General features: G+C 31.3%; 61 protein-coding genes and 1 other annotated feature (1 of these 62 running past the window's edge). Of the genes, 41 read left to right on the plus strand and 20 right to left on the minus strand.

All coding sequences use genetic code 11. The annotated features are described in order from the left end of the window. Positions 1-96: 96 nt before the first annotated feature. The 8 genes from KSU54_RS04365 to groL all read left to right on the plus strand — a co-directional run bounded on the left by KSU54_RS04365 (position 97) and on the right by groL (position 8326). Positions 97-744 carry a DUF4867 family protein gene (locus KSU54_RS04365; RefSeq protein ID WP_003536004.1) on the plus strand — a complete coding sequence of 216 codons (648 nt, stop codon included), beginning with the start codon at positions 97-99 and terminating at the stop codon, positions 742-744. Between the two features lie 179 nt (positions 745-923). Continuing rightward, entirely contained in the window at positions 924-2513 is a 1590-nt protein-coding gene (locus tag KSU54_RS04370) for an alpha-glucoside-specific PTS transporter subunit IIBC (RefSeq protein ID WP_003536005.1), read from the plus strand. Between the two features lie 16 nt (positions 2514-2529). Continuing rightward, positions 2530-3858 (plus strand): 6-phospho-alpha-glucosidase, encoded by a 1329-nt coding sequence (locus KSU54_RS04375; RefSeq protein WP_008791263.1) that lies wholly within the window; start codon positions 2530-2532, stop codon positions 3856-3858. A 15-nt stretch (positions 3859-3873) separates the two neighbouring features. Further along, on the plus strand, positions 3874-4365 hold the full coding sequence (locus KSU54_RS04380) for a hypothetical protein (protein ID WP_003536021.1): 492 nt from the start codon (positions 3874-3876) through the stop codon (positions 4363-4365). 12 nt (positions 4366-4377) lie between these two features. Continuing rightward, the gene (locus KSU54_RS04385; RefSeq protein ID WP_003536023.1) at positions 4378-4866 is read left to right on the plus strand and encodes a PTS sugar transporter subunit IIA; all 489 of its coding nucleotides are present in this window, start codon (positions 4378-4380) and stop codon (positions 4864-4866) included. Between the two features lie 112 nt (positions 4867-4978). Further along, the gene (locus tag KSU54_RS04390) at positions 4979-6313 is read left to right on the plus strand and encodes an MATE family efflux transporter (protein ID WP_003536025.1); all 1335 of its coding nucleotides are present in this window, start codon (positions 4979-4981) and stop codon (positions 6311-6313) included. 122 nt (positions 6314-6435) lie between these two features. Next, complete coding sequence (locus tag KSU54_RS04395) at positions 6436-6696, plus strand: GroES family chaperonin (protein WP_003536027.1); 261 nt, start codon at positions 6436-6438, stop codon at positions 6694-6696. Positions 6697-6709: 13 nt separating this feature from the next. Continuing rightward, positions 6710-8326, plus strand: a complete 1617-nt coding sequence (gene groL / locus KSU54_RS04400; RefSeq protein ID WP_003536029.1) for a chaperonin GroEL — start codon at positions 6710-6712, stop codon at positions 8324-8326. A 42-nt stretch (positions 8327-8368) separates the two neighbouring features. On the opposite strand, the gene KSU54_RS04405 is transcribed toward groL, so the two are convergent. From KSU54_RS04405 to KSU54_RS04415, 3 genes are all read right to left on the minus strand, one after another. After that, a complete protein-coding gene (locus KSU54_RS04405; RefSeq protein ID WP_040434192.1) occupies positions 8369-10273 on the minus strand; it encodes an NAD(+) synthase in 1905 nt (634 codons plus the stop codon). Between the two features lie 81 nt (positions 10274-10354). Next, complete coding sequence (locus KSU54_RS04410; RefSeq protein ID WP_154670626.1) at positions 10355-10510, minus strand: hypothetical protein; 156 nt, start codon at positions 10508-10510, stop codon at positions 10355-10357. A 41-nt stretch (positions 10511-10551) separates the two neighbouring features. Continuing rightward, positions 10552-11715 carry an MFS transporter gene (locus KSU54_RS04415; RefSeq protein WP_008791267.1) on the minus strand — a complete coding sequence of 388 codons (1164 nt, stop codon included), beginning with the start codon at positions 11713-11715 and terminating at the stop codon, positions 10552-10554. 198 nt (positions 11716-11913) lie between these two features. Between KSU54_RS04415 and KSU54_RS04420 the strand changes: the two genes are divergently transcribed. From KSU54_RS04420 to KSU54_RS04440, 5 genes are all read left to right on the plus strand, one after another. Then, complete coding sequence (locus KSU54_RS04420; RefSeq protein WP_117792096.1) at positions 11914-12672, plus strand: formate/nitrite transporter family protein; 759 nt, start codon at positions 11914-11916, stop codon at positions 12670-12672. 670 nt (positions 12673-13342) lie between these two features. Next, entirely contained in the window at positions 13343-13882 is a 540-nt protein-coding gene (locus KSU54_RS04425) for an ECF transporter S component (RefSeq protein WP_040434193.1), read from the plus strand. Positions 13883-13919: 37 nt separating this feature from the next. Further along, on the plus strand, positions 13920-14924 hold the full coding sequence (locus KSU54_RS04430; protein WP_226814563.1) for a hypothetical protein: 1005 nt from the start codon (positions 13920-13922) through the stop codon (positions 14922-14924). Between the two features lie 141 nt (positions 14925-15065). Further along, the gene (locus KSU54_RS04435; protein WP_008791271.1) at positions 15066-15812 is read left to right on the plus strand and encodes a metallophosphoesterase; all 747 of its coding nucleotides are present in this window, start codon (positions 15066-15068) and stop codon (positions 15810-15812) included. A gap of 56 nt (positions 15813-15868) precedes the next feature. Further along, positions 15869-16621, plus strand: coding sequence for a MurR/RpiR family transcriptional regulator (locus KSU54_RS04440; RefSeq protein WP_003536060.1), 753 nt, complete (start codon positions 15869-15871; stop codon positions 16619-16621). A gap of 137 nt (positions 16622-16758) precedes the next feature. Here the strand turns inward: KSU54_RS04440 and chbG are convergent, their stop codons facing one another. Continuing rightward, on the minus strand, positions 16759-17499 hold the full coding sequence (chbG, locus tag KSU54_RS04445) for a chitin disaccharide deacetylase (RefSeq protein ID WP_008791272.1): 741 nt from the start codon (positions 17497-17499) through the stop codon (positions 16759-16761). A 123-nt stretch (positions 17500-17622) separates the two neighbouring features. On the opposite strand from chbG, the gene aroE reads away from it, so the two are divergent. From aroE to KSU54_RS04465, 4 genes are read left to right on the plus strand one after another with little or no spacing between them, the layout of a single operon-like run. After that, on the plus strand, positions 17623-18492 hold the full coding sequence (gene aroE / locus KSU54_RS04450; RefSeq protein ID WP_003536062.1) for a shikimate dehydrogenase: 870 nt from the start codon (positions 17623-17625) through the stop codon (positions 18490-18492). After that, positions 18492-19079 (plus strand): RdgB/HAM1 family non-canonical purine NTP pyrophosphatase, encoded by a 588-nt coding sequence (gene rdgB / locus KSU54_RS04455; protein ID WP_003536063.1) that lies wholly within the window; start codon positions 18492-18494, stop codon positions 19077-19079. Before aroE ends, rdgB begins: the two co-directional genes overlap by 1 nt. Further along, positions 19080-19589 (plus strand): tRNA (cytidine(34)-2'-O)-methyltransferase, encoded by a 510-nt coding sequence (locus KSU54_RS04460; RefSeq protein ID WP_003536064.1) that lies wholly within the window; start codon positions 19080-19082, stop codon positions 19587-19589. After that, the gene (locus KSU54_RS04465; RefSeq protein WP_003536065.1) at positions 19579-20229 is read left to right on the plus strand and encodes a TIGR01906 family membrane protein; all 651 of its coding nucleotides are present in this window, start codon (positions 19579-19581) and stop codon (positions 20227-20229) included. Before KSU54_RS04460 ends, KSU54_RS04465 begins: the two co-directional genes overlap by 11 nt. Here the strand turns inward: KSU54_RS04465 and KSU54_RS04470 are convergent. The 5 genes from KSU54_RS04470 to KSU54_RS04490 all read right to left on the minus strand — a co-directional run bounded on the left by KSU54_RS04470 (position 20219) and on the right by KSU54_RS04490 (position 24228). After that, positions 20219-20923 carry a restriction endonuclease gene (locus KSU54_RS04470; protein ID WP_003536066.1) on the minus strand — a complete coding sequence of 235 codons (705 nt, stop codon included), beginning with the start codon at positions 20921-20923 and terminating at the stop codon, positions 20219-20221. The two genes, KSU54_RS04465 and KSU54_RS04470, sit on opposite strands and share 11 nt — an antisense overlap. Positions 20924-21219: 296 nt before the next feature. Continuing rightward, positions 21220-21804 carry a rubrerythrin gene (gene rbr, locus KSU54_RS04475; protein ID WP_003536067.1) on the minus strand — a complete coding sequence of 195 codons (585 nt, stop codon included), beginning with the start codon at positions 21802-21804 and terminating at the stop codon, positions 21220-21222. A gap of 24 nt (positions 21805-21828) precedes the next feature. Continuing rightward, positions 21829-22218 (minus strand): Fur family transcriptional regulator, encoded by a 390-nt coding sequence (locus tag KSU54_RS04480; protein WP_003536068.1) that lies wholly within the window; start codon positions 22216-22218, stop codon positions 21829-21831. Between the two features lie 117 nt (positions 22219-22335). Continuing rightward, on the minus strand, positions 22336-23193 hold the full coding sequence (locus tag KSU54_RS04485) for a Cof-type HAD-IIB family hydrolase (protein WP_008791275.1): 858 nt from the start codon (positions 23191-23193) through the stop codon (positions 22336-22338). 120 nt (positions 23194-23313) lie between these two features. Beyond that, a complete protein-coding gene (locus tag KSU54_RS04490; RefSeq protein WP_008791276.1) occupies positions 23314-24228 on the minus strand; it encodes a nucleoside recognition domain-containing protein in 915 nt (304 codons plus the stop codon). Positions 24229-24282: 54 nt separating this feature from the next. Here KSU54_RS04490 and hflX point away from each other — a divergent pair, with 54 nt between their 5' ends. From hflX to argF, 3 genes are read left to right on the plus strand one after another with little or no spacing between them, the layout of a single operon-like run. Continuing rightward, on the plus strand, positions 24283-25512 hold the full coding sequence (gene hflX / locus KSU54_RS04495; protein WP_117792100.1) for a GTPase HflX: 1230 nt from the start codon (positions 24283-24285) through the stop codon (positions 25510-25512). Positions 25513-25525: 13 nt separating this feature from the next. Continuing rightward, complete coding sequence (locus tag KSU54_RS04500) at positions 25526-25717, plus strand: hypothetical protein (protein WP_003536072.1); 192 nt, start codon at positions 25526-25528, stop codon at positions 25715-25717. 59 nt (positions 25718-25776) lie between these two features. Beyond that, a complete protein-coding gene (argF, locus tag KSU54_RS04505) occupies positions 25777-26763 on the plus strand; it encodes an ornithine carbamoyltransferase (protein ID WP_003536073.1) in 987 nt (328 codons plus the stop codon). A gap of 8 nt (positions 26764-26771) precedes the next feature. Here the strand turns inward: argF and KSU54_RS04510 are convergent, their stop codons facing one another. Continuing rightward, on the minus strand, positions 26772-27416 hold the full coding sequence (locus KSU54_RS04510; RefSeq protein WP_003536074.1) for a hypothetical protein: 645 nt from the start codon (positions 27414-27416) through the stop codon (positions 26772-26774). A 103-nt stretch (positions 27417-27519) separates the two neighbouring features. Between KSU54_RS04510 and KSU54_RS04515 the strand changes: the two genes are divergently transcribed. Together KSU54_RS04515 and KSU54_RS04520 are read left to right on the plus strand one after the other, a co-directional pair. Then, positions 27520-28302, plus strand: a complete 783-nt coding sequence (locus KSU54_RS04515; protein ID WP_003536075.1) for a metallophosphoesterase — start codon at positions 27520-27522, stop codon at positions 28300-28302. A gap of 3 nt (positions 28303-28305) precedes the next feature. Continuing rightward, positions 28306-29130 carry a MurR/RpiR family transcriptional regulator gene (locus tag KSU54_RS04520; protein WP_117561778.1) on the plus strand — a complete coding sequence of 275 codons (825 nt, stop codon included), beginning with the start codon at positions 28306-28308 and terminating at the stop codon, positions 29128-29130. A 24-nt stretch (positions 29131-29154) separates the two neighbouring features. Here KSU54_RS04520 and KSU54_RS04525 read toward each other — a convergent pair whose 3' ends face one another. Then, a complete protein-coding gene (locus KSU54_RS04525; protein WP_217746582.1) occupies positions 29155-29868 on the minus strand; it encodes a C39 family peptidase in 714 nt (237 codons plus the stop codon). Positions 29869-29994: 126 nt separating this feature from the next. Beyond that, positions 29995-30519: a VanZ family protein gene (locus KSU54_RS04530; protein ID WP_022007501.1), complete on the minus strand. Its 525-nt coding sequence runs from the start codon at positions 30517-30519 to the stop codon at positions 29995-29997. A gap of 230 nt (positions 30520-30749) precedes the next feature. Between KSU54_RS04530 and KSU54_RS04535 the strand changes: the two genes are divergently transcribed. Then, the gene (locus KSU54_RS04535) at positions 30750-31763 is read left to right on the plus strand and encodes a glycoside hydrolase family 25 protein (protein WP_003536079.1); all 1014 of its coding nucleotides are present in this window, start codon (positions 30750-30752) and stop codon (positions 31761-31763) included. 84 nt (positions 31764-31847) lie between these two features. Here KSU54_RS04535 and KSU54_RS04540 read toward each other — a convergent pair whose 3' ends face one another. After that, positions 31848-32933 carry a sensor histidine kinase gene (locus KSU54_RS04540; protein WP_008791282.1) on the minus strand — a complete coding sequence of 362 codons (1086 nt, stop codon included), beginning with the start codon at positions 32931-32933 and terminating at the stop codon, positions 31848-31850. Next, positions 32926-33618: a VanR-ABDEGLN family response regulator transcription factor gene (gene vanR / locus KSU54_RS04545; protein ID WP_003536081.1), complete on the minus strand. Its 693-nt coding sequence runs from the start codon at positions 33616-33618 to the stop codon at positions 32926-32928. Before vanR ends, KSU54_RS04540 begins: the two co-directional genes overlap by 8 nt. A gap of 235 nt (positions 33619-33853) precedes the next feature. On the opposite strand from vanR, the gene purM reads away from it, so the two are divergent. The 3 genes from purM to KSU54_RS04560 all read left to right on the plus strand — a co-directional run bounded on the left by purM (position 33854) and on the right by KSU54_RS04560 (position 35900). Continuing rightward, complete coding sequence (purM, locus tag KSU54_RS04550; protein WP_008791283.1) at positions 33854-35101, plus strand: phosphoribosylformylglycinamidine cyclo-ligase; 1248 nt, start codon at positions 33854-33856, stop codon at positions 35099-35101. Between the two features lie 92 nt (positions 35102-35193). Then, positions 35194-35331, plus strand: coding sequence for a MerR family DNA-binding transcriptional regulator (locus KSU54_RS04555; protein WP_003536083.1), 138 nt, complete (start codon positions 35194-35196; stop codon positions 35329-35331). Positions 35332-35504: 173 nt separating this feature from the next. Next, complete coding sequence (locus KSU54_RS04560; RefSeq protein WP_003536084.1) at positions 35505-35900, plus strand: hypothetical protein; 396 nt, start codon at positions 35505-35507, stop codon at positions 35898-35900. A gap of 84 nt (positions 35901-35984) precedes the next feature. On the opposite strand, the gene argH is transcribed toward KSU54_RS04560, so the two are convergent. Continuing rightward, on the minus strand, positions 35985-37364 hold the full coding sequence (argH, locus tag KSU54_RS04565) for an argininosuccinate lyase (RefSeq protein WP_003536085.1): 1380 nt from the start codon (positions 37362-37364) through the stop codon (positions 35985-35987). A 42-nt stretch (positions 37365-37406) separates the two neighbouring features. After that, positions 37407-38618: an argininosuccinate synthase gene (locus tag KSU54_RS04570; RefSeq protein ID WP_009299976.1), complete on the minus strand. Its 1212-nt coding sequence runs from the start codon at positions 38616-38618 to the stop codon at positions 37407-37409. Positions 38619-38777: 159 nt separating this feature from the next. Between KSU54_RS04570 and KSU54_RS04575 the strand changes: the two genes are divergently transcribed. The 6 genes from KSU54_RS04575 to argB all read left to right on the plus strand — a co-directional run bounded on the left by KSU54_RS04575 (position 38778) and on the right by argB (position 45957). After that, a complete protein-coding gene (locus KSU54_RS04575) occupies positions 38778-39914 on the plus strand; it encodes an AI-2E family transporter (protein ID WP_003536087.1) in 1137 nt (378 codons plus the stop codon). A 219-nt stretch (positions 39915-40133) separates the two neighbouring features. After that, on the plus strand, positions 40134-40847 hold the full coding sequence (locus KSU54_RS04580; RefSeq protein ID WP_003536088.1) for an ABC transporter ATP-binding protein: 714 nt from the start codon (positions 40134-40136) through the stop codon (positions 40845-40847). Next, the gene (locus tag KSU54_RS04585) at positions 40840-42450 is read left to right on the plus strand and encodes a hypothetical protein (protein ID WP_008791289.1); all 1611 of its coding nucleotides are present in this window, start codon (positions 40840-40842) and stop codon (positions 42448-42450) included. The genes KSU54_RS04580 and KSU54_RS04585 overlap by 8 nt, the downstream gene beginning before the upstream one ends. A gap of 84 nt (positions 42451-42534) precedes the next feature. Further along, positions 42535-42746, plus strand: a binding site (T-box leader). A gap of 45 nt (positions 42747-42791) precedes the next feature. After that, positions 42792-43829 (plus strand): N-acetyl-gamma-glutamyl-phosphate reductase, encoded by a 1038-nt coding sequence (gene argC, locus KSU54_RS04590; RefSeq protein ID WP_003536090.1) that lies wholly within the window; start codon positions 42792-42794, stop codon positions 43827-43829. Between the two features lie 13 nt (positions 43830-43842). Further along, the gene (gene argJ, locus KSU54_RS04595; protein ID WP_008791291.1) at positions 43843-45066 is read left to right on the plus strand and encodes a bifunctional ornithine acetyltransferase/N-acetylglutamate synthase; all 1224 of its coding nucleotides are present in this window, start codon (positions 43843-43845) and stop codon (positions 45064-45066) included. A gap of 27 nt (positions 45067-45093) precedes the next feature. Beyond that, a complete protein-coding gene (argB, locus tag KSU54_RS04600; protein ID WP_003536092.1) occupies positions 45094-45957 on the plus strand; it encodes an acetylglutamate kinase in 864 nt (287 codons plus the stop codon). A gap of 13 nt (positions 45958-45970) precedes the next feature. Here the strand turns inward: argB and KSU54_RS04605 are convergent, their stop codons facing one another. The 3 genes from KSU54_RS04605 to KSU54_RS04615 all read right to left on the minus strand — a co-directional run bounded on the left by KSU54_RS04605 (position 45971) and on the right by KSU54_RS04615 (position 49521). Beyond that, positions 45971-46789, minus strand: coding sequence for a metallophosphoesterase (locus tag KSU54_RS04605; RefSeq protein ID WP_003536093.1), 819 nt, complete (start codon positions 46787-46789; stop codon positions 45971-45973). Further along, positions 46786-48576 carry a ribonuclease J1 gene (rnjA, locus tag KSU54_RS04610; protein WP_117792102.1) on the minus strand — a complete coding sequence of 597 codons (1791 nt, stop codon included), beginning with the start codon at positions 48574-48576 and terminating at the stop codon, positions 46786-46788. The genes KSU54_RS04605 and rnjA overlap by 4 nt, the downstream gene beginning before the upstream one ends. Positions 48577-48654: 78 nt before the next feature. After that, complete coding sequence (locus tag KSU54_RS04615; protein WP_003536095.1) at positions 48655-49521, minus strand: DegV family protein; 867 nt, start codon at positions 49519-49521, stop codon at positions 48655-48657. A 183-nt stretch (positions 49522-49704) separates the two neighbouring features. On the opposite strand from KSU54_RS04615, the gene KSU54_RS04620 reads away from it, so the two are divergent. From KSU54_RS04620 to KSU54_RS04655, 8 genes are all read left to right on the plus strand, one after another. Continuing rightward, positions 49705-50070: a GntR family transcriptional regulator gene (locus KSU54_RS04620; protein WP_003536096.1), complete on the plus strand. Its 366-nt coding sequence runs from the start codon at positions 49705-49707 to the stop codon at positions 50068-50070. Beyond that, a complete protein-coding gene (locus KSU54_RS04625; RefSeq protein ID WP_003536097.1) occupies positions 50070-50972 on the plus strand; it encodes an ABC transporter ATP-binding protein in 903 nt (300 codons plus the stop codon). The genes KSU54_RS04620 and KSU54_RS04625 overlap by 1 nt, the downstream gene beginning before the upstream one ends. After that, a complete protein-coding gene (locus KSU54_RS04630) occupies positions 50947-52836 on the plus strand; it encodes an ABC transporter permease (protein ID WP_226814538.1) in 1890 nt (629 codons plus the stop codon). Before KSU54_RS04625 ends, KSU54_RS04630 begins: the two co-directional genes overlap by 26 nt. Positions 52837-52838: 2 nt before the next feature. After that, positions 52839-54395 carry a hypothetical protein gene (locus KSU54_RS04635; protein WP_003536099.1) on the plus strand — a complete coding sequence of 519 codons (1557 nt, stop codon included), beginning with the start codon at positions 52839-52841 and terminating at the stop codon, positions 54393-54395. A 46-nt stretch (positions 54396-54441) separates the two neighbouring features. Next, positions 54442-54747, plus strand: coding sequence for a thioredoxin (trxA, locus tag KSU54_RS04640; RefSeq protein WP_003536100.1), 306 nt, complete (start codon positions 54442-54444; stop codon positions 54745-54747). A 119-nt stretch (positions 54748-54866) separates the two neighbouring features. Then, positions 54867-55286, plus strand: coding sequence for an NUDIX hydrolase (locus tag KSU54_RS04645; RefSeq protein ID WP_003536101.1), 420 nt, complete (start codon positions 54867-54869; stop codon positions 55284-55286). Beyond that, positions 55287-55727, plus strand: a complete 441-nt coding sequence (locus KSU54_RS04650; RefSeq protein ID WP_003536102.1) for a DUF1307 domain-containing protein — start codon at positions 55287-55289, stop codon at positions 55725-55727. A gap of 39 nt (positions 55728-55766) precedes the next feature. Next, positions 55767-56378 carry a hypothetical protein gene (locus KSU54_RS04655; RefSeq protein WP_003536103.1) on the plus strand — a complete coding sequence of 204 codons (612 nt, stop codon included), beginning with the start codon at positions 55767-55769 and terminating at the stop codon, positions 56376-56378. A 41-nt stretch (positions 56379-56419) separates the two neighbouring features. Here KSU54_RS04655 and KSU54_RS04660 read toward each other — a convergent pair whose 3' ends face one another. Continuing rightward, positions 56420-56755 carry a hypothetical protein gene (locus tag KSU54_RS04660; RefSeq protein ID WP_003536104.1) on the minus strand — a complete coding sequence of 112 codons (336 nt, stop codon included), beginning with the start codon at positions 56753-56755 and terminating at the stop codon, positions 56420-56422. 114 nt (positions 56756-56869) lie between these two features. On the opposite strand from KSU54_RS04660, the gene KSU54_RS04665 reads away from it, so the two are divergent. Then, on the plus strand, positions 56870-57671 hold the 5' portion of the coding sequence (locus KSU54_RS04665) for an aminotransferase-like domain-containing protein (RefSeq protein ID WP_003536105.1). The gene runs 380 nt beyond the window's last position; the window shows 802 of its 1182 coding nt (coding positions 1-802); the start codon lies at positions 56870-56872; its stop codon lies off the right edge, out of view.

A 57671-nucleotide genomic window follows, 5' to 3' on the forward strand; every position in this document is an offset into this window, starting at 1 on the left:
TTGTTGATGCCTGGTTAACTGGTGAGTATGAAGGTGGGCGTCATCAAGTTAGAATTGATATGCTCAAAGATATTGAAGTGAGGCAATGTAAGTAAGATGTCATTAGAAATAATTCAAACTTTAAATCCTGAATATACAATCAAAAGTATTACTGACGAAGCTTTTAGAACTTATGGTAAGGTTATTGATAATAATATTGATGAAGCAATTGAATTTTGTATAGACTTTGTTCAGGCAGCTAAACAAGATAACTTTTATCTTCCTAGCGTTTTAGAAGTAGAACAATTGTCTTCGATTATTGAGCTGTCACATCGTGTTTATGGTTATTTAGAAATAATTGCAGGTATTGTCGCCGGTGATAATGTTGAATTAAGTGGAATTGAATATCATCAAGGAAGTGAAACAATTATTGCAGTCACTGATTATATTTTAGTAGTTGGGCATATATGGGATATGCAAGATGACACATATAATAGTTCTAAATGTGAACTTTTCTATGTTCCGAAAGGTACGATCGTTGAATGTTATAGTGCTACTTTACATTACACTCCTATAGCGGTTAGTAAAGAAGGCTTTATAACTATTTGTTTATTATTAAAAGGAACTGGCGATATTTTAGAAAAGCGTAAAAAGATTTTAAAGAAGAAAAATAAATGGTTTATTGCTCATCAGGATAACCTAGAAAAGATTGCCTCAGGGGATTATCCGGGTTTATTAGGCAGAAAAATCATAATTGATCATTAAGCAAGATTTTTATAATCTTGCTTCTTTTTTATTTGTGAAATTTCACGTTAAAATGTGATAATGGGCTATTATCTTAACATCGGTACAAACAGCCTTCAAAATATTGTAAGCGCTTTTAATTATTGTTAAGATAGGCATATAGGGACCTATACATTAGAAAAGTGAGGAGAGTTTAGAATATGATGCAAAAAATTCAAAGATTTGGTGGGGCGATGTTTACACCAGTCTTGTTATTTGCTTTTTCAGGAATTGTCATCGGTGTTTGTACAGTATTCCAAAGTGATGTCATCATGGGAAGTATTGCAGCATCGGACACTACTTGGTTTAAAGTATGGTATGTTGTAAAAGAAGCAGCATGGACAATCTTTAGACAAGTCAACTTATTATTTGTTATTTCGTTACCAATTGGTCTAGCTAAAAAACAAAATGCTAGAGCATGTATGGAATCATTTGTTTTATATTGTACCTTTAATTATGCATTAGCAGCACTATTAAGCAATTGGGGTTCATTTGTAGGAATTGATTACGCAATTGAAGCTGGTAGTGGTACAGGTCTTGCTAGTGTAGCAAGTATTAAAACGTTAGATACTGGAATGGTTGGTGCATTGATTGTTGCTGGTGTTGCAGTATGGTTGCATAACCGTTATTTCGATACAAAACTGCCTGAATGGTTAGGAGTATTTAGAGGTTCTTCGTTTGTGGCGATGATTGGTTTTCCTGTAATGATTGGATTAGCAGTTATTTTCTTCTTTATTTGGCCACAAGTTCAACATGGAATTGCTGGTGTTCAAACATTTATTATTAGCAGTGGCGCCTTAGGGGTATGGGTGTATACTTTCTTAGAAAGAATTCTGATTCCAACAGGATTACACCATTTTATTTATATGCCGTTTATGTATGATTCAGTTGCAATTGAAGGCGGAATCAAAACTGCTTGGGTAGCAGCAATGCCAGAAATCGCTAAATCAACAGCTTCATTAAGAACATTGTTCCCAGCTGGTGGTTATGCATTATATGGTTTCTCTAAAATGTTCGCTCCACTAGGTATTAGTGCGGCATTCTATGCAACAGCAAAAGAAAACAAGAAAAAAGAAGTATTAGGATTAATGATTCCGGTTACTTTAACAGCAATGTTTGCAGGGATTACAGAACCAATTGAATTTACATTCTTGTTTATTGCGCCGGTAATGTTTGCAGTGCATTCTGTTTTGGCAGCATCATTAGCAACAGCACAATATTTAATTGGAATTAGTGGTGACTTTGGAAGTGGAATTATTTCTAATGCGGCCTTGAACTGGATTCCACTTGGATCAGCACATTGGCAACAATATTTATTATCAGTTGTAATTGGTCTAGTTTTCTCAGGAATTTGGTTTATTGTATTTAAATTTATCATTGAAAAATTTGATTTTAAAACACCTGGTCGTGAAGACGATGATGAAGAAGTTAAGTTGGTTTCAAAAGCTGAATATAAAGCTTCTAAAGAGGATACAAGCAATGATCCAACTGGAAATATTGAAGTTAAAGGTGGCGATGCTGGTAAAGCAGCAGCTTTCTTAGCGGCATTAGGTGGTAAAGATAATATAGAATCAGTTACAAACTGTGCAACTCGCTTAAGAGTATCAGTTAAAGATGAAACATTAGTACAACCGGTTGGAGTCTTTAAAAAGGCTGGTGCTCATGGTTTAGTTGCTAAAGGTAAAGCGTTCCAGGTTATCGTTGGATTAACAGTACCTTATGTAAGAGAAGAATTTGAAAAGTTATTATAAAAAGGGGAGAAGAAGAATGAAAAAACAATCATCTATTTGTATTGCTGGCGGTGGAAGTACTTTCACCCCAGGAATTGTTCTAATGCTTATGGAAAATCAAGAACGTTTTCCAATTCGTCAAATTAAATTATATGATAATAATGCAGAGCGACAAAATAAATTAGCTGAAGCATTAGGAATTTTAATGAAAGAAAGATATCCAGAAGTTGCCTTTTCTTGGACAACTGATCCAGAAACGGCATTTACGGATATTGATTTTTGTATGGCACATATTCGTGTTGGTTTATACGCAATGCGTGAACTAGATGAAAAAATCCCATTAAAACATGGTGTTGTTGGTCAAGAAACATGTGGACCTGGTGGTTTAGCATATGGAATGCGTTCAATTGGTGGTGTTTTAGAAATTTTGGATTATATGGAAAAGTATTCTCCTAATGCCTGGATGTTGAATTATTCAAATCCAGCTGCTATCGTAGCTGAAGCAACTAGAAGATTACGACCAAATTCTAAAATTATTAATATTTGTGATATGCCAATTGGAATTGAAAGAAATTTTGCTACTATTTTAGGCTTAGAATCACGTAAAGATATGATTGTAAGATATTATGGTTTAAATCACTTTGGCTGGTGGACATCAATTACTGATAAAGAAGGTAATGATTTAATGCCAAAAATTAAAGAACATTGTCGTCAATTTGGTTATGCTGTTGATACTGAAGATTTTCAACATCGCGATCAATCTTGGATTGATACTTATACTAAAGTTAAAGATGTATATGCGGTTGATCCTGATACATTACCAAATACTTATTTAAAATATTATTTATATCCAGATTATGTAGTTGAACATTCAAATAAAGAATATACACGTGCTAATGAAGTTATGGATGGACGAGAAAAAAGAGTATTTGGGGCAGCTGCTGATATTGTAGCGAAACAAACTGCTAAAGATTGTGGATTTAGTACGGATACACATGCTGCTTATATCGTCGATTTAGCTTGTGCAATTGCTTTTAATACAAAAGAAAGAATGTTGTTGATTGTTCCTAACGATGGTGCAATAATTAACTTTGATCCAACAGCAATGGTTGAAATTCCATGTATCGTTGGTAATGAAGGTGCTGAACCATTAAAAATGGGAGAAATTCCACAATTCCAAAAAGGTTTGATGGAACAACAAGTATCAGTTGAAAAATTATGTGTTGAAGCTTGGATCGAAGGAAGTTATCAAAAAATGTGGCAAGCTTTAACATTATCAAAAACAGTACCAAGTGCTAAGGTAGCAAAAGAAATTTTAGATGATTTAATTGAAGCAAATAAAGGATATTGGCCAGAATTAAAATAATAGGAGGAAGTGAAAATGGTGTACGGAAAACTACAATCAATATTTAAATTTTTTAAAGGAATGAGTGCCTTGGATATTGTAAAATATCTATTTGTGGGTATTCCTATCTTGATTCTTGGATTCTTGTATTTATTTATGGCCCAAGGGGATATTGAAAAGATGTTTAATGAACCTTTGATTGTGGGACAATTATTACTCGTTCTAGCAATGCCATTTTGTTATCTTGCAATGCGCAATATCTGTCAAGATCTTAAAGATCGAAAAAAACGTGATGGATTATTAATTCCGTTATGGATCTTAATTGTCTATCAAGTTAGTTCATTTAATATGATTTGTAGTTTTCTCATCATTTATGGTACTTTCCAAGAGTATGGTAAAGGAATGTTTGCAATAAAAAAATTCACTATAAATAATAGTACTAAAGCGATGTTAGTGGGATTGATTCCGCTTGGTATGTTGTACGGATTAGTTTTATTTGTTAAAATTAGATTAGGAATACTATTCTAGGAGGAATCAGGAATGTTAAATTTGTTTAAGAAAAAAAGTAAATCAGTAGAAGTATTAGCACCACTAACCGGGACGACACTTTCAATTGAAGAAGTGCCAGATCCTGTCTTTTCAGAAAAAATGATGGGGGAAGGAATTGCCATCAAGCCTACTACAGATACAGTTGTAGCGCCGTTTAAGGGGACAGTTAAAATGTTAATGCCTAATTCTGGACATGCAGTTGGTCTGTTGAGTGAGGATGGTCTAGAAATATTGATCCATGTGGGGATGGATACAGTTTCGTTAGAAGGGGAAGGATTTGAAGTTTTAACAGAAGTTGAAGCTAAAGTAGAGTCGGGTGATCCATTAATAAAATTCGATGAAGCATTTTTGAAATCAAAAGAGATGGATACTCTTACAATGGTTGTTGTAACTAATCCTGGTGATTTTCAACCGGAGCAGTTCTTAACAAATAAAGAGGTTAAAGCGGCTAACGATCCGATCATGGTTTATAAAAAATAATAGAAAAGTATTATTGGTTAAAAACTGATCATCATTTGGTGATCAGTTTTTTAGTTAGCTATTTTAATCATTAGTGTACTGGAGTATACTGTAGATATTTGGAGGGAAAATAATGGAAGGGAAAAATGGTTTAATGACACATGGCAATATTGCAAAACAGCTGATCGTGTTTGCGATACCATTATTGGTTGGAAATTTATTTCAACAGCTGTATAATACAGTCGATAGTATCGTTGTAGGTAATTTTATTGGTGATCAAGCTTTAGCAGCAGTAAATTCCAGTGGACCAATTATTGATATGCTGGTTAGTTTTTTTATGGGGTTATCATTAGGTGCCGGTGTTTTAATTTCTAATTATTTTGGAGCTCAAGATTGTCAGGGAGTTAAAGAAGGTGTTCATACAGCAATGGCTTTAGCGCTTGTTTCAAGTCTTATCACAACAATAGTCGGAGTGATTTTCACCCCAATAATCTTAAAATGGGTAAGAGTTGATTCATCCGTAATTGGGCAGAGCATTATTTATTTACGGATTTATTTTTTAGGAGTAATTGGTTTAATTATTTATAACATGATTAGTGGAATCTTAAGAGCGGTTGGTGATTCTAAATATCCATTATATTTTTTAGTTGTTTCATCGATTGTAAATATTATTTTAGATTTGGTATTTGTTGTAATTTTTAAGATGGGAATTGCTGGGGTGGCGATTGCTACTACGATTGCTCAGATCACTAGCGCATTATTATCAATTTATATTTTAGTGAGATCTAAAGAAATGTATAAACTAGAATTGCAGCAGATTCATTTTTATCCCGATATTTTAAAAAAGACAGCTAAGATTGGAATGCCTAGTGCAATGCAAAATGCGGTAGTTTCTTTTTCAAATATTATTATGCAGTCAAATATTAATGTGTTTGGTGCTTATGCGATGGCTGGAACAGGTTCATATACTAAAATCGATGGATTTGCTATCTTACCGGTTTTAAGTTTTGCAATGGCATTAACAACTTTTGTTGGACAAAATAAGGGTGCACAAGAATATGAAAGAATAAAAAAAGGGGCACGTATTGGAACTTTGATCAGCTGTGGGATCATTTTGACACTGACAATCATTATTGTTTTTACAACCCCGTATTTATTAAGAATTTTTTCATCAAATTCCCAAGTAATTGAATATGGACGAACGATGATGTTATGTATTGCTCCAGGCTATTTATTTTTAACTCTATCCCAATGTATTTGTGGTGTTTTGCGGGGTGTTGGAAGAACCAATATTCCAATGTTTGTTCTAATTGGGTGCTGGTGTATTTTTAGAGTAATCTGGGTTACAGTAACAACTAACATTTTCCATAACATTGTTTTTGTAAATTTAGGCTGGCCAGTTTCTTGGATTTTTAGTTCGCTTGTATTAGGCATATATTATTATAAAGCTAACTGGTTATATGACTAGGTTCTTCTTTTTTGAAGAATCTTTTTTTGTAAAAAATTAGCACTTGTATTGACAAAGTGCTAGAAAAGGATATAATAATTTTAGCACTTAGGAATGGCTAGTGCTAAAAAGGAGTGATTAAAATGATTAAGCCATTACATGATAATGTTATTTTGAAAAAAGATGAAGTAGAAAATAAAACATCTAGCGGAATTATTTTAACAACCGAAACAAAAAAGATTCCCAGTGTAGCAACAGTTGTTGCTTTAGGTCCTGATTGTAAATCCGAAATTAAAGAAAATAGTAAAGTTGTTTACAAAGAATATTCAGGAACTAATATTAAAATTGACGAAGTAGATTATATTGTCATCGAAGAAAAAGATATTTTAGCTTATATTGCTTAGGAGGTAATTAGAAATGGCAAAAGAAGTTAGATTTTCAAGTGACGCCCGCAAGTCAATGTTAAAAGGAGTAAATACTCTTGCAGACGCTGTATGTATTACGTTAGGTCCTAAGGGGCGAAATGTTGTGTTAGAAAAAAGTTATGGTTCACCATTGATTACTAATGATGGTGTTAGTATTGCTAAAGAAATTGAATTAGAAGATAAATTTGAAAATATGGGAGCAAAATTAGTATATGAAGTAGCTAATAATACTAATGATGTTGCTGGTGATGGAACAACAACAGCAACTATTCTTGCTCGTAATATGATCAATAGCGGGATGAAAGCCGTTGATAAAGGATGTAATCCTGTTCTAATGCGTGAAGGTATTGAATATGCGAGCAAAGAGGTAGCAAAAACTATTTTGAAGAATTCACGTAAAGTTGAAACTAGTGGAGATGTTGCTAGTGTTGCAACGATTTCGGCTGGTAGTAAAGAAATTGGAGATTTAATTGCTGAAGCGATGGATAAGGTTGGTCGTGATGGGATTATTAATGTTGATGAAAGTAATGGATTTGATAATGAATTAGAAATCAGTGAAGGAATGCAGTATGATAAAGGATATGTTTCGCCATACATGGTTTCTGATCGTGAAAAAATGCAAGTCGAATTAGAAAATCCATATGTTTTAGTAACTAATCATAAAATTAATAATTTACAAGAAATTTTACCAGTACTTGAACAAGTTTTAAAGACAAACAAACCATTATTATTGATTGCTGAAGATTATGAAAATGAAGTAATTTCAACTTTAGTTTTAAATAAATTACGTGGTACTTTCAATGTTGTTGCAACTAAGGCTCCTGGTTTTGGTGATAATCAAAAAGAAATGCTGCAAGATATTGCTGCATTAACAGGTGCAAAACTTTATAATAAAGACTTAAATATGAAGTTGGAAGAACTTCAATTAGAAGAACTTGGTACTATTAAAAAAGTTATTGTGACTAAAGATAATACTACTATGATCAGTGGTAATGAAGAAAATCCTGAGTTAAAGGCACGAATTGAAGAAATAAAAACAAGAGTTGCTAGCAGTACTAGTGATTATGATAAAAAACAATTCCAAGAACGCCTTGGTAAGTTAACAAATGGGGTTGCAACAATTAAAGTTGGAGCGACTACTGAAAGTGAATTAAAAGAAAAGAAATTACGTATTGAAGATGCTTTAAATGCTACTAAAGCAGCAGTTGCAGAAGGTATTGTAATTGGTGGTGGAGCAGCATTAGTTGAAGCTTATAAAGAATTAAAACCAGTGCTTAAAAATGATAATGTTGATGTTCAAAAAGGTATTAATATCGTGATGGAAGCATTATTATCACCAATTTGTCAAATTGCTGAAAATGCTGGATATAACAGCGAAGATATTGTTGATATGCAAAAATCTGCAGCTAAAAATCAAGGATTTGATGCCAAAAATGGTGAATGGGTTGATATGTTTGATAAAGGAATTATTGATCCGACTAAAGTTACTCGTAGTGCATTATTAAATGCTGCAAGTATCTCAGCTTTATTTATTACAACTGAAGCTGGTGTTGCAGAAATTAAGTCTGAAACACCAGAGGCTCCAATGATGCCAAATCAAATGTATTAATAAAAAAGGTTTTGTATTGATTTTAAATACAAAACCTTTTTGTTATATTTTTTCGATTTCATCGATCCAGTTACTTACGTTTGCATCACTTGGCATTCGCCAGTCACCACGAGGAGAGAGAGAGACACTTCCAACTTTAGGACCATCTGGGATACAGCTACGTTTAAATTGTTGGCTAAAGAAACGCCAATAAAATTTAGTTAGCCATTTCTTAATAGTTTTTTTGTCGTATTTATCTTTAAAAGCTAGTTTAGTTTTACGATATAGTTTACGTGGTTCATCACCAAAACGGACCATATGATAAATAAAGAAATCATGCAGCTCATATGGACCTACGATATCTTCAGTTTTTTGAACGATCTGATCATTTTCTTGAGGTAATAACTCTGGTGAAACAGGTGTATCTAGTATATCTTTTAAGATTGTTTCTAATTTTTCTCCATGATACAAACTAGCTATGTAATCAACTAAATAACGAACTAAGGTTTTAGGAACAGAGACATTTACTGCATACATTGACATATGATCGCCATTGTATGTTGACCAGCCTAAAGCAACTTCTGATAAATCTCCAGTTCCAATCACAAGACCACCAACTTGATTAGCTTTATTCATGAGAATTTCTGTTCTTGTTCTTGCTTGAACATTTTCATAAGTAACATCATGAATATTTTCATCTTGTTCAATATCTCTAAATTGAATACGGACAGATTCTGTAATATCAACTTCAATACTTGTTACAGCTAATTCTTCCATTAATCCTAAGGCATTGTTTTTAGTCCTTGAAGTAGTTCCAAAACAAGGCATTGTAATTGCAATAATATCTTTTGTATCATAATTTAGCTTTTTGAAGGCCATCGTACATACTAATAAGGCTAAGGTAGAATCTAACCCCCCCGAAATACCAATAACGACTTTTTTGATTCCGGTGGCTTTTAAGCGTTGCATTAAACCTCTTGTTTGGATATCAAATACCTCTTTACAGCGTTTAGCCCGTAAGTCTCGATTACTAGGGACAAATGGGTGGGGATCATAATAATATGTGGTATTTAAATCGATATTTGTTGAATCAAAATAAATAGTTTCATAATTATGATATGATTTAAAAGTTGTCATTTTTCGACGTTCACTTGATAATTTCTTTAAATCGAGATCACCATAGATCAGTTCACTGTCAAAACCTCGGCTCTCTTTGATCATTGTTCCATTTTCACTAATAATGTGATGCCCACTAAAAACAACATCTGTGGTACTTTCGCCATTACCGGCATTACAATAAACATAGCCACAAACTAAACGAGCTGATTGAGAACTTACTAGTAAACGACGATAATCGCTTTTTGTTGTAATTTCATTGCTGGCAGAAGGATTTAAAATTAAATTAGCACCATTTAAAGCCAGTTTAGTACTTGGGGCATCTGGTAACCAAAGATCTTCACAAATTTCAACTCCAAATTTAAAATCTGAATTAGTTGTTGAAGCAAAAACATAGTGAGTTCCAAAAGGTATCTTTTGACCATTAAAGTTTGTCAGTGTATTTTCTTTTGGGGCTTGTTCAAAACGACGAGCTTCATAAAATTCCTGATAATTAGGAATATGTGTTTTAGGGACTAAGGCAAGCAGCGCCCCTTGATGAATTACTGCAGCTACATTATAAAGACTATTTAAATGTTGATAAGGTAAACCGACAATGGTGATTAAATCTTTATTATTTGTTGCAGTGATAATTGTTTGCAGTTGCTGTTTAGCCTCATTTAATAAGCGATCTTGATTGAAAAGATCTTCACAAGTATATCCGGTTAAACAAAGCTCGGGTAGAACTAAAACTCTAGCATCATTATGATAAGCTTCATTAATTAAGTTACAAATATTTTCACTATTATTTTTTACGTTAGCAATACTAGTTTCAAAAGAACCAGCAGCGACACGGATGTATCCATCTTTCATTATATCTCCTCCAATGACTATATTGTACACTGATAAATGTTTCTAAACAAGCTGAAAAAAGTAATCTAATTATTGACTAGATTACTTTTTTAAAACCATGACCTTTTCATTTTTTAAATCAAGTTCGTCGGTGAATTGGAAGCCGCGCATTTGATATAAAGAAGTGGCAGCTTCTAATTGTAAAACGATTTTGCGATTTTGTTCATCTACTTTTTTATGATTGTCAAAATTTTCCACCATATTTATAATATTAATAATTATTGCATTTCATGATTAGATTATTCAACTTTTTTAGTAAACTTGAATTTAAAACATAAGATCAAAGCAATTGTAATTGAAGAAGCAAAAATTAGATACATAATGGTATAGCCATTATTTCCTGGGAAAATATCTAAAACTCGACCTCCAATGATTTGAAAAATCAAAGCTGAAAAGCCTTTGGCTAACATCGATGAAATACCATAGGCACTATTGACATATTGTTCATCAACTAAATCTAATATAATTCTTACAGCAACAAGAATAAAAACAATTGTTGTTAGACCTTGAAAAAAGAAAACAGACATAATCAAATATGGTGCTGGACAAGTTGAATACCAGACAAAGCGAATGATAGATAAAACACAGGCAAATATCATTAAAGCTTTATATGAAATCTTTTTCATATAACGATCTGAAAATAAGACAGCAGGGATCTCTGATAAGGTACTAAATAACAGAGTCGTTCCTACAATCGTAGTAGTCCCTCCTAAACCTTTGATTACTAATGGGAGGTAAACCATTTGGGCAGAACTTGGGCCTTGAAAAAGAATATAGATTAACATAAAAATTTTAAAAGGTTTGTTGTGCCATAAATGTTTTAAAACTTCTTTAGTTGTTACTTTGGCTGCTTTACCAACGATAAGCGGTTTAGCATCGTGCATCATATAAAAAGAAAACAACATGAGCAATAGACCAGCTGCAAAAATATAGAAGTTTGCAGTTGGTGAAATATAGTCATAAACAATACCGCTTACCTGAGCAGCAATAGCATAAAGAATAGATCCCCAAACTCTGATTGCTCCAAATGGATATGGTGAGGCAGTAGCTAAACGATCTGTTAAGGCGGTAATTCCGTTTAAACAACCTTGAGTGAAGCCGTTCAATAAAAATAAAAAGATAAAAGACTTTGTTGAAGCAAATAGTAAACCAAAAATAATTGTTAATGCACCAGTTATAATTGCGACTAGTTTTGGACTTTTAAATTTATCAGCTAGAAAACCTGTAATTGGTTGAGTCGCCATTGCAAACAAAGCCGCAGCCGAAGTGATTAATGAAATTTCAGTAGCCGAGCAGTTTATTCCAGCAAGATAGACAGAAATGATACAAGAAAACATTGCCCATGAAAAATAGAACATCCCATTTCCTAAGGCGTAGTAGATATAACTTCCCTTTTTGAACATGTATGACCCTCCAAATATTTTTTGATGCTTCGATTTTATCACTGAAATTTTTTAAGTAAGCGCTTTTTCATTTTTTGGAAAAGAATATCTAGAATCCGGTATAAGAGCTATATTTTTTACAACATAGCACCAGACAAGTAATTTGTTGAACTTGGAAGAATAATGGTTTATAATGAAACAGGTTTGGAGGGTTTCAATATGAGTTTTGAAATGTTATCAGATTTAGGGATAAAAAAATATGAAATGTGTCGTGATGATATTGGGCGCTTCTTTGCTCGTTCAGTAGTTGCGGGATTATATTTAGGATTAGCGACGATCTTATCAACAACATTAGGAACATTGCTATTTAAAGATAATTTAATTGCTTCAAAAATTGCTGTAGCAGGTTCATTTGGAATCGGATTAGTAATTATTGTAATTTTAGGATCAGAGTTATTTACAGGAAATTGTTTTACAACAATGATTCCTGTTTATGGTAAGAAATTGAAGTTTCGTCAGATAATTCCCATGTGGATAGTTTGTTATTTTGGGAATTTTGTAGGAATTGCACTAGTTTGTTATTTATTTTTTATTAGTGGTAGTAATCATGAACTGCTTTCGGAATATGTTGTTAGTTGTGCAAATACAAAATTAAGTTTTGATATCATTGAATTATTAGTCAAAGCAGTTTTATGTAACTTTATCGTTTGTGTAGGTGCTTACGTAGGGATGAAGATGCAGGACGATACGGCCAAAACAATTATTATGATGATTGTGGTTATGGCATTTGTTTTACCTGGATTCGAACATAGTATTGCTAATATGGGTTCTTTCACTTTAACGATAGGGGTTTTAGGAAGTGGTGCTAACTTTGGTTTGATTGCTATACATATGATCGTAGTAACTTTTGGTAATATGATTGGTGGTGGAGTTTTGTTAGGATTACCACTATATCTAATGATTAAGCCAAATAAATAAAGATCTATGATAATGAATTTATGATTCATTATTAATAGATTTTTTTATTTGCATTTATTACGGTTTTAAATTTTTGTTCGGGAATAAATTATATCAATATCAAAAATACCTAATCAATCAGCTTTATTAATACTAAGAATAACATCATAATCATCTTTGTTGATAAAAGTACGATAACATAGAGGTGTTAATTGATTGGTAGAAATTGTATGTTTTGATGATTATTTTTAAGTATCAGTATAGTTAATTGCTCTTTTAAAATGTGCCTATAGAGATAAAACGCTCATCTTCTTCAATAATACTAGCTTGATATTGATAGGAAATTAATTATTTTGATGAAGCTAGTCCAATTAAAAGATTAAATTTTTGGTAACCTTTATTTTACCTGAATATAGGAAAATAGTTAATTTAAGATTATTTTGTGGTGCATACATACACAATTTCTACTGACAGTCATCAATAACTCTTTTATTTAAAAAAAATTATTGCCTAAGCGATTGAACTTGATTATTGATGTTGACAAAACTGTGGTTTATCGATAAAATTTTTATACATGATTAAAGCAAGAATAGACGTTGTCAAGAAGATAACATTATGCCATGAAGGTAGTAGACTGTTTTGAAAAACAGGTATTTTTATGGCTTTTTTCATGTTTTATAAGGAGGGAAAAATGAAAAATTTAAGTGTTAGAAATATCGTTTTAGCTGGTTTTTTCTTGGCAGTAGGAATTGTTTTACCGTTTTTTACGATGCAGATACCAAGTATCGGCAACATGTTGTTACCAATGCATATCCCAGTATTGATTTGTGGGTTTGTTTGCGGGTGGCCGTTAGGATTAATTGTTGGCTTTATCTTACCATTGCTTAGAAGTATGTTATTTACAATGCCGCCAATGTATCCAACTGCATTAGCTATGGCTTTTGAATTAGCTGCTTATGGAGCTTTAACAGGGTTATTTTATAATCGTTTAGCTAAAAAGCCGCTCAATACTTATATTGCTTTAGGAATAGCGATGATTGGTGGAAGAGTAATCTGGGGAATTATTAGTGCAATATTATATGGAATGGCAGGACAGCCATTTGAATTTGCAATCTTTATAGCTGGAGCTTTTACCAATGCAATTCCTGGAATCATATTACAGCTGATCGTGATTCCAATATTAATTATGGCATTAGAAAATGCGCATTTAATTAAATATAATAATGATTAGTGCACTCGTTAAAACTCAGCTAGAGAAATATCCCCAAATGAAGGCTCAGGATATTATTAAATTAATTTATCAAAATGAATTTGGTGGTGGACATATGATTGATGATCCTGAGACTAGTTTAAAGCGTTTAAAAGATGAGGCAAAGCAGTTAAAAAATAATAGTTTTATTGAAGAAGACATAGGGAATGATTTGGTTCGTGTTTACTTAGGAAATGCTGGTGAATTAGAACTGCTTACATTAAATCAATTATTTGTATATTCTGCTAAACTAATGAACGGGAGTATTATTTCCTTCATTAATAAGTTAGAGCAATTAAAGAGTGCTTGTCAAAGAGGGACAATTAGTTTTGATTATAGGCAAATTTGTTTAGAAATCGAAAATTACGAGAAACTTAATTATCCTCCTATTAGTCATTCATCAACATATCGGGAACTATATCAGCCACATTATCGAGTTATTAATAAACAGATTTATAGCTATTTTCCCGTAATTTTAAAAATTAATCAATTATTGCAAACAACCGATCGTTTAAATATTGCTATTGATGGAAAATGTGGTGCAGGGAAGTCGACCCTTGGTGAAATGATTAAGGCAATTTTTGAAACAAATCTTTTTAAAATGGATGATTTTTTCTTACAGCCTTTTCAACGAACTGCTGCTCGTTTAAATGAACCGGGTGGAAATATTGATTATGAACGTTTTAAAGAAACAGTAATTGTTCCTTTGCAACATCAGGAAAGCGTTAAATATCAGCGTTTTGATTGTTCAAAGATGGCTTTAGAAGCTCATGTAGAATTAATTCCATATTCTCGCTTTAATGTTATTGAGGGAACTTACAGTATGCATCCGTATTTTGGAATGTTTTATGATTTCACGATTGCTTTGAACGTATCTGATGATATTCAAGCTAAGCGTATTTTAATGCGTAATGGTGAGATGATGTATGAGAAATTTAAGAAAATCTGGATTCCTTTAGAGAATAAATATTTTGATCAGTATAATATTTTTAATGTTGCGGATTTGCAATATTATAGTAATTAAGCAGCAATTTTAAGGAAATAAATTGCTGTTTTTATTTTGTGAAAAAGCCTTATTAAATCAAAAAATTACTGATTACTTTTAGCATATCTGTTTAAAAAATGTTTGTTTAATGATAAACTTAAATAAGAAAGGGTGATAGTAATGCCTAAAAATATATATGTACTTTCTGACCTTCATGGCCACTACAATATTTTTATCAAAATGTTGGAAAAAATTAATTTTTCTGATGATGATGTTCTATATATTTTAGGGGATTGTTGTGATCGAGGTCCAGATAGCTTAAAAATTTATTTATATATTCAAAAATTTGATAACATTCATTTAATTAAGGGAAATCACGAGATTATGATGCGTGATGCTTTTAAAGTTGATGACCCTGCTTCATCACAAGGCCGGATGTGGGCTCAAAATGGTGGAAATAAAACATTTCACAGCTACCATGAATATTTACATAAAAAAGCATTTAATGACTGTGATTATAAAGTAATTAAAGCGGCGTTTTATAAGATGATGATTGATTACATTGACCGTTGTCCTTCATTTATTGAACTGAATTGTAATGGTCAAGATTATGTATTGATTCATGCAGGAATCAATCCTGAAAAGGGGTTATATGAACAAACTGAAGAAGAATGTGCATGGATGCGCGAGTATTTCTTTATGTCAAAAGGTTTGGATAATAAGATTATTATTTTTGGTCATACGCCAACTTGTTATATTCATCAGGCAAGTGGCTGTTTTGATGTTTGGTATGATCCGGTTTTTAAAGATAAGATCGGGATTGATGGCGGTTTAGGACCATTTGATAAAGGGCAGCTAAATTGTTTATGTTTAAATACTCAAGAAGTATTTGTAATTAAAAAAAGTGAATTGGCTATTCAGGAATAGAAAAAACTCTAATTTTAAAATTAATAAGAGTAGAATTAAATCAAGGGAGGTATTTTATGAATTTATTAATAAGTAGAATATTAACGTATTTAAATGGGACATTGCTTTATGATTCACATTATCGTTTTTGTAAATTCATTGTTTATCATTACTTAGAATTAGAGGATTTATCTTTCAATGAAGTTAGTGAAAAAAGTCAAATCAGTAAAGAGGATATTTTAAGGTTTTGTGCTTTGCTTGGTTTTGATGATTATGATACATTTAAAGCCGAACTGTTGAGATCACATATGATTCGTTTAGATCAGATTCGGGCTCGAATGCTTGGGGTTAATAGTGAGCAGCTGATTGATGAAATGGAAAAATCTTGTTCGAATGAAGTAATGAGTGAATATATCTCGACTATTTGTGAAGCTATCTTTAAAGCTAAGCGTGTTGTTTTAATAGGAGCTTTATATCCGATGTCTATTGCAGTAGAATTTCAAACTGACTTAGTTAGTTTTGGGAAACCAGTAATTCAGTATCATAATTTTGATAAAGATATCCAGCTTGATGAAAATGATGTTACTATTTTTGTGTCTGCAACAGGTAGGTCAATGAATTCATTTGTTGAAATAAAAAAAGAATTACGGGTTGATTTAACAACCTCTATTTTAATTACTCAAAATAAAACATATGCTTTAGATGAATATAAGATTTCTGATTATGTAATTCAAGTCCCGGGAAAATTTGATGGAATCAATTTTAATTATCAAATTATGACTATTTGTGATTTATTAAGAGTACATTATTATCAACAATACTATTTGTAAAATGAATAATAATTTATCTTTTTTTGTTAATTATTAAAAGAGGATTTCCAAAATGGAGATCCTTTTAATCTATATAAAAAATAAAAGACTGTTTTACAGCCTTTTATATAATAATTAATTTTTATTTTTAAATCCATTTATATCTTTTTTAAATCACTATAGTTAATTAATTGAATGTTATTATCCTTAATAAAGTTTTTCATTTCTTCACTACGTAATAATGCCAATTCTTTCATTCGTGGTAAGCAATAACTAGTCATATCGTATAAACGTTGATCAACATATGCAGGATGACACATATATTCTAAAGTTTCTTCATCAACTTTCATTGAATTAGACATAAAATCATAAGTGATCAAATCATCATACATTTGATCATTACAACGTACATATTCATAATTATCAATGATTTGGTCCCGTTGTCTGATCGGTAGATCATATTCTCTTGCTAATTTAATTACCACTTCTTGATGTTGCGGTAATAGATGAACATGGTGATGAGAGTCAATATGAGTTGGTTTTTTACCAGCTATTTCAATGAATTTCTCTATTTGAGCTTTCCACTCTGTGTATAATTCTTCAGGATCAGCATGGGGTTGATGATCTGGATAGTCTTTTGGACGAATAAAGTTACCATCTTTATCAGTATAACTTTTAGCACCATCTACTAATGGTCTCCCAACTGTTAAGACTAAGTGGATCCCAACACCTAAATCTGGATAATTTTTAGCTTGATCTAAAGCAAATTTAGCAAATGGCATATTCATCATACATGTAGTTGATGTAAGAATTCCATCAGCATGTGCCATTAAAATACCAATTGAATTTCCTTCGGTCATACCAAAATCGTCAGCATTAACAATTAATTTTTTTATCATTTCATAGTCCTCCGTATCTATATCTCCATTATAGGCTATTATAAAAATAATATATATTTTTTTCAAAAACTGCAAACTTTCTGTCATCCATGCTATAATACTTTTAAAAAATGGAGGGAGATCATGAAATCACAAATTAGTGCAACAACAAGTTTATATGCTTTTATCGCTAGTCCTGCACATCATTCTAAATCACCAGCGATGCATAATACAGCCTTTGAACAATTAGGCCTTGATAGTGTTTATTTAGCATTTGATATAAAGAGTGAGGAATTAAAAGATACGATTGCTGGGTTTAAGGCGATGAAAGTTAGAGGAGCTAATGTTTCAATGCCTCATAAACAAAATATTATTCCGTACCTTGATGAAATATCAACAGCTTCAAGATTATGTAATGCAGTGAACACAATTACTTTTAAAGATGGAAAATATTATGGTACGATTACCGATGGAATTGGCTTTACTAGAAGTCTTGAAGAGCAAGGATGGTTGATTAAAGACAAAAAGATAACTATGGTCGGAGCCGGCGGTGCGTCAACTGCAATTATGGTACAGCTTGCTTTAGATGGGGTAAAAGAAATAATCGTTTATAACCGAACTATGCGTACAGAGTTTCAGGAGATAATCAATAATACAATTATTGAAACAGGTTGTACGATTACCTTAAAATCTTTAAGTGATTTAGAAAGTTTGAAAAAAGATATGCACAGCAGTTATCTTTTTATCAATACTACTGGTGTCGGTATGGAACCGATGTTAGAACGATCAGTAGTACCAGATGCTTCTTATTTTAAACCAGATTTAAAAGTAGCTGATATTATTTATCAGCCTGCAGTTACAAAAATGCTGCGATTAGCAAAAGAAGCGGGTTGTGCAACGATGAATGGTGAATTGATGCTGCTTTATCAAGGAGTTGAATCATTTAAAATATGGACAGGTCAAGAAATGCCAATTAATGAAGTAAAAAAAGTACTAGGAATCGAGGTAAAATAATGAAAGAAATAATTGTTGCTTCAACTAATCAAGGAAAAATCAAAGAAATTAAAGCAATGCTTAAAGATATTGATATTGAAGTATTATCGATGAAAGATGTTTTAGAGCAAGAATTGGAAATTGAAGAAACAGGAACAACATTTAAAGAGAATGCACTGATTAAAGCTCAAACAATTGCAAATATTGTTAACAAGCCGGTCTTAGCGGACGATAGTGGTCTAGAAGTTGATGCTTTAGACAAACAACCAGGAATTTATTCAGCACGTTTTTTAGGTGCAGATACTAGTTATAATATTAAAAATCAATACATAATTGATGCGCTTAAAGATAAAGAGCGTACTGCTCGCTTTGTTTGTGCGCTGGCTTTAGTTATACCTGGTCAAGAACCAATTTTAATTGAAGAAACGATGGAAGGCTTGATCAATGATAAAATTGAAGGAGCTAATGGGTTTGGATACGATCCAATTTTCTATTTTCCGCCATGTCAGATGACTTCGGCAATGATGTCAATGGAGGAAAAAAATAAATACTCACATCGAGCTAAAGCTTTAAAAAAATTATATACGATTTTAAAGGAGATATTATAAATGAATCATATCGTATTAGTTCATCCAGCCATTCCCCAAAATACAGGGAATATTATGAGAACGTGTGTCGCTACTAACACTAGTTTACACATTATTAAACCAATGAGTTTTGAATTAGATGATAAAAAAATGAAACGTGCGGGATTAGATTATGTTAAAGATCTAAATTTGTATGTTTATGAAAACTATGAAGAGTTTGAACAAAAAAATCCTGGAGAATATCATTTTTTTACGCGTTATTCACATCTTTGTTACACTGATCAAGACTTTAGCGATGATAAAAAAGAACATTATTTATTTTTTGGTCATGAACATGATGGAATACCTAAAGAAATTTTAACCAAGCATTTAGATCGTTGTTTAAGAATCCCGATGAGTGATAAAGTTAGAAGTTTGAATCTATCAAATTGTGCTGCTATTTGTATTTACGAGGTTTTAAGACAACAAAGTTATCCAAATCTTTCAAAAGTTGAAGTTCAAAAAGGGGAAGATTTCTTATATGAGTTATAATAAAAAAGACATTTTTTTAGCAACGATGTTAATGTTATTTATTATTTCATTAGCAATAGTATTCACTGTCTTTTTTAAACAGCTGTATTATTTAGATATTAATTATTTAGGAATTGATTTAACGAGTGGAATGTCAGTTGAAACAATAAAAAAGAATTACGATGTTTTAATTGCATATCAGTCGATCTTTTATCGGGGAACGTTGAATCTGCCAGATTTTGTAATGTCAACAAACGGTAGGATTCATTTTGAAGAAGTAAAAACAATTTTTGAGGCAATCCAGGTAATTATGGTAGTTAGTGGGTTGATCTCATTACCGTTAGTAATTAGACGATTTAAAGAAAAAGAATATCGTTTTTTAAAGCTTACTGGGCTGATTACTATTATTGTACCAGCAATGTTGGGTTTTGTTGTAGCATTAGATTTTGAAAGTGCTTTTATAACTTTTCATCAAATTGTATTTAGAAACAATTATTGGGTATTTGATTATCGTAGTGATCCGGTAATCAATATTTTACCAGAAACCTTTTTTATGCATTGTTTTATTATGATTGTTATAATTGTAATTACTCTAGCAGGGTTATGTTTATTTTATTATTATCATAAGCAAAAGCAAATAATAAACGATACTATTGAATAGTATCGTGATAATCATGAATCGTATATTCAGGCTCTTTTAAAATAATAGGAGTCTTTTTTTTATCTTTCAAAATTTTAACAATGATACTGATAAACAAAAACATATTTATCAATAAAGGAATCAGTAAATAGTCTTGATGCTGTAAATAGTAATAAGATAAAATGGCGGTAGTAATGAAGGTAAACAGAGGATAATAAAGTGGTAATGATTTAGTTAAAATCTTAGATTTTTTTAAATAGTGATAAAGAGTATCTTGATCCCATAACTCAACATTTGTATTTTTAGCGAGATTAATTGCAGCACTGCTAAAAGTATTGTTAGTGAAGACTACTGGAATATCGCACTGATAGTATTCACAACCGCTTTTTGCTTCCTGAACTGCTTTGATTCCTACTGTTTTGCTGTAACGTTTACATTGTATAGCATATGTATATTTGTTTTTATATGCAAAGACATCAATTCCATAATCGCTACTGCTTTGGCTGACATTCACTTGTTTAAAGCCGTTTTTTTCTAATAATGTTTTGGTGAAATACTCAAAATCATGACCATCCATTGTATTGATATATTCTAAATCTAAATTATTAAAGTAAATATTTTTAATTATTTTATATATTAGTTTAAAAAGTATAGTAATTATTTTTAAGGGTAAAACAAAAATTGTATTAATGAGCCATAAGATAATTAGTTTCATTGTCGCACCTCGCTAGTCATTATATCATAAAATTAAATATTACAAAATTGTAAGAATATTGTCATGAAGTTCGATGGTTTGTACTATTAAAATAGATTATTATATAAGTGTAGGAGGTGGCAAGAATGAAAAATATAAAAGAATTAATTGCTATCATCAAATTTAGTTTTCAATTATATTTTAATCACTAAAATAGTTGATTTATATAGATAGCAGTTAGACTGTACAAAAGAAACTATTCAAAGCAGTTTTTTAATATTAATAATAAAAAGCCCTCTAGTAAGGGCTTTAAATAATTATCCTAAAAAGAAAGTATTTACTTCAAAGTGAGCTTGAGGATGATCACAAGCTGGACATCTTTCTGGTGCTTCTAAACCTTCGAAAATAAATCCACAGTTATTACATTTCCATACAACTGGTGTTTCTCTTTTAAATGTATTACCAGCTTCTAAAGCTGCTAATAATTTTAAATATCTTTCTTCATGATGTTTTTCAGCAATTGCAATGCTGTCTAAAACTGTAGCAATATCTTCAAATCCTTCTTCACGAGCTGTTTTAGCAAAACTTGGATACATATCTGTATATTCTTCGTTTTCTCCTGCAGCAGCTGCTTTTAAGTTTTCAGCAGTAGTACCTAATAATACTGGGAAGTTTCCATCAGTATATAATGTTTCTCCGGCTAAATCTTTATTCATTAATTTCATTAATCTTTTGGCATGTTCTTTTTCTTGATTTGCTGTTTCTAAGAAAATATTTTGAATTTGTACAAATCCTTCTTTTTTAGCGATTGAAGCATAGTAAGTATAGCGATTACGTGCTTGGCTTTCTCCCGCAAATGCATGCATTAAGTTGTTAGCTGTTTTAGTTCCTTTAAGTGTCATAGTTAGTTTCCTCCGTTATTTTCTTTAATTTTTCTTTTTTAAACATTCTTCACATATACCGCTAAAAACAATATCCGTTTTTTCGATATGATGTTTAGTATGTTCTTGTACTACATTACTAATGTTTTCATCATGGTAAGTGATGTCAAACACTTGATTACATTCATTACAGATAAAATGATAATGATCACTAATGTCCCCGTCGAAATGGACGATTGTTTGACCAACATCTAATTTTCTGATCATTTTAGCATCAGCTAAAAAGTTAAGATTACGATAAACAGTTCCTAAACTTAAGCCGGGGTTATCTTTTTTTAAATCACTATAAATAGCTTCAGCAGTAGGATGATCGCATCTTGCTTTTAAATTTTCGTAAATCAATTCACGCTGTTTAGAGTATCTTGTCTTTGGCATACGCTACCTCCTTTTCTATAATAGTAATGGTTACTATTATAGTATATCTTTTGTTAGTATATGTCAATAGCTTATTGATAATTATTATTAATAAAAGAAAAAGTACGCTTCAGCGTACTAATCTTTTAATTCTGGAATGTATTTATATAATGCTTCAGCAATACCATCTTCATCATTAGATAAAGTTATATATTGACTAATATCTTTTAAGTCTTGAACGGCATTAGCCATAGCAACACCTGTTCCTGCATATTTAACCATTGATGCATCATTATGACCATCACCAAAAGCAATCATTTCATCTTGGCTATAACCCATTGGTTTTAAAACAGTATCTAAAGCTTTAGCTTTATCAATTCCTTGAGCCGTAAATTCAAAGTAGAAAGGACCGGTAAACATACAGCTTAGACTATCTTTAAATGGTTCCATCATTTCTTGATAGTGTTCTTGAAGATATTCAGGATCACTAGTAGTTAAGATTTTATTGATCTCAAAATCAGCAAAAGCTGCTAAATCGTCAATCTCACATAACTTATAGTTTCCACCACGTGATTCATATTCAATAACATTGAATGGTGCACCATTGAAATTAATATAGTTATCATAAACATTGTTGACAAACATATATTCACCTTTGTCAATCATTGGACGTACACGATCGAACTTCTTCATATGCTCTAAGACAGCTTTGCCTTCTTCAATGCTCAATGGTTGATTAAATAATTCTTCTTTTGTTTGGCAGTCAACAACTTTACTACCATTATAACATACGAATAAACCATGATATTTATCCATTTGTAATTCATGCCCTAATCCAATAAGGCCAGATGTTGGACGCCCAGAAGCTAAAATTAATTTAATACCTAACTCTTGTGCTTTCATTAAAGCTGCTTTAGTTTTTGGGGTAACAATTTTTTGACTGTTGGTTAATGTTCCATCAACATCCATAATAATTATTTTAAATTTGCTTTCCATAATCATTCTCCTCTTTACATCTTTCTATTATACTGAAAATATTTGTCGAGGACGATTCTTTTTAATAAATGAAAAAATTATTTCATTAAAAATAATAAGATGGTTAAAAAAATGATAAGCTCATAACAGATAAGTTAAAATTAATAGACATAAGGTAAATGAACAAAGACCATGAAATAAGCGAGCTTTGAAATAAGCCTTAAAACTATAGTCAATTCCATCTAAAAGATTATCCGTTTGCATCATTACACTAAGACCACTAAAAGATAGATTAAAACAAATTAAGCTATATACTAGCGGGGTATGACTAAATTGTAATAGTTGAAGACTTCCAGAACTAAACTCAAGAACTCCCTGAATAATAGCATTAATGAAGCTGTCCTTAATAATATGACCAATAGCATATCCTACAAATTGAAAAACCAGCATATAACCAAGGATGAAAATAAAAGCATAACATGAACTTAAAATGCTTTGTTTCAAAGCTTCCACAAAACTGACATGGGGCTTTTTTAGTCTAATGATTGATTCCTTCAAACTTTGAAACTCATAATGCTGGTGATAAAATAAAGCTTTAATAATACTAGGTGCTAGATGACAAAAATATATGATCAATGGATATTCAAGATGCAATGATACAAAAATAAAGGAAATTGAAGCAAATGAAGCAATAGATAAAAGATGTTGTAATTCTTGAGAATTAATATAATTTAATTCATATGCTTCTTTGATCATTTTAACATTAGTTGGATAACCACAAAAAAATGAGATGAAGTATATAGAAGACATGATTGGTGATAATTTAAATAATGGTTTAAAGATCCATTGGATTAAATAGCTAAAGAGATTTAATAACCCTAAAGATAAACAGAGTGAAATAAGGATCATAAATGGTAATAATGAAGGTAATAGATTATTAATAATTATTTTAATCACATTATTAGAGAGTGAAACAATTTGAAACATGTTAAAGAATGAAAATAGTGTAATAAAGGCAACTAATAGTAAAGTAAAATAGTAATTGAATTTTTTCATATGCTTTCCTTCTAGTAATATAAGATTAGATAAGGTAAAATGGAGTGGGGTGAAATGATGAAGGCATTAATAGTCGGTGTTAGATATAAAGAAATGAATTATGATTTAGATAATTCATTAATTGAATTAGAGGAATTATGTAAAGCATGTAATATTGAAGTGATAAAAAGATGTGTGCAAAATCTTGATAAGATTAATCCTTCATTATATATTGGTACTGGAAAGGTTCAAGAAATTAAAGGACAGTTAGATAATCTTGACCTAGTGATTTTTAACGAAGAATTATCACCACTACAAGTAAAAAATTTAACAGATATTTTAGATATTGAAGTAACTGACCGAACTGCTCTAATTTTACGAATTTTTGAAGTTCGAGCGAAAACCAAAGAAGCAAAACTGCAAGTTGAAATAGCTAAAGGTCAATATTTATTGCCACGTCTAGCGGGCATGAAAGAACATTTATACAGCCAGCAGGGTGGTTCGGGATTCAGAGGAAGCGGTGAAAAACAAATTGAATTAGATCGTCGTTTGGTTTCAAATCAAATCTTTAATGCTAAAAAGCAATTAGCTAATATTGTTAAACAGCGTCAAAATCAACGAAAAAGACGAAAAGACAATGAGATGAAGGTTATTGCTTTAGTCGGTTATACTAATAGCGGCAAAAGTACTTTAATGAATGCTTTTTGTCTAAATAAAAATAAGCAGGTATTGCAAAAAGATATGCTATTTGCAACATTAGAAACAGCGACACGGCATATTACGATCAATCAGCACCCCTGTTTATTGACAGATACAGTTGGTTTTATTGAGCGTTTACCGCATCATTTGATTCAAGCTTTCCGTTCAACTTTAGAAGAAGTAGTTGAAGCCGATTTGTTGATTCATGTTGTTGATGCTTCCAACCCTAATTATGAGCAGTATATTAATACTACTAATGCAGTTTTAAACGAATTAGGGATAAAGGATACGCCGATGATTTATGCATATAACAAAGTTGATTTAAATAAATATGGCTTTATTGTACCGTTAGAGCCATATGCATTTATTTCTGCTAAGGAACGTATTGGACTAGAAGTATTAGAAAAGTCAATCAGCGATATCCTTTTTAAAGATTATGCAATCTATGATTTAAATATTCCTTATCAAGATGGTGAAGTATTTAAGTATTTACATCAGCATTGTTTAGTGTTAGAATTTCAGTATTTAGAAAATAGTATTTATATGAAAATCGAAGCTCATCCAAGATTTATGGTACAGTATGATCAATATTTATTAAAACATTAAAGGAGGTTTTGAAATGGATAATGAAAAGAAATTGTTTCGCTTAGATCTATCAATTGCTGTAGAAGCAACTTCAGCTCAAGAAGCCTTTGATATTTTAGTGACAGACGAAACATTAAAACAAATTAGAGAGTTGGTAATCAAGTCGAAAGATAATATTAAAGAAATGTTTGAAAAAGAAGATAGTGAACCTGCAATAATCAATTAGTTGATTATTGCTTTTATTTTTGTTAGAATTAAGAATAAAATTATAAAGGGGGATTTATAATGGATTTGTATGGTAGAAATTTTTTAACACTTAAAGATTTTTCAAAAGAAGAGATTAGATATTTTCTTGATTTAGCTCATCAGCTAAAAAAAGATAAAAAGGAAGGAAAAACGAGTAATAGCTTAGCGGGTAAGAATATTGTTTTGTTATTTGAAAAAACTTCAACGAGAACAAGATGTGCTTTTGAAGTGGCAGCATTAGATGAAGGGGCTCATGTTACTTTTTTAAGTAATTCACAAATGGGGAAAAAAGAATCAATTGAAGATACTGCCAAAGTACTTGGAAGAATGTATGATGGAATTGAATTTAGAGGATTTGAACAAAGTACAGTTGAAGCGTTAGCAAAATATTCAGGAATACCAGTATGGAATGGATTGACAGATGTAGATCATCCAACTCAGACTTTAGCAGACTTTTTAACGATTGAAGAGCATTTAGATAAGCCGCTTAACGAAGTGAAGTTTGTTTTTACGGGTGATATTCGTAACAATGTTTGTTATGGTTTGATGTATGGAGCAGCTAAAATGGGGATGCATTTTGTTGCATTAGGGCCTAGTGAACTACAAATGGATCCGGAAGTAGTAGCCTATTGTAAAGCTGAGGCCGAAAAATCTGGTGGAAGTTTTATGGTGACAGATAATGTTGATGAAGCGGTAAGAGATGCTGATGTTATCTATACTGATATTTGGGTTTCAATGGGTGAAGCAGAAGAATTATATCCACAACGGGTGAAATTATTATCACCATATAAAGTAACTCAGGCAATGATGGCTAAAACAGGTAATGATAAAACTTTATTTATGCACTGTCTACCTTCATTCCACGATTTTGAAACTACTCTTGCAAAAGAAAAATACGAACAAGGTATTGATATTCGTGAAGTTGAAGATGAAGTCTTTAGAAGTGCTAATTCGGTTGTTTTTGATGAAGCAGAAAATAGAATGCATACTATCAAAGCAGTTATGGTAGCGACTTTAGGTAAATAAAAACGGAGCTAAATAGTTCCGTTTTCTTTGGTTTTAGATATATTTTCATTTGTAATCATATCTAATAACCCACGATAATTGTATGTTGCATAAACACTTGGTGTAACACAGTGTACTGGCACGGTATTTTTAACAATATTCATTGCCTGTGGTTCTAAGTATGAAATTTGTGGTGCTAGGTAAATTGCATCACAGTCCAAATAACTACTATTTAACTGATAGAAGCCAAGAGGAATAATTTCATAATTAAGGTGTTTTAAGGAGATTAGTTCAGCTAGCTTATTTGCAAAGAATGATGATGATAAACCGCCTGAGCAACATAAAATTATTTTAAGTGGGGGACATTTTGTATGTTTGGTCAATGAATCGTAGAAGTCGTAAAATAATTTTTGTCCTTGAGCTAAACTAACGAGTTTGTAATGAAGATAGAATAATAAATTTTCTTCATCATCAAAGATTTGTTCTTCAATGATACCATTAGCCCAAATAACAATTGAACCACTAATATTATAATAATTAAAAGTGATAGTTTTCCCGTAAGGTTCATTGCTTTTTAATGTACATAGTATATTATGATCATACTTATTTTTATTTCCAAATAACCATTGTACAAACAATTCAAGATTAACGTCCAAATAGAATTCGTCGACCATAATTATCCCCTCCTTACAAATATAAGTATAATCAAAAATAAAGGTAAAGACAAATTTTTTCTAAAATAGTAAAGCGCTTACAAATAAATCAAGTGATATTTTAATGCTAAAGTATGATATGATAAGATTAGGTGATAAAATGACGGGTAAAACTTATGTCATCAGTGATCTACATGGTCACTTTGACTTATTGATAAAATTACTAGAAACGATATCATTTAGTGAAAATGATATTTTATATATAATTGGTGATATTTGTGATCGTGGACCTGACAGTCTAAAAATATTATTTTATATTCAAGATCATAATAATATTATTTTAATAAAAGGAAATCATGAATACATGTGGCAAGAAGCTTTATATTATGGAGTTTATTATGATGATTTTGATTATCCTTCACGGGCGTTAAAATTATGGTTAGCCAATGGTGGTGATACAACGATGAGAAATATTCGTGAATATCTTCAAAAAGATAAATTTAGATATGAAGATTATCGTGTTATCCGGACAGCTTTTTTTAAAAGTCTGTATGAATATTTGATTAATCTTCCTAATTATTTAGAAATTGAGGTAAATCAACAAAAATATGTGTTAGTTCATGCTGGAATCGATGTTCGTTATCCACTAAAAGAACAAAAATTAAATTCTCTTTTATGGATTCGAGATGATTTTTATCATGCACGAGGTGATTTGACAAAGATTTATATTTTTGGTCATACTCCAACAGCGATGTTAAACAAGGATCGGAGTTTTGATATTTGGGTTGATGATGTCCATCAAAATAAAATTGGAATTGATGGTGGTTTGGCTTGTGGTGTGATTGGACAGTTAAATTGTTTATGCCTAGATGATGGCAAAATTATTATTGTTAATAAGGAGGAGTAGGGAATGCGCGGAGCTTTTTATAATTTAGTTAATTTTATTAATACAACGAGCATAAATGATGTTTATGCTAATGCAGCAAGAAAAATTCTTCAAAATATCTATGTGATTCCGGGAAGTACAATAACTGATGTAGCAGAGCTTTGTTTTGTTTCAACAGCAACGATTTCCCGATTATGCAGAAAACTAAATTATGAATCATTTGCTGATTTTAAAATGGATATTACCATGAATTTAAATTATTTTAATCGCGATACACTCAGATTACAGTTTGATCATCAGTTGCCCCAAAGGCAGTATTTACATAAAGGTAAAGAAGCGTTTAAAGCTCATTTTGATAATATTTTAGATAATTTAAAAGAAACATACGAGAGTGTATCTTATGAAGACCTGGAATTTATTGTCGATAAAATTCATGATGCAAATAAGGTTTGTTTTGCTGGAAACTTTTTTACTCAATCAGTATCGATGCAATTACAGATTGAACTATCATATTTGGGTAAAGAATGTAGTGGGATGTATCCTTTAGAACAGCAAATTTTGACGGTAGAAGGATTAGATGAAAATGATGTAATTATTGTTTCAAGTATTGCAGGAGGATTTATGACTGATCATCCAGATGTTATGCGAGTAATTTCTAAGAGTCCGGCCTATAAGATTGTTATTTCTCAATTGGATGAATTTGTTTATAGTGATAGTATCGATATGATCTTAAAGGTTGGAACAGATCATCATTCACTGATTGGTAAATTTTCAATAACCTATATTTTTGAGGTTTTAGAAGCCCTGTATCATTTAAAATACGGAGTTAAAGAAAAACGGGAATTATAAAAAAAGGACTACCATTTGGTAGTCCTAAATCGTATTATAAGCCCACATAGCTTTGATTTGAGGAGCTAATTGGCTATATGACCATTGCTTATGACTATTTTCTTTACTGTTAGGATCATTAACTAAAAACTTGTCATTAATAGTTTTAGTAATGACAATAAAGTGACCAGTCGTTGTAAAATCGCCAGGACGTAAACTGGCGATGATTGGATGACCAGCATCTAATTGCTTAAACATTTCATTTTTGCTCAATGGCACAGCAGAAGCGATTAAGCCAAATTCATTACAGCCGCTTTCCATCAATGCCCATCTTGTCATACTGCCTTCAAGAAAATCGTTCTTAATAGCATATTTAGCAACATAGCGTGGGTTATAAGTTGTTTTGCCAGTTAAGCCAACAGCAACCATCGATAGACAGGTAGGGCCACAACCGGCAGTTCCAATAATTTCATCACCATATGTAGTATATGCCCAGCGCTTATCCCATTGGATATATAAAGGGATGCCATTAGGACTATCTAAGATAATAGGATCGGTGTTTTCATTGGGTTGATAATTTTCTTTCAGTTCAATTGCTTGAGGATTTTTATCAACAAATTCATTAATGTATTGGGGGCAGTCTACCTTATCAAGTGCACCTGAATTATCATTGTATAGTAGGGGAGGGATTATTTGGAGACATAAGTAACCAAATATAAATATAATGATAAAAGCGATAAAAGCAGGAATTTTTTTAATTTTTTAAGTTTCATAAATGCATTGAATAGTATTTAATTACAATTGAAAATATAGTAATTACCCCCAAAACCAATACAATAAAGAATTTTTCTTTTTTATTTAATTTTTTTTCCATAATATTGCTCCTTAAATGATGAATGTAGTGAGAAGAAGGGGAGCGTAGTTATAAACAGAAATTAATCCGATACTCCCGAAACTAAGTAAGAATAAACTAGTCGAAACATTATTTTGACGATGCTGATTAATAAAATGATAGATTATTATTCCAATTAAACAGCCAAGAGTATTTAGGAAAATGTCATCGATATCAAAAACTCCCCATCCGGTGCCTAATTGAATTAGTTCAAAAGATAGACTAGTAAAAAAACCAATAAAGGCAATGTTGTAATTATTTAGAAAACTAAAATAGTGTCTCAAGATAATACTTAAAGGGATAAATAGGGAAACATTGCCAATAATATTTACAAGTAGAACTTTTGTTAGCCCTGACTGGTGATATTGATTAATGAAATCGAATAACACTAGATTACTATTATAGCCCATATCAATAAAACCATTCTTTAAAATGATTATTCGTATCAGCATCCAAAAATAATATATTGAACAAAGAGCTATTGTGATGTTGATCAAATAGTTATTTTTCTTTTCCATTTTTATCACCCAATCAAAAAACCTATTCTACAATGATTATTATATCAAGTGACAATAGAATATATATTTAGATACTCTAAAGAAAATCTTACAAATTTCTTACAGCGAAGTATATAGAAAATGGTCTAAAAAGAAGCTGGCTATATAATATAAAAATAAAATTATAAATAGAGTTGAATTTAAAGTCATTTTATAAAAAAAATCATATAGTATTTTGAGGGGGTGAATAAATGGTTAGAGAAGGTATTGATGTTTCACAATATCAAGGTCAAATTGATTGGGAGTTAGTTAAAAATCATATTGATTTTGCAATCTTACGGTGTGGTTATGGTCAAGATATTCCTGGTCAAGACGATCCTACTTTTAAAAGAAATGCTGATGAGTGTACACGGTTAGGAATTCCTTTTGGGGTATATTTGTATTCTTATGCAACAACTGAAAGTGAAGCATTGTCTGAAGCACGACATGTTATGCGATTGGTTGAAGGATATAAGATGGAATACCCAGTATATTTAGATTTAGAAGATCCAAGAATTGGACAATTATCGAATGAACAGATTGAAAGAAATAGTCGTGTATGGGCTGAAGAACTAGTAAACAATAGATATTTTCCAGGATTTTATGCATCATATTATTGGTGGACGGAAAAATTAACTGGACCTTTATTTGATCGCTATACAAAGTGGGTAGCACGGTATGCTGAAGAATTAGGGGCCGAAGGTTTTGATATGTGGCAATATACTGATAAAGGATTTGTTGAGGGGATTAATGCACCGGTTGATCGAAATTATGCTTATAGAGATTTTCCTGCAGAAATAATAGCAGGTGGATTTAATAACTTTGAAGGTGACGAAACAATTCCTCCGATTACTAATTATCAGGTAGGAGATCATGTTACATTCGATCATGTGTTTGTTTCTTCTGACAGCACGACACCATTGATTCCATATATAAACCACGGAACGATTCGAAGAGTCGTAAAGGGAGCGAGAAATCCATATTTGATTGGAAATGGACTCGGCTGGGTGAATAATGATAGTATAACGGGAATGATGCAGTATTTATCTAATCCGACCTACCGAGGAGATTCTTTTGTAGATGCATTGGTCCAAATCGGGGTAGATGCTTCATTCGCATCTCGAAGAGAGTTAGCAAGAAAAAATGGGATATATGATTATACTGGAAGTGCAAAACAAAATTTAGAACTTCTTCGTTTGTTAAAGGAAGGTAGATTAAGACAATAAAGGATTTTCCTTTATTGTTTTTTATTAGAAAGATTATATAAATTAAAAGCTTTAATTCCTGACTTTTAGGAAATTAAAGCCTATTTATATTGGTAGTTTAATGGTAAATGTAATTAAATCATCAGTTAAATCAGCTTCAATTGTACCACCATGGAGCTCAATAATCTTTTTAGTAATTGCAAGGCCAAGTCCTGAACCGCCTGTTTTGCTATTACGAGCTTCATCTAAGCGGACAAAAGGTTGAAAAATACGTTCTAAATTATGTTCACTAATATGTTTGACAAAGTTTGCTACCTGAATAAAAATGCAATCAACTTCTTTTTTGGCAGTGATTATTAAATCTGAATTTTCTTTACTATAATTAATAGCATTACGAATAAGATTATCAAAGACTCGTTCAAATTGATTAATATCTAATTCAAGAGACAGATTGTCTTCAATCTTGGTAACACAGTTGATATTTTTTTCATGATATAAAGGCATAAATTCATAAGAGATTTGAACCAACATCATTGAAAGATTAACAGCTTTTCGTTCTAAAGAAATATCACTAAGATTATATTTAGCAATAGAAAAAAATTCTTCGATTAATTCTTCAAGACGAATAGCTTTATCATAGGCAATTTTGGTATAATTGCTTTTTTCCTCGATTGTGAGATTAGGCTGATTCATTAGTAGGTCTAAATATCCTACGATCGAGGTTAGTGGTGTCTTTAAATCATGGGCCAGGTATAGTAATAAATCATTCCTTTGTTGTTCTGCTTGTTTAATCGCTTTTTTATTTTGTAAAGATTCACGTTTAATTTGATTCATTTGATCTTCAATTTCTTTTAACTCATATGGTAAACTGATCAGATAATTATTATCGGCAACTAAAGTTTTTCCCGCTTCAAGCATTTTTTCAATATACTGTAAAGATTCACGGTAGCGAAGCCAAAAAATAATAATAGTATCAAAAGCAATCAAAGTAATTGAAATAGTCACTAAATTATCCTTGATGATTTGTGCTACCTGGTAGACAAGATCATATTCTTGCCAAATATACTGGTGATATACTTCATAAGAATAAAGTAATAAAATAACAAAAGTTACGACCGTGACACTAATTGTGATTCCAATTTTTTTAAGTAGATTAGCAGTAAGACTTTGCTTAAAATGAGTATTATTCAATAGTATAACCAACGCCCCAAACAGTTTTTACAAATTTGGGTTTTCTTGCATTCTCATTCATTTTTTCCCGCAGTCTAGCAACATGAGCCATTACGGTATTATTGTTATCTAAATATTTTTCTTGCCATACTGCTTCAAAAAGTTCTTCTGATGTAACGACACTGCCACGTTTTGAACATAAATACCAAAGAATTGAAAATTCAATTGGAGTCAAATTTAATGGCTGGTCATATAATGTACACTTATGATTATCATTATTGATCATTAAACCATTAAAATCGTATATTTGTTGATTAACCGCTGGTTCGTTAGTGTTATAACGGGTATAACGACGTAATTGAGTTTTAACACGAGCTGCCAATTCTAGAGGATTAAAGGGTTTAGTTAAATAATCATCGGCGCCTAAGGTCAAACCGTTAATTTTATCCATGTCATTATTTTTAGCAGTAAGCATAATAACTGGGAAAAAATAATCTTCACGAATTTTTTTTAATAGACTAAACCCGTCTAAATCGGGCATCATTACATCAAGAATTGCTAGATCATAATGATTTTTTTTCAAGCTGTCTAAAGCTTCTTGACCATGATAAAATTTAAAAACTTGATAACTTTCATTTTGTAAATATAATTCCACTAAGTCAGCGATAGATTGTTCATCATCAACGACTAAGATATTATAAACCATATTATCACCTCAAAAATCATCTTAGCTTATTTTGTCTTAAAAAACAATTTAAACACCAATATTTAAGAAAATCGTAAGAATTAGGTTTTTAGTTTAATAATTTTTATTGATTAGTAAGATATAGTGATAAGATTTTGTTTCAACTAAGAGTTGAATTATAAGGGATAACTCAAATGCAAGATTATTTTTTTATTTAATATTAATGTTTATAATTAAAGAGAAAGGTGGTATAAATATGATCAATGTAAATAAAGTAGGTGAATTCATTACTTTAAAACGTAAAGAAAAAGGTTTAACTCAACAACAATTGGCTAATAAACTATCTGTTTCTTTCCAGGCTGTTTCAAAATGGGAAAATGGCGGTTTGCCTAATGTTGAGATATTATCAGATTTGGCCGCATTACTAGAGATTACTGTTGATGAATTATTAGCAGGTGTAGAAAAAGAACTAGAGGGATTATCATATAGTAAGGCAGGGGTAGATATTGCATATAGTGATGCCATAAAAAGAGAAATGAAACAATATTTAAAAACTAGTGATCCACGGGTCTTAAATGGGTTAGGACCGTTTGCTTCTTTATATGATATTTCATTTTCAGATATTAAACATCCCGTTTTAGTTCTTAAATCGGAGGAACCAGGTTCAAAACAAAAACTAGCGATGGAATATGGATATAGTGAATCGATTTGTCATGATATGATTAATCATTTGGTTAATGATATTGTTGTTATGGGAGCAAAGCCCTTAGCGGTATTAGATACGATTGTTTGTGGTAATGCTGAAAAAGAAACGATTGCCTCATTGGTGAAAGGAATTTCGCAAGCATGTCAAAATAATGAATGCTCATTAGTGGGTGGAGAAACATCAATTCAACCTCAAGTTGTTGAACATGGTGTTTATGTCTTAACATCAAGTATTGCTGGAATAGTTGCAAAGGACAAGGTAATTGATGGTTCCAAAATTAGTGCTGGGGATGTTATACTTGCAATTGCTTCAAATGGTCTTCATACAAATGGCTATTCTTTAGTTAGAATGTTAATGGATAAATATCCTCAAATTAAATTAGAACGAATCATGAATGAAACATTTATTGAACAAATTATGAAACCACACACACCATATTATCAAGCATTAAAAGGATTGTTTACGAAGGTATCGATTCACGGTATGGCACATATCACTGGTGGTGGAATTGAAGGAAATTTATGTCGAGTTATTCCCGATGGTTTAACAGCTAAAATTGATTTAGCAAAGATTAATATTTTGCCAATTTTTAAATATATAAAACATCGTGGTAATATTGATGATAAGGAGATGCTAAATACATTTAACTGTGGGGTTGGTTTCAATGTTGTTGTAAGTCAACAGGATAAAAGGCAAGTCATGGAACATCTTTCAGAGTACTATCCTTGTTATGAAATTGGTGTAATTGAAAATGGCCAAGATAAAGTGGAATTTGAAAATAAATTAAACTGGTTATAAAGAATAGCATTAATGCTGTTCTTTTATTTTAATTATTCTTGACTGTATACTAAGAATATAGTGTTTAATATAATTGAAAAAGGAGTGATAGTATGACAACACATGAAATTGAAGAGATGTTGGGAATAGCAAAACAGACACTTATTTATTATGAAAAAGAGGGTTTTATTACACCTCAGAGGAATAGTAATAATTATCATAATTATTTAAAAAAGAACTTGATATTTTAGAATTGATTTTATTGCTCCGGTCGATGGAAATATCGATTGATGAAATAAAATTAATCTTAAATAATCAATTTTCAATTAGAGATGCTTTAAAAACAAAAAAGAGTTTATTGAAAATACAAAAATTCAATTAGAAGATATTGAAAAAAATAAACAATTAAAATAAACGTAGATAGGTGAAAATTTCTTTTAATAACGAATCACTTAAACAATGGATCGACCGTGATACCTTATTTTTTAATAATGAAGAAATTAAATATAATAATCTAGTTATTCCTATTAATGAAATTATTGATTTCAATATTTCAATGTGTAGTGTTTTATATGAAATTACATTACTAAGAGTGTTTTTAAATTATTATATTGATATAGATGTCCGTACTGATTATGATGTTTATTCTTTTCAAATATTAAACAATAGTCAAGTTGTAAAGATGTTCGATTATTTGCAGAAAAAGCAGATAAGGCTAAATGATCGATATGGATTGATTGAATTATATCGAACTAAAGATCCAGTAGCATTAAATAAATATTTAGACATTAATTTTAAAAAGTGGGCAAAAAAAAGATAGTCTTGATAATCCCCGAGATAATAATTTTTTGAGACATCACTTAAAAAGAGGGGGATAAAAAAATAGTACTAGCAGCTGCTAGTACTATTTAAATTGTGCTAAATATTTTTCATTTAAGGCAATAACCTGTTTCATTGCCGTTATACCAGGTGCACCGATAGTATTACGCTTATTAACGCAAGTTTCAACGTTGATAGCATCATAAATATCATCATCAAAAACCTCTGAAATGGCTTTAAATTCAGCAATTGTTAGGTCATCAAGATCTTTATTTTGATCAATTGCATATAGGACTAGCTGCCCAATAATTCCATGAGCATCTCTAAATGGGACCCCTTTATTGACTAAATAGTCTGCTGCATCAGTAGCATTAGTAAATCCACCAGTAGCAGATTTACGCATTTTATCTTTATTAAATGTTGTTGATTTTAACATTCCGTCTAATAATTGTAAGCAGCCTTTAGTCGTTGTGAGTGCATCAAAGACAAGTTCTTTATCTTCCTGCATGTCTTTATTGTAAGCAAGAGGAATACCTTTCATCGTAGTTAATAAACTAGTTAAAGCTCCATATACTCGACCTGTTTTTCCTCTAATTAATTCAGCGATATCAGGGTTCTTTTTTTGTGGCATAATTGAAGAGCCAGTTGAATAAGTGTCATCTAAATCGACGAATTGGTATTCATTAGTATTCCAAATAATAATTTCTTCACTGATTCTTGACATATGCATCATCATTGTAGCCATAGCACTTAATAGTTCAATCAAATAATCACGATCACTTACCCCATCAATACTATTTAAGCAAGGTCCATCAAAACCTAATAGTTCAGCAGTATATTCGCGATCTAATGGGTAGGTAGTACCTGCTAGAGCCCCAGAACCTAATGGGCAGATATTCATTCGTTTATAAATATCTTCTAATCGGCTGCTATCACGTTTAAACATTTCAAAATAAGCTCCGAGATGGTGTGCTAATGTAATTGGTTGAGCTTTTTGTAAATGTGTGAAACCAGGCATGATTGTTTCAATATGAGTTTTCATTATATCATTAATCGTTATTAATAGATTATGAATTAAAGTATTTAATATAACAACTTGATCGCGTGTATATAAACGCATATCGAGTGCAACTTGGTCATTACGGCTTCTTCCAGTATGTAACTTTTTACCAGTGTTACCAATTCGTTCAATTAAAGTAGATTCAACGAAACTGTGAATATCTTCTTGACTATTATCAATCGTTAATTTACCAGTATTAAGGTCTTCTAATATTTGATTTAGAGCAGTTTCAATTTCAGTTCCTTCAGCACTTGTTAAAATCCCTTGTTTTGCTAGCATTTTGACATGAGCAATACTTCCTTGGATATCTTGGGTATAAAAAGTTTGATCAAAGCTAATTGATGCATTGAAATCATAAACTAGCTGATCGGTTGGTTTAGTGAATCGTCCACCCCATAAATTCATTTCATTTCCTCCTGTTATAATAAAAGGGCATTAGCCCTTTTATTAGTCTTTATTATTTAATTTCATTGCTCTTACTTTTGTTGAAAGTCCATATAAAGTAATGAATCCTTCAGCATCATGATGATCATATAGATCACCAGTAGCAAAACTTGCAATATCTTCATCATATAATGAATAAGGTGAAGTTGTTCCTTCTTTAATAATATTCCCCTTATATAATCTGAATTTAGTAGTACCACTAACAACTTCTTGAGTTTTATCAACAAAAGCACTTAAAGCTTCACGTAAAGGTGAGAACCATTTAGCAGCATAAACTAATTCTGCAAATTCAACAGAAACTAGCCGTTTATATTTTAATGTTTCACGATCTAAAACTAATTCTTCTAATTGGCGATGAGCTTCCATTAAAATAGTTCCTCCTGGTGTTTCATAAACTCCACGAGATTTCATTCCAACAACACGGTTTTCTACAATATCAATGATTCCAATTCCGTGTTTTCCGCCAATTTCATTCAATTCTTCTAAGATTGCAGTCAATGATTTTGCTTTACCATTTAATTTAACAGGGAATCCTTTTTCCCATTCGATAACTACATGCTCTGGTTCTTCAGGTGCCTTTTCAGGCGATGTAGATAACACTAATAAGTGGTCATAATTTGGTGCATTTTCAGGATTTTCCAGTTCTAATCCTTCGTGAGAAATATGCCAAATATTACGATCACGTGAATAACTTGAATCAGCAGAGAATGGTAGATTGATACCATGAGCTTGACAGTATTCAATTTCAGATTCACGAGAGTCCATATTCCATTTTGGATCACGCCATGCAGCAATGATCTTTAAATCAGGTGCAAGAGCTTTGATACCGAGTTCAAAACGAATTTGATCGTTACCTTTACCGGTAGCACCGTGACAAATAGCTGTTGCTCCTTCTTGACGTGCAACATCAACTAATATTTTAGCAATTAATGGTCTAGCTGTTGCTGTTCCTAATAAATACTTATATTCAAATACAGCATCAGCTTGAACTGTTGGCATGATATAATCTTTGACATATTCATCAACTACATTTTTAATATATAATTTAGTTGCCCCACATGCTTTAGCTCGTTCTTCTAATCCGTTTAATTCTTCAGCTTGACCAACATCAATACAACAACAGATTACTTCATAATCATAATTTTCTTTTAACCAAGGAATAATAGCAGTAGTGTCTAGTCCCCCAGAGTAAGCAAGAATAACTTTTTCTTTCATCATTTAATTCCCCCTTAAAATAACTTTAAATTATCATTATAATAAACTATAGAATTCATAATTGCAATATTTTCTCGTAATTATGCAATATTTTGTTGATTGTTCATATTTAAGCAATAGTGGTAAAATAAGATTAACTAAAGTAATCGGGAGGATAAAATGGACGGAGTGAAAATCGACTATAAAAAAATATTAGAAATAGTATTGATTGGTATCGGATGTTATTGGGCTTTAAATAATTTTCAAATAATACTAGATATTTTTAATAGTATTCTTGCAGTAATAATGCCTTTTTTATTAGGAATTATGATTGCTTTTATCTTAAATGTATTAATGATTAGAATCGAAAAGATTTTATCTAGATTTATTTTAGATAAAAAGTATACTAGTTTTAAACGTGTGATCAGTATTATTGTTTCATTGTTGATTGTTATTGGGGTAATTGGAATAATTATTACTTTAATTATTCCAGAATTAACAAATGCGATAAAAGTAATCGTTAAATCTTTTCCAGAAACATTTGAACAGTTACAAGTGTGGATCAATCAAAATGGCAATAGTTTTCCGCAGTTAGAAACATGGATCAATAGTGTTGATTTAAACAGTATTGCAAGTGAATTAAGTGGTTTATTTAAAATTGGACTTACTGGAATGCTCGGTTCAACTGTTGATGTCATTTCAATGTTCTTTACAAGTATTCTTAATTTAGTTGTGGGAATTGTATTTGCCCTCTACATATTAATGAGTAAAGAAACTTTAAAACGCCAAAGTCATAAATTGATCGATGCCTATATTCCAAAACGTATTTCAGTAAAATTGTTAGAAGTGGGGACACTCGCTCGAACAACTTTTTCAAATTTTGTGATTGGTCAAACAGTTGAAGCTTTCATTTTGGGAACTTTGTGTGCCGTTGGAATGGCTGTGTTAAATCTGCCTTATGCTCCAATGGTAGGCTCTTTAGTAGGGATCACGGCTTTTGTTCCAATTGTAGGGGCATTTATCGGTGGTGGCATAGGGGCATTTATGATTTTGACAGTTGATCCAATGCAAGCATTGATTTTTATCATTTTCTTAGTTGTGTTACAACAACTGGAAGGAGATTTAATTTATCCACGAGTAGTAGGCTCTTCAGTAGGTTTACCGTCGATCTGGGTACTTTTTGCAGTAACGGTTGGTGGAGGATTATGGGGAATTACAGGAATGTTATTTAGTGTTCCGGTTCTTTCAGTAGTCTATGCTCTTATTAAGGGGCATGTTAATAAAAGCGGTACTAAACCTAAAATAACTAATAATTAAATCTAAGTAATTTTTATTAATGAAATGAATATCCTGTTAAAGCAGGATATTTTTTTAATAACTATTTAGAAAATATTCTAAATAGTTTAATATTATGTTACAATCTATTTAGATAATATTCTAAATAGTTACAATATCACTTGCAATTAGGATATAAGTAGGATATTATGATAATATAAATAATAAAAATAATTTTATTTATGAAATGAGGAGATTAAAATGTTAAAAATTGAAAATTTGACAAAAACTTATGGTCAAAAAAAAGCCGTCGATAATTTATCATTAGAGATTGAAAATGGTCATATTTATGGTTTTATTGGACATAATGGAGCTGGTAAAACGACTACATTAAAGTCGATTGCTGGAATTATGGAATTTGATCAAGGGAATATTTATATTGATAATAAATCAATTAAAGAGGAGCCGTTAGCATGTAAGAAGGTAATGGCCTATATTCCTGATAATCCTGATCTATATGAATATTTAACAGGAATCAAATATTTGAATTTTATTGCTGATGTATATGGGGTCAGTCAGGCAGAACGAACTGACAGAATCAAAAAATATGGGGATATGTTTGAACTAACAGATTCTTTGGGGGAACCGATCAGTGCATATTCTCATGGGATGAAGCAAAAATTAGCAGTAATATCAGCCTTGATCCATGAGCCTAAATTAATAATTATGGATGAGCCGTTTGTAGGCTTAGATCCTAAGGCTTCTCATTTATTAAAGGGTTTGATGCGGGATTTGTGCGATCGTGGTGGAGCAATCTTTTTTTCAACTCATGTTCTTGAAGTAGCTGAGAAACTTTGTGATAAAATTGCTATTATTAAAGCGGGTAAACTTGTCGTATCCGGGAACACCCAAGATGTCATTGGGGATGATTCATTAGAAGAAGTGTTCCTAGAGTTGGAGGATGACAATGCTTAAGTCATTGATTAAGATTCGGTTTCAAGGAATTTTTATGAGATCGATGAAAGGAAGTAAAAATAAAAATGCCGGAATAGGTAAATTAGCATTGATGGTATTAGTGTTTGCTTATATTGCCATTGTTTTTGGTTCAATGTTTGGCTACATGTTTAATATGGTTTTAGAACCATTTACGGCAATTGGTTATGAATGGTTATATTTTGGAATCATGGCAGTATTAATTGTTTTACTTTGCTTTATTGGGAGTGTTTTTACAACCCAACAAGAAATTTATGGTGCTAAAGATAATGAGATATTATTATCAATGCCGATTAAAACAAGTGATATTTTATTAAGTCGTATTTTTGTGGTATTAATCATCAACTATTTATATGAGGCATTGATTGCAATCCCTGGTGGAATTGTTTATTTTACTCAGGTGCCGTTTGATCTTTTAAAATTACTCTTTTTCCTTATTGTCATTATAACGTTGCCGTTATTAGCCTTAGCTTTATCTTGTGCATTTGGCTGGTTAATGGCAATGTTAATGAAACGAATACGGAATAAAACAATTATTACTATGGTATTATCGTTAGGATTTTTAGGACTCTATTTTTATTTGATTAATAAACTTCCGGAATATTTGGTTGCATTAGTAGCTAATGGTAAATCGATTGGTGAAGCGATTCAAAATACGTTATTTCCAATCTATCATTTAGCTTTAGCAATCAGTGATGTCAATGTCGTGAGTTTGTTACTATATTTAGTTTGTAGTGTAGGGCCATTTGTAATTGTAATGTATCTTCTTTCGAAGAATTTTATTAGTATTGCAACTAGTAAAGCACCATCAAAGAAAGTTAAATTGAAGGATTCAGATATTAAATTTAGTAGCCAAAAGGGAGCGTTATTTAAACGAGAGTTAAAACATTTTACATCTAATCCGATGGTCATGATGAATGCTGCTTTGGGAATTGCATTTACCGTTGTTTTAGCTGGTGCTGTCTTGATTAAAGGTCCTGAGCTTTTAGATATGTTGGGAGTAATTCCACCAGAATATCAAGCTTTGGTGAATGAATTTATAGTTCCATTGTTATGTTTGGCAGTGATTGGGACTAATTCAATGAATATTATTAGTGCTGCTTTGATCTCGTTGGAAGGGAATCGTCTATGGATCATTAAATCACTACCAATTAAAACTAAAGATATTCTTGAAAGTAAATTGATGCTACACTTAGCTTTATGTGTACCACCAGGATTGTTATTTTCAATTGTCGGAAGTGTAGTTTTTTCATTGAGTTTAGTAGATAGTTTATTAGTTATTATCGTCCCTATAGTTTTTACGGTTTTTGAAGCTTTATTAGGTTTATTGATTAATTTATGGAAGCCGAAATTTGATTGGATCAATGAGACTGTTGTCGTAAAACAAAGTGCTGCTGTAATGATTACAATGTTTGGAACGATGGCGCTTGTAGTTTTTATAGGTGGTATTTATATTGGTTATTTAAATGAGTTTATTGGTGCTGTAACTTATGTTTATATAATGCTAGCGCTTTTCTTGATTATCGATATTGCTTTCTACTATTTGTTAAATACTTGGGGAATTAAAAGATTTGAAGAATTATAGGCATGTGTTTACGACACATGCTTTTAAATTGTTGGAAATTCAAATAAATATTTGACAAATTTTTTTTTAGTAATATAATAATAACCAAACTCGGTGACTAAAAGAGTAGTCTTAATAATGGTTTTAGCGAGCTGGCGTTGGTGGAAGGCTGGTAATCTAGTTAGGATGAAGCGCATTTATGAGAGGAAAGTGGGAAATAGTAGTATCGCTTTCGGGTAATCACCCTTAACGATGAAAGAGATCATAGGGTCAACTTATGATAAATAGAGTGGTAACGCGGTTAAATCGTCTCTTGTTTAAGAGGCGATTTTTTATTTTAACAAAGAAATGGAGGACTAGAAATGATTAGAGTAGGAATTGTGGGATCAACTGGATATGGGGGATGTGAGTTAGTCCGATTTTTATTAACTCACAAAGAAGTGGAAATTAAGTGGGTTTCATCAAGAACCTACACTGATGAGGAGTATAGTTCGGTTTATTCCAGCTATTTTAAATTATTGGATCAGCAGTGTGTTGATGAGGATATTACAAAATATCTTGATGATGTTGATGTGGTTTTCTTTGCGACTCCACAAGGGGTTTGTGCCAAAATGCTTAATGAGGAAGTTTTAAGCAAAGTAAAAGTGATTGATTTAAGTGCAGACTATCGAATTAAAGATGTTAAGACATATGAACAATGGTATGGAATTGATCATGCTTCACCACAATTTATCGATGAAGCTGTATATGGGCTGTGTGAGATAAATCGTGATAAAGTGAAACAGGCACGATTAATAGCTAATCCAGGATGTTATCCAACTTGTTCAATTTTATCAGTCTATCCGTTAGCTAAGGCGGATTTAATTGATATGGATACTTTGATCATTGATGCTAAAAGTGGTGTTAGTGGGGCTGGCCGTGGGGCTAAAGTCGCAAACTTATATTGCGAGGTAAATGAAAGTATCAAGTCTTATGGGGTTGCAAGTCATCGTCATACTCCGGAAATTGAAGAACAGTTAGGTTATGCGGCAAATCAAGAAGTATTATTAAACTTCACGCCTCATTTAATTCCAATGAATCGAGGAATCTTAATTACAGCTTATGCAAAACTTAAAAAGGGAGTTAATGAAGTGGATGTCGCAAAGGCTTATCAATGTTATGATGATGAGTATTTTGTAAGGGTATTGAAATCTGGGGTCTTACCAGAAGTACGTAGTGTTAAGGCTAGTAATTTTGTTGATATTAATTATAAAGTTGATCCACGGACAAATCGAGTTATTATGATGGGAGCTATGGATAACTTAGTTAAAGGAGCAGCTGGCCAAGCAATTCAAAATATGAATATTATGTTTGGATTAGATGAAAAAGAGGGGCTAATGCTTGCTCCAGCAATCTTATAAGGGGGAAAATAAAATGAAAATAATTGAGAATGGAACGGTAACCTCGCCTAAAGGATATTTAGGTGCTGGAGAACATGTTGGTATTAAAAAAGCAAAAAAAGATTTAGCATTGATCTATAGTAAAGTTGATGCCAAAGCGGTAGGAACTTTTACCCAAAATATTGTTAAGGCAGCACCAGTGTTATGGGATAAGATGATCGTTGATAATTATGATCATGTTAGAATCATTGCTGTTAATAGTGGGGTCGCAAATGCTTGTACTGGCGATGAGGGTTTAAAATGTAACGAAGAGTTTGCTCAAACTGTAGCAGATAATTTTGGATTGGAAAAAGAGGAAGTTCTAATTTGTTCTACAGGTGTAATTGGTAAGCAATTACCAATGAATAAAATCATTAATGGGGTACCAATTGTTAAACCGTTATTAAGTGAGAGCCAAGAAGCAGGGGTAATCGTAGCTGAATCAATTATGACGACAGATACGAAACCAAAGCATCTTGCTGTTGAAATTGAAGTCGGTGGAAAGACGGTTACTTTGGGGGCTTGCTGTAAGGGGTCAGGAATGATTCATCCAAATATGGCAACCATGCTGGGATTTATTACAACCGATTGTAATATTTCTAAGGAATTATTAAATAAGGCATTGAAAGAAGTAATTCCTGATACTTTCAATATGGTTTCTGTTGATCGTGATACTTCAACTAATGATACAGTCTTGTTATTAGCTAATGGATTAGCTGGAAATCAAGAAATTGTTATAGAAGATCAGGATTATCAAATATTTAAAGAAGCCTTATATTATGTTAATGAATATCTAGCTAAAGCAATTGCCGGTGATGGCGAAGGTGCAACTAAATTGTTAGAAGTTCAAGTTCATAATGCTGATACAGTTCAACAGGCTAAAGTAATCGCTAAAAGCGTTTGTACTTCACCGTTAGTAAAGACAGCAGTATATGGCAATGACGCTAACTGGGGAAGATTATTATGTGCAATGGGTTATTCTGGTGAACAATTTGATCCATATAATGTTGATTTGAGCGTTGCTAGTGAATTTGGGGAATTGCAATTGGTGGCTAAAGGAATGGCGACTGATTATAGTGAAGAATTAGCAACTAAGATCTTATCAAGCAGCGAAGTAAAAGCAATTATTGATATTCATAATGGTGATTGTAAAGCGATTGCATGGGGATGTGATCTAACTTACGATTACGTTAAAATCAACGCTGACTATCGTTCATAATAAAAATTTAATTAAGGGGGAAATAATGTGCATACAGTTGAGCAAAATAAAGCACAAGTATTAGTAGATGCTTTAAGTTATATTCAAAAATTCCATGGAGATATCGTAGTTATTAAATATGGTGGTAGTGCCATGACTAATGAAGTTATTAAACACAGTGTTTTAAAAGATATTGCGGTTCTAAAATCAGTTGGGATTAAACCGGTAATTGTTCATGGTGGGGGAAATGATATCAATGGATGGTTAAAGAAAGTTGATATTAAAAGTGAATTTAAAAATGGTTTACGGGTAACTGATAAAGAAACTTTAGAAGTTGCTGAGATGGTTTTGTCAGGGAAGATCAATAAAGGATTAGTTCAACATATGGAAAGAATAGGAACCCATGCAGTTGGCTTATCTGGTAAAGATGGTAATATGATTACAGTAAAAAAAGCAATGCCAAAAGGGGATGACATTGGTTATGTTGGGGAAATTATAAATGTTGATGTTACTTTACTAGAAACATTGTTAGAAAAGGATTATACACCGATTATTTCAACAGTAGGATTAGATTCTAAGTATAATGCTTTTAATATTAATGCAGATGATGTAGCAACGGGTGTAGCTCGTGCTTTAAAAGCGAGTAAGTTAGTATTTTTAACTGATATTGAGGGAGTTTTACGTAATCCGAGCGATCCTAGTACACGCATATCAGTAATTAATACAGAGTCAGCAGCTGAATTATTTGAACAAGGAATTATAACCGGGGGAATGATTCCAAAATTAAAAAATTGTCTTGAAGCAGTTCAGGAGGACGTAAAGAAAGTCCATATTTTAGATGGCCGTCTGGAACATAGTTTATTAATTGAAATTTTTACAACTAGCGGGGTTGGGACAGAAATAAAAAAATAAAGGTTTAGAGCCTTTATTTTTTTAATGTCACAATATTGATTTGATTAGGACAGAAAAGACGATATTCGTATCCGTCTTCCATACCTAAACCGTTAGAAATCAATAATTGACTTTTTGATTTAGTGTGTTCACCACTAACATAAGTATTACCGTTAGTTTTTTTAAATAGTCCGCCAATAAAAGGAAGACGAATATAACCACCCATTGTATGACCGGAAAGTTGTAAAGCAATTTCATTATTTGAAGTCGTGTTAAAATAATCTGGTTCATGAACTGCAACTATTTTGTAACTTTCACTATTATTTTCATTAATTAGACCACTTAATTCTCCTGTTCCCTCAAGACCAAAAAGACTAATCGTAGATCCATTAAAATAAATAGGACGATATTCGTTATGCAGAACTTCAAAACCACCCTCATTTAAAATGGCATTGACATCATTTGATGAAGCTAAATCTTTTTCACCAAGAACAGCAAATTTACCATATTTAGATTTTATATTGGATAATAATTCGATTACCTTATCGTTATCAAAGGGCGTGGCTGAAAAGAGGTCACCACCAAAAATAACCATATCAACATTTTCTTTGTTTAATGAAGTGACAATTTTTTTTAATCTAGTAACATCACTACTTTTTTGGAGATTAATATCGCTGATAAAACCAATTTCAAAATTCTTGAATTCATCAGGTAAACTATTATTAGTAATAGTCGTTTTTTTTATAGAATAACTATCAGGAGCGATATATCGGCTATAATAATAACCAAAACCGCTCCCGATAATAACGATTATCAATAATAGTAGTTTAATCGTTCTTATTTTTTTTCTCATGATTTTTTATTCATGATAACCGGAATAATCATTGGATTCCGTTTAGTTTTGCGATAAAAATATGAAGATAATGTATCGCGGGTAGTATTCTTAATTTCTCCGAAAGTAGTTTTACCTTGTAACAATTTTGATAAATTTGTTTCAACTAACTTCTCAGCTTCACGAATCATGTGAAAACTGTCTTTCATATATACGAAACCACGTGAGATAATTACTGGTCTTGTCAATAATTTTCCACTACGAGAATCCATACTAATTAAAATTGAAACCATTCCATCTTCAGATAACATTTGTCGATCGCGAAGTACAGCTGTGGATAAGCCGCTAATATCATTACCATCAACATAAATATCTTCAACATGAATTCTCGGACCTAATCGAGCCTCACCATTATTCAATAAAATTGTATCTCCATTTGATAAAACAAATGAATTTTCTGGTGGAATACCGACATCTTGAGATAATTCAGCATGAATCTTCAACATGCGATATTCTCCATGGACAGGGAAGAAGTATTTAGGTCTTGTCAATAACATCATCAGTTTTTGTTCCTCTTGAGAAGCGTGTCCGGAAGTATGTAAATTATTGAAAGCGGTATTTGTTAGTACCTTAGCACCAGCTCTAAATAATTTATTTACTACTACATTAACACTATAAGCGTTACCTGGAATTGGATTTGATGAAAAGACAACAGTATCGCCGGGTTTGATTTTGACATATTTATGAGTTCCATTTGCAATTCGACTTAATGCTGCTAATGCTTCACCTTGAGAACCGGTACATAAAATCAAAATTTCATTATCTGGTAATTTTTTTGCTTGTTCACTTTTAATAAAGAACTTATCAGGACATTTAATATAGCCCATAGCTCTTGAAACTTGAATGTTGTTTTCCATTGAACGACCGTATACTAAAATTTTACGATTAAATTTAACAGCTGCTTCGACAATTTGTTGTACTCGATGAACGTTGGAAGCGAAAGTTGCTACAATCAAACGTCCCTCTGTTTTTCTAAATTCCTCTTGAACACTATTAGCGACCTTCTTTTCACTGATTGAAAAAGTAGGAACTTCAGAATTAGTAGAATCACTCATTAATAAAGTAATCCCAGTTTCACCTAGGAAAGACATCTTTTGATAATCTGCTGGATCACCGACTGGTGATAAATCAAATTTAAAATCTCCTGTTTCAACAATCCGTCCATTAGGACTATTAATAATAATTCCCATTGATTCTGGAATAGAATGGTTTGTTTTAAAGAATCCAATATTAAAATATTTAGATTTGATTTGATACTCATCGTCGATTTGAATAATTTTTGTAGCATTAGTTAGTCTTTTTTCATCTAACTTTCTTTTAATCATGGCACTAGCAAGTGGTGTAGCATAAATGAAAGGAATTTTAACTACTTGAAGTAAGAAAGGAATTCCACCTATATGATCTTCATGACCATGGGTAATCATTAAACCACGAATTTTCTTTTCATTTCTTTTTAAATACGAGTAATCAGGAATAACGTAATCAATTCCCGGTAATCCTTCTTCAGCAAATTTTACTCCGGCATCAATAATGAATAATTCATTATCGTGTTCAACACAGTACATATTTTTACCGACTTCATTTAGTCCGCCAAGGGCAAATACCTTAGTATCAATACTATTTTTTGTTTGTTTTGATTTATTTACCGCTTTTTTTGGCGTGTTGTTTCGAGATTTACTTTTATTATTATGATTTTTTTGTGGTGACTTGCCAGGTCGTTTATTATTTGTATTAGGCTTTTCTTGCATAATAACCTCCTTAATTATATTTTGTATCCTTTTAAGTATTATAACACATATTAAAAGACAAGAAACGAAGTTTCTTGCCTAGATAATCTTTTTGCATGCAGCAATGGCTAGAGCATGCGGTCCAATATGACATGAAACACTAAGTGACAATGGGTCACAAATAATTGTTGAATCAGGATAAATAGCTTCTAATTCTTTCTTTAATTCTAATGCTGGCTGTTCGTCGTATGTATATGCAATACAAACATGAACATTCTTTCCTTTTCCTTCTGGATCAAGACGTTCATCAATATCTTTTTTTATTGCTTCCATCATAATTTTAGTTGCTTTAGACATTGTTCTGGTCTTAGAGAAAGTATCGAGCTTTTCACCTTGAATTTGTAAGATTGGTTTGATTTTCATCATTCCGCCTAAAATTGCAACAGCAGGAGTGATTCTTCCACCTTTACGAAGATAATCTAACGTATTAACAGTAATATAGATAGAAGCATTTAATTTATTTGCTTCAAGAATTTCTTTGATTTCTTTTGCTGATTTACCAGCTTTAGATAATTCAAGTGCATCCAGAACATCCCATTTTTGAGTTACTGAAACGCGTTGTGAATCAACGACTTGAACTCGTCCATCATATTCACCTGCTAACATCAAAGCAGTTTGGCAAGAGCCGCTTAAGCCACTAGACATGGGAATATGAACAATTTCATCATACTCTTTTAATACTTCATCCCAAAGTTTACTAACATCACCAACTACGGGTTGACTTGTAAAAACTTCAGCATCTGTCATTAGTTTTTTATAAAACTCATCTTGAGATAAGTTGATATCTTCATAGAAGGTCTGACCATCAATAGTAAATGGCATCGGTAGTACGTTGATTCCTAATTTTGTACCTTCAGCCTGAGTGATTCCAGAATTACTATCAGTGATAATTGCTACTTTATTCATTTAAAAACCTCCTATCTCTAAACCATATTTTACTTGAAATAATAAAAAATGCAAACTATTTAACCATTATTATAAAAATAATTAAATGAAAGGCATTACAATATATAACTGTATTATATATTGTAATACAGTTATATATTTGGTATACTACATTTGTAAGAATGTAGTAGGAAAGGAGTTATTATGCAAATAGATAATAATAGCAGTGTCCCAATTTATGAACAAATCTATAAACAGCTGCTCGAATATATAACGACAGGGTTAATGCAGGCGGACGATAAACTACCCTCTGTCCGTGAATTATCTTCATCAATTCATATTAATCCTAATACCGTTGTTAAAGCCTATCGTCTTTTAGAAGAGCAAGGTTTTATTTATTCCTTGCCGGGGAAGGGAAGTTTTGTTAGCTCAAAACAAAATAATCAAACGAAGTTGTTTGAACAACAAATTAAAGTTCTCACAAAAGAGATTGTTACTAAAAGTAAATATATTGGTTTGACCTTTGAACAATTATGCCAATTTATGGAACAGACTTGGGAGGGAAAATAATGTTATTAGTCAAAGAATTATCAAAGAAAATTGATCACAAACAAATTTTGGACAATATTACTTTAAATATACCTAAAGGTTCAATTTATGGAATTATTGGTGAAAATGGTGCAGGTAAAACAACTTTGATTCGTCATTTAGTAGGTGCTTATCAAGGTGATACAGGATTTGTTGAATTAGAAGGAATGCGTATTTATGAAAATCCTGAAGCAAAAGCAAAATTAGTATATATCCCCGATGAATTTTTTGATACCTTCGGACATAATATTCGGGATATTAAAGAATTATATCAAGGGATTTATCCAAGTTTTAACGAGGCACGGTATTTAAGATTGATGAAAATGTTTAAGCACGATAGTTTAGAAAATTTTAGTAAATTTTCTAAAGGAATGAAAAAGCAAGTTATGTTTATTTTGGCTTTAGCGATCATGCCTGAATATTTGATCATGGATGAGCCGTTTGATGGACTTGATCCACATATTCGGAAAGTTATTTGGGATATTTTGATTCAAGATGTAAGTGAGCGAAATATGACAATTTTTATTTCTAGTCATCATTTAAATGAATTGGATAGTATGTGTGATCATATCGCTTTGATCAACAATGGGAAAATTGTTTTTGAAGAAGCACTAGATCATCTTAAAGAAGGCTATCATAAATTACAAATCGTCTTAGAGTGTGGTGATGATATGTATGCTTTAGAGAAAGAATTAAAAGTTTTATCTCATCAAATGATGGGACGTGTTCATACTTTGATCGTTGCTGGTGAAATTGAAGCAATCAATCGTACTGTGGAAAAGTATTGTCCTTTAATTAATGAAACTTTATCATTATCATTAGAAGAGATTTTCTTATTTACTTTAGGAGGAGAATATGATGAACTCAAGGAAGTCATGGGTTAATATTCCCTTACTAAAAAATATCATTAAAAATAATCTCTTTCCTGCTAAAGTATCATTAATTATTTTTGTGGGAGTCTTTATTTTATCGCTTATTTCTGGTTCTAATAGTGGTTTTAGTCAAATTTGTATAGTTGTATATGGAATAAGTGCAGTTGTTCTAACAACGATATACCCTTGTTTTATTCAGAGTTATCAAGTTAATAAAACGAAATCATCAATGATGTGTTCATTACCGTTGGCGACAAGATGCGTTTGGTTTACAAATTATTTAGCTGGATATTTAATTGCGCTAGTTACATTATTGATTGAGGGATTAGGTTTGATGATGTTTTTAGGATTAAATAATGCGGGGACTGAAGGAAATATATTTATAAGATTTATAATGGCGATATTTCTTTTGTTATTTATTTATTATACCCTTACTTATTTAGTTTGTTCACTGTCTGGTAATCGTTTGGGACAAGTTGTGTTTAGTTTAGCAGCATATGCATTACCAGTAATTTTATTATTGGGGCTTATTTATATTAGTCCTAAATTAGTTCCAAGTAATCTTGATCTTGGAATTAATGACACATATCTTTATCTTACTTTTCCGTTAGCTGCTGGAATGCAGTTTATTTATAGTGCGTATCCACATATATTTTTCCATTTATTTTTAGGAATTGTTACCTTAATCTGCAGCTATTATGTTTATAAAAATCGTGAAAATGAATATATTGGAGAACCTTTAGTATTTCGCCGAATTATTATTGTTTTAAAAGCTATTTTGATTATTGCTGTAACGATATGTGGTTTTGGAGTCATTTTATTAGTATCAAAAATTAATATCACATATGGATTCAAAGGTCAGTCACTTTTATTTTTGATCTATATTTTGATTGGGATGATTGTAGCGATAATCGTTGAAATTATTTTTAAAGGAAGACATGTTTATCGTAATTTATTAATCTATGTACCTGTTTTAGCAATTGTTTTTGGTGCTAATTTTATGATTGCCAATAAGCAATATCTTTCAGGAATTAATAATTCGAGATATGAAGTTACTGCTGATTTAGTAGCTGAATTAGCTGGTAATCAGGAGTATCTTAGCTTAAGCTTAAATAATGAGGTTACAAAGGAATTCTTGAATTATTTGAGTAAACATCGTGATGACCTTCATTTTGAAAAATATGATGATGAACAACAAGATTTAGCAATGATGTATACTTATCAATATGAACATGGATTAGATGATGATTATTATAGCTATAGTATCTATTATATTAATAAAAAAGCAGTAATTGATTTCTTTAATGGACCAGGAAATAAGTATTTTGATAAGCTGCTTAATTATACTGAGGGTTTAAAAAAGGAAAAAAGTTTAATTTGTTATGTTAATGATCATGCAGTCTATTTAAATAAAGAGGAAATTCAAGAATTGATTAAATTGTTGCCAAATCAAGAAATCAAACCTAAAAATATATTTAGTATTAAAACATATAATTTATTAAATCCTGATAGTGTCAATTATTTAATAAGCAGTAATGAAGCAATAACGAATTTTATTACTAGCGATGAGTTGATCGAACGAGCTGTTTTTATTGAAAATTGTCGAGATGTTATTGATGATATTAATAGTGATTCAACAAAGTTTGAAGAACAAATCAAAGCCGTAGTGAGTACACAATTTAGTCACGAAACAATTGATATGGTCTATCCAAACGGTGATAGCACAGTTATAGCCTTTAGTAATGATGAAGTTATTTATCAAGGTACCTATGAAGTTGTTACAAAAGAAGGAAATAACTATACTTATCCATTAGAATTTACCTTAAAGAAAGGTGATGATGGCGTGATCGTTAATGATATAAAGGTAGGTGGTTAAAGATGATGATCAGTTTATTAAAAAATGATTTAAAACAGCTAAAAAATACAGTTGTTATTTTTAGTGGTTTTCTAGCTTTAAGTTTGGTAATCAGTCTGATTTCTTTTCACTCTGATGTTCCTGTAGGAATGTTTTATCTAATTATCTTACTCTATTCATTAGTTGTTCCGATGGTTAATTTAAGTTACTTATTTGATCAAACCCAACAGACTCATTTTTCATCTTTGCCATATACAAAAATACAAAGTTTTATGATCAGATATTTAAGCGGATTATTGTGCATAATTATACCTGTCATAATCTATTGTATTGTTGATGTTATTTTAGGACAAGGATTAGTACTTAAAAATTGTTCTTCAGCAATTTTAATGATTTGGATTTATTATAGTTTAGGTAATCTAGCTGCCTATTTAACGACATCAGTAATTATGGATATTATTCTACAAATTGTTATTAATATATCGCCATTCATTATTTATATGAGTTTATTTTCTGTTTATCAGACTTTTGTTAGAGGAATCATTAGTGCTGATTTTTCAATGGAGGTCGTAAGTATTATTTTGCCCGCTTTTCGATTATTTATTGGTGGACTTAGTGGTTTAAGTTCTTATTATCTTTTGCTGTATGCTGGTTATGGTCTAGTTATATTTATAATGGCTTTTTTAGCAAGCAGTAACCGGGAATGTGTTAACAATTATCATGGTTTCACTTATAAAATCATTGGTGAAGTAATTAAACTAATTTGTATTATTTCAGTTTCTTGGCTGATTACTTCTATTTTGGATATTCCTGTTCAATCTTTGAAGAGTTTTATTATTATCAATATTATTGCAACCTTTGTTGCGACTTTTATTATTCAATTTATTCAGTCAAAACGTATTAGGTATGTATTGTGCATAGTGCAGGGAACATTAATTGTTTTAGTTACAATTGTAATTTTTATTGGTTCAAAAGGATATTTAGAAAATTATATTCCTCATGATATTAAAGCAGTAGAAATTAATTCAAATTTTGGGTACAACAAGATTAATAGTAAATTAACTGATCAAAAATCAATTGATACAGTAGTGGCAATTCATCAGGAAATTTTAAAACAAAAAAGTGATTATGGCAGTCATAACTTAAAAATTACTTATTATAAGGATAATGGTGATAAGGTAACAAGAGGTTATCAAATTTCGGATCAAGAATATTTAATGGTAATCAAAAAGTTAGATGCGGCACTTTTAAAAAGTTGGTTTGATAATTATTATTATATTATTAATAAGCTTGACACATATCAATATCTTACTTATGCATTGCCGGGTGAAAGTGAGAATGAAATTAGAACAGAAAATGATATTCTATTATTTAAAAATATTCTTCAAAGAAAGCTGTCGGAGTTTGAAAATAACCCTAATTTATTATTAAAAGTTGACTATGATAATCCGGGTCAAATTACTAGATTTAAGCGTTCTAATGATGGTAGTGAAAGTTATCAAGGTGATTCGATTTCTTTTGACGATAATGACCCAATGTCGCTTGCTTTACAAGAATATGATAAAATTAAAGCAAATTAGTTGTAATTATTTATAGATTAGGCATAATGTTAATGAGGTGATAAAAATGAAAATTTTAAATAGTAATGAATTTGATAACGCAATTGCTAGCGGTATCGTTTTAGTAGATTTTTATGCTGACTGGTGTGGACCATGTAAAATGTTATCTCCAGTTATTGAAGGGTTAGCAGAAAAGATGGAGCAGGTTAATTTTTATAAATTAAATGTTGATGCTTCTAGTGATATTGCCGGGCGTTATGGGGTTCAGGCAATTCCAAATTTAATTATTTTTAAAGATGGTAAAGCAGTTGACCAGATTACTGGTTTTGTTCCTGAAAATGAAATTGTAAAACATTTACAGAATTTATTATAATGTATTTAAGCCATGGTAGTGTTACCATGGTTTTTATATTTTGAAAGTTTTTGAAAAATTCAGCTAAATAAGTCTAAATATGATAAAATCTATACATATAGAAATGTAGGTGAATTTAGATGAAAGTATCTTTTTATGAATCTGTAGCGAAGCATGATTTAAAATTTGCGGTAATTATTAGCCGTTATTTAAAACAGTGGGTATTTTGTAAACATAAACAGCGAAAGACATTTGAAATACCTGGAGGACATCGTGAAAATGGGGAAAGCATTGAAGCATGTGCAAGACGTGAATTGTATGAAGAAACGGGAGCTGTTACTTATACGCTTGAACGTCTTTGCGACTACGGAGTTGTTGAGAAAACTGGATCAAAAGAGTCTTTTGGAACAATATTTTATGCCGAAATTGAAAAAATGGCGGATTTACCTGATTCTGAGATAGAAAAAATATTTTTATCGAAGGAACTGCCCGAATGCTGGACATATCCGGAAATTCAGCCTTACATGATCGATGAATATAAAAGACGGAGAGGATCATAAATGAAAAAAATATTTATAGTAATGATGATAGCAGGAATTTTAACTGGATGTAGTGATTCATCTACTAAGAGTATAACAGTTTGTAAAGGAAGTTTTGATTATGGCGATATTGAAAATACTTATGAAACTAAAGGCGATAAGGTTATCAGGATCGTGAATGTGACGATTAATGATTATAGAGATACGGATTATGATGATGAGACCTTAGTTAGTACACTTGAATCACAATTAAATGTATATAAAGAAATAGATGGGTTGGAAATAAAGCTTACTGCTAAAGATCAAATTGTTCGTCAGGAATTTATAATTGATATAGAAAATGGTGATTTAAAAAAACTTAATGAGGTTGGATTAATAGATTTAAATGGTGATGGAACGGTTTCTTTTGAAAAATTAACAAAAAATGCTAAAGAGAATAAATTAACTTGTAAAGAAAAATAAGCAGGAGATATGATATAATAAGTAAAAGGAGGTGTGATTATGGCACGAAAACCTCTGAAATTAACGAAAAATGCGTTAATGTTATTGGGGATAATAGCGTTACTATTGATAACTTTTTTAGTTTTAAAGTTTGGTGGGACAAAAAGTGAACAACCAGAAAAAAAAATAACTGAAACATTAAGTGGATTAGTTGTTGAAAATCAGGTCTTAAAAGTTCAGTTATTAGATTTTGTAAGTAATAAGGATTTTGATGATAAGTATCAAGAAGTTTCAATGGATATTAAAGCAGATGAAGAAGTATTAAACTATAAAATATCAAATCGTCAAGTTTTTAATAAAGTGATGCAGTTATTACCGCCAGGTGAGGGCTCTCCTTTATTGAATAACAGCAGTGAGGTACCTACTCATGAAGCGTATATTCTTGTTTTAACTGGTGATATTGTTGAGTATAAAGATAGTGAAGGAAAGAGTTCTTATCAAATTGCTAATGCACGTCTTGATTACTATAAACAATCATTGTTGTTAGAGAATGATTATGATAGTGTGTATATCGCTTCAATTGATGGAAAAAAAGAAAAAATGGTCAAGATTACTGTATATAAGGAAGCACTATCCAGTCCAAGTGAGTATATGACAATGTTACAATGGTAAATAAAAACCTTAGCAAAATAAAATGCTAAGGTTTTTTAGTATTATTCAATGTTTAGTCCAGCAACAAAGGTTAGATCAATACCAAACATAATGCCGGTATTGGGTTTATCGATGCCGCCTAAAGTTTTATCAATAACGGTCCTTGCTTTTTCAACATCTTCATTTTTTAAAATAAAGAAAAGTGTTTTGCTTGTTTCACGGGGATCTTCAAGAAAAATTCGTAATGATTCGATAATAAAATTATCATTACTTTTTAATGTATTAAGCATCCCTTTGCTTTCAATGATCGTCCCTCCGTTAATACCACTTTTTTGTAATGCGGCTAAGAGATCATCTAATTTTTCTACTTTGTGTAAAACTAAGAAAAGTGCTTGCATGGAATTCCTCCTTTATGTACATCCTATTATATATTATAAACCATATTATTGCTCTTTGCATTAGTAAATGTTTGGTTTATAATAAATAGTATACAAATAAGGGGGTATATTTAAATGAATTTTGAATTTTCAAATCGGATCAGTGGTGTTAAGGCATCAGCAATTAGGGAAATTTTAAAAATGATGAATGATCCAGAGATTATTAGTTTTGGTGGTGGAAATCCGGCTAGTGAGACTTTTCCTGTTGAACAATTAAAAAGAATTAGTGATGATATTTTTAATACTTGTCCTAATTCTATTTTAGAGTATGGAATTACTGAAGGTGACGGAAGCTTTAAAAAAGCAGCAATAGAATTTTTATCACGGCATGAAACAGTAGTGAAAGACTATGATGGTGTTATGGTTACTTCTGGTTCACAACAAATCATGGATTTTTTATCTAAATGTTTATGTAATGAAGGGGATCTAGTTGTTTGTGAAAATCCAAGCTTTTTAGGGGCTTTAAATGCATTTAAAAGTAATGGTGCCAAATTAGTTGGAATTGATATGGAAGATGATGGAATCAATCTTGAACAGTTAGAAGCAGTTTTAAGTGGGGTGCAAAAACCAAAATTTATTTATTTGATTCCTAATTTCCAAAATCCTACTGGAATAACAACTTCTTTAGAAAAACGTCAAGCTATTTATACATTAGCAAAAAAATATCAAGTGCTGATTCTTGAAGATAATCCATATGGTGATTTAAGATTTAGAAATGATGCAATTCCTTCAATTAAGTCATTAGATGATGAAGGATTAGTAGTTTATGCAGCTAGTTTTTCAAAAATTATTGCACCGGGAATGCGTGTAGCTGTTATGATTGGTCATCAAGATCTATTAGCTAAATGCACAGTTGCTAAACAGACAAATGATGTTC

This window comes from Erysipelatoclostridium sp. MSK.23.31 (assembly GCF_019125875.1).
Classification (GTDB): domain Bacteria; phylum Bacillota_I; class Bacilli_A; order Erysipelotrichales; family Coprobacillaceae; genus Thomasclavelia; species Thomasclavelia ramosa.

Coding starts and splice junctions, on each gene's coding strand:
- KSU54_RS04365 (WP_003536004.1), top strand. CDS start 97: ATGTCATTAGAAATAATTCAAACTTTAAATCCTGAATATACAATCAAA.
- KSU54_RS04370 (WP_003536005.1), top strand. CDS start 924: ATGATGCAAAAAATTCAAAGATTTGGTGGGGCGATGTTTACACCAGTC.
- KSU54_RS04375 (WP_008791263.1), top strand. CDS start 2,530: ATGAAAAAACAATCATCTATTTGTATTGCTGGCGGTGGAAGTACTTTC.
- KSU54_RS04380 (WP_003536021.1), top strand. CDS start 3,874: ATGGTGTACGGAAAACTACAATCAATATTTAAATTTTTTAAAGGAATG.
- KSU54_RS04385 (WP_003536023.1), top strand. CDS start 4,378: ATGTTAAATTTGTTTAAGAAAAAAAGTAAATCAGTAGAAGTATTAGCA.
- KSU54_RS04390 (WP_003536025.1), top strand. CDS start 4,979: ATGGAAGGGAAAAATGGTTTAATGACACATGGCAATATTGCAAAACAG.
- KSU54_RS04395 (WP_003536027.1), top strand. CDS start 6,436: ATGATTAAGCCATTACATGATAATGTTATTTTGAAAAAAGATGAAGTA.
- groL (WP_003536029.1), top strand. CDS start 6,710: ATGGCAAAAGAAGTTAGATTTTCAAGTGACGCCCGCAAGTCAATGTTA.
- KSU54_RS04405 (WP_040434192.1), bottom strand. CDS start 10,273: ATGAAAGATGGATACATCCGTGTCGCTGCTGGTTCTTTTGAAACTAGT.
- KSU54_RS04415 (WP_008791267.1), bottom strand. CDS start 11,715: ATGTTCAAAAAGGGAAGTTATATCTACTACGCCTTAGGAAATGGGATG.
- KSU54_RS04420 (WP_117792096.1), top strand. CDS start 11,914: ATGAGTTTTGAAATGTTATCAGATTTAGGGATAAAAAAATATGAAATG.
- KSU54_RS04425 (WP_040434193.1), top strand. CDS start 13,343: ATGAAAAATTTAAGTGTTAGAAATATCGTTTTAGCTGGTTTTTTCTTG.
- KSU54_RS04430 (WP_226814563.1), top strand. CDS start 13,920: ATGAAGGCTCAGGATATTATTAAATTAATTTATCAAAATGAATTTGGT.
- KSU54_RS04435 (WP_008791271.1), top strand. CDS start 15,066: ATGCCTAAAAATATATATGTACTTTCTGACCTTCATGGCCACTACAAT.
- KSU54_RS04440 (WP_003536060.1), top strand. CDS start 15,869: ATGAATTTATTAATAAGTAGAATATTAACGTATTTAAATGGGACATTG.
- chbG (WP_008791272.1), bottom strand. CDS start 17,499: ATGATAAAAAAATTAATTGTTAATGCTGACGATTTTGGTATGACCGAA.
- aroE (WP_003536062.1), top strand. CDS start 17,623: ATGAAATCACAAATTAGTGCAACAACAAGTTTATATGCTTTTATCGCT.
- rdgB (WP_003536063.1), top strand. CDS start 18,492: ATGAAAGAAATAATTGTTGCTTCAACTAATCAAGGAAAAATCAAAGAA.
- KSU54_RS04460 (WP_003536064.1), top strand. CDS start 19,080: ATGAATCATATCGTATTAGTTCATCCAGCCATTCCCCAAAATACAGGG.
- KSU54_RS04465 (WP_003536065.1), top strand. CDS start 19,579: ATGAGTTATAATAAAAAAGACATTTTTTTAGCAACGATGTTAATGTTA.
- KSU54_RS04470 (WP_003536066.1), bottom strand. CDS start 20,923: ATGAAACTAATTATCTTATGGCTCATTAATACAATTTTTGTTTTACCC.
- rbr (WP_003536067.1), bottom strand. CDS start 21,804: ATGACACTTAAAGGAACTAAAACAGCTAACAACTTAATGCATGCATTT.
- KSU54_RS04480 (WP_003536068.1), bottom strand. CDS start 22,218: ATGCCAAAGACAAGATACTCTAAACAGCGTGAATTGATTTACGAAAAT.
- KSU54_RS04485 (WP_008791275.1), bottom strand. CDS start 23,193: ATGGAAAGCAAATTTAAAATAATTATTATGGATGTTGATGGAACATTA.
- KSU54_RS04490 (WP_008791276.1), bottom strand. CDS start 24,228: ATGAAAAAATTCAATTACTATTTTACTTTACTATTAGTTGCCTTTATT.
- hflX (WP_117792100.1), top strand. CDS start 24,283: ATGATGAAGGCATTAATAGTCGGTGTTAGATATAAAGAAATGAATTAT.
- KSU54_RS04500 (WP_003536072.1), top strand. CDS start 25,526: ATGGATAATGAAAAGAAATTGTTTCGCTTAGATCTATCAATTGCTGTA.
- argF (WP_003536073.1), top strand. CDS start 25,777: ATGGATTTGTATGGTAGAAATTTTTTAACACTTAAAGATTTTTCAAAA.
- KSU54_RS04510 (WP_003536074.1), bottom strand. CDS start 27,416: ATGGTCGACGAATTCTATTTGGACGTTAATCTTGAATTGTTTGTACAA.
- KSU54_RS04515 (WP_003536075.1), top strand. CDS start 27,520: ATGCTAAAGTATGATATGATAAGATTAGGTGATAAAATGACGGGTAAA.
- KSU54_RS04520 (WP_117561778.1), top strand. CDS start 28,306: ATGCGCGGAGCTTTTTATAATTTAGTTAATTTTATTAATACAACGAGC.
- KSU54_RS04530 (WP_022007501.1), bottom strand. CDS start 30,519: ATGGAAAAGAAAAATAACTATTTGATCAACATCACAATAGCTCTTTGT.
- KSU54_RS04535 (WP_003536079.1), top strand. CDS start 30,750: ATGGTTAGAGAAGGTATTGATGTTTCACAATATCAAGGTCAAATTGAT.
- vanR (WP_003536081.1), bottom strand. CDS start 33,618: ATGGTTTATAATATCTTAGTCGTTGATGATGAACAATCTATCGCTGAC.
- purM (WP_008791283.1), top strand. CDS start 33,854: ATGATCAATGTAAATAAAGTAGGTGAATTCATTACTTTAAAACGTAAA.
- KSU54_RS04555 (WP_003536083.1), top strand. CDS start 35,194: ATGACAACACATGAAATTGAAGAGATGTTGGGAATAGCAAAACAGACA.
- argH (WP_003536085.1), bottom strand. CDS start 37,364: ATGAATTTATGGGGTGGACGATTCACTAAACCAACCGATCAGCTAGTT.
- KSU54_RS04570 (WP_009299976.1), bottom strand. CDS start 38,618: ATGAAAGAAAAAGTTATTCTTGCTTACTCTGGGGGACTAGACACTACT.
- KSU54_RS04575 (WP_003536087.1), top strand. CDS start 38,778: ATGGACGGAGTGAAAATCGACTATAAAAAAATATTAGAAATAGTATTG.
- KSU54_RS04580 (WP_003536088.1), top strand. CDS start 40,134: ATGTTAAAAATTGAAAATTTGACAAAAACTTATGGTCAAAAAAAAGCC.
- KSU54_RS04585 (WP_008791289.1), top strand. CDS start 40,840: ATGCTTAAGTCATTGATTAAGATTCGGTTTCAAGGAATTTTTATGAGA.
- argC (WP_003536090.1), top strand. CDS start 42,792: ATGATTAGAGTAGGAATTGTGGGATCAACTGGATATGGGGGATGTGAG.
- argJ (WP_008791291.1), top strand. CDS start 43,843: ATGAAAATAATTGAGAATGGAACGGTAACCTCGCCTAAAGGATATTTA.
- KSU54_RS04605 (WP_003536093.1), bottom strand. CDS start 46,789: ATGAGAAAAAAAATAAGAACGATTAAACTACTATTATTGATAATCGTT.
- rnjA (WP_117792102.1), bottom strand. CDS start 48,576: ATGCAAGAAAAGCCTAATACAAATAATAAACGACCTGGCAAGTCACCA.
- KSU54_RS04615 (WP_003536095.1), bottom strand. CDS start 49,521: ATGAATAAAGTAGCAATTATCACTGATAGTAATTCTGGAATCACTCAG.
- KSU54_RS04620 (WP_003536096.1), top strand. CDS start 49,705: ATGCAAATAGATAATAATAGCAGTGTCCCAATTTATGAACAAATCTAT.
- KSU54_RS04625 (WP_003536097.1), top strand. CDS start 50,070: ATGTTATTAGTCAAAGAATTATCAAAGAAAATTGATCACAAACAAATT.
- KSU54_RS04630 (WP_226814538.1), top strand. CDS start 50,947: ATGAACTCAAGGAAGTCATGGGTTAATATTCCCTTACTAAAAAATATC.
- KSU54_RS04635 (WP_003536099.1), top strand. CDS start 52,839: ATGATGATCAGTTTATTAAAAAATGATTTAAAACAGCTAAAAAATACA.
- trxA (WP_003536100.1), top strand. CDS start 54,442: ATGAAAATTTTAAATAGTAATGAATTTGATAACGCAATTGCTAGCGGT.
- KSU54_RS04645 (WP_003536101.1), top strand. CDS start 54,867: ATGAAAGTATCTTTTTATGAATCTGTAGCGAAGCATGATTTAAAATTT.
- KSU54_RS04650 (WP_003536102.1), top strand. CDS start 55,287: ATGAAAAAAATATTTATAGTAATGATGATAGCAGGAATTTTAACTGGA.
- KSU54_RS04655 (WP_003536103.1), top strand. CDS start 55,767: ATGGCACGAAAACCTCTGAAATTAACGAAAAATGCGTTAATGTTATTG.
- KSU54_RS04660 (WP_003536104.1), bottom strand. CDS start 56,755: ATGCAAGCACTTTTCTTAGTTTTACACAAAGTAGAAAAATTAGATGAT.